This window comes from Acidobacteriota bacterium (assembly GCA_026393675.1).
Lineage (GTDB): Bacteria > Acidobacteriota > Vicinamibacteria > Vicinamibacterales > JAKQTR01 > JBAXOX01.
Genome location: JAPKZQ010000012.1, coordinates 1 through 57,671, shown reverse-complemented (window position 1 = coordinate 57,671; position 57,671 = coordinate 1). Strand labels below are relative to the sequence as shown.

Here is a 57,671-nt window from a genome sequence, read left to right as displayed (position 1 = left end):
GCCGAAATCCAGTACCTCCCGATCAGGCCTGAGCCTGATTACAAGGCCAAGATCATCCGCACGATCGTCAGGGTGAAGAACGTCTCGCCGACCGGCTCGATTGCCGGCCTCAAGGTCACCCAGTACTGGTATGACAAAGCCAACAGCCCCCAGCCAGTGGCGGCGCTGACGGGACGGGTCAAGAAGCCGCTGCTGCCTGGCGAAGAGACCACCATCACGCTGGAGGCGCCGCTCGATCCGAAGATGTTCAGGGACTACTACGAGTTCGAGCACGCCAACGGGAAGATCAAGCCCAAGCCGGTCAAGAGGTTCTAGCAGGCGCCCTCGGTCGCCACTCCCGGAGTATGTGTAGCCCCAGGCCTGAGAAGGCCTGAGGCTACGCACGGAAGGCGCCTCAGTACGTCACCCCGAAACGTCACGACCGGTGACCCGCCCCGACGCGCAGCAGGAACTCCCTGCTGCGGCCGACGCCAAGCTGGTAGAACAGCCGGCTGAGCGACGGATCGTGCTCGCGCGCTGCCTCCCATGTTTCGTGCAGCGGCAGATTGCCGCCGCGCATCAACTCGGTCGGCCGGCCGGCCTCGGCGATCACCACCTCAAAGCCAAGTCCTCGCAGCCAGCCTTCGAGGCCAAACGGCGGAAAGTGATGAAGATGCAGCGGGTGCTCCCAGAAGCGATCCTGTGGCGATCTCATGACCTGCTTCGAGAGCCAGTTCGCGTCGTTCGGGACGGCGATCGCCAGCAACCCGCCGGCGTGGAGACTGCGTGCGGCCTCGCGCAGTAGACGACCAGGATGCCGGACGTGCTCGAGCGCGTACCACAACCGGACGACCCCGTAACGCGTGGCATCGGTGCTCCATCTATCGACGTCGCACAGCTCGACCGGGTACCCGCGAGCACGCGCGAGGGCCACCATCGCCTCACTGCCCTCGAGTCCCCGCGCCGTCCACCCTTCCGCGTGTGCCAGGCCGACAAAGCCCCCGTCGCCCGCCCCCAAGTCCAGCACCGAGCGGACAGGGGGATCCGCGTTGGCGATGAGTGCCAGCCAGCGCCGCTCCCTGGCACCGAAGTTGTGAGCGTACCTCGCCTCAGATTCTTCGAGCCCAAGTTCCACGGGTGGCCGCCGCTGGGTCAGCGTTCGACACACCGAGCACTCCAGGTAGTCTTCGGTATCCAGCACGAGTGCGTCCGATCCGCACAACGGGCACCCCCCAACGACCTCTCCGCCCTGATCGCACACAATACGGTCCTCAGAGATTCCCACGCACCTGCGACGATAGGCCGCATTGAACGAAGCTGTTTCGCGGTGCTCTTCCTTGTGGCATCAGACTCCGCCGCCGTTCGCCTGATGCCGTCGCGTCCCGTTCCCGGTCGCCGCTGGTTCCGTCCTTCCTCGGTTGCTGCTACGGGATGATCCGGAACTGCACTTCGCGGGCGACGCTCAGGGGTTTGCCCAGGCTCGACCGCGCCTCCACCTTCAGCACGTACAGTCCAGGCGTCAGATCCGTCAACGGCACCCTCGACGTGTATCCGTAGCCGCCCCGCGCCCCGGCCAACTCTGAACTCTGACGCCGCTCGCTGTTGCTGAAGACGGTCTTTCCGTCGTCGGATCGCAGCGTGGTCGTGATCTCGACCGCATGCGATTGCGCGCCGAGATTGTCGTAGACTTCGGCCAGTACGGCGAGTTGATCGTTCGACGTGAACTCGCGCTCCGTCGTGGGCGGCGCCGGCAGCAGGTCGCGCAGATCCGACGCCCCGGCGGTTGGCACCAGCCCGGCGGTTGCCGACGTCACCGCGAGCCCGCTCATCGTCAACGGCTCCTTGAGGAAGTCAGGCACGACCAGATCCGTGAAGACCGATCCGACGCGCCCGCCGCTCTCGTGCACGGCCAGCCTCAGCGAATAGCGCCCGGGCGGCACGTCGATCTTGGCCTGCACCCGGAAGCCCAGCTGCATGACGCGCTTGTAGGTCTCAGGCTTCAGGGCCATGTTGATGGTGTCCTTGTTCCCGGTCACGACCTTTCCCTCCGGGTCGATCACGATGTAGGACATGTCGACGGCGTTGGTGAACTTGCCATCCTTCTCGGTGAAGGCGAGATCCTTGCCGCTGAACTGGGCGACAATCGCCAGCGTCGCCTTGGGTGCTGGTCCCTTGAACGGCGCGGCAAACATCGACAGGGTCAGTCCCGTCGTCTGCAGCGGGCTGTTCAGGGCGTCACGCACTGCAGGAGACGTCGTATTGGTGGCGTCGGCTTTCTTGGCCGCCGGCGCCTTCCCCGAGGAGGCGACATAGCCCTTGCGGGCATGCACGATCAGCCCCGGACGGGTGAGGCGAACGTCGATCTTCCTGTAGCGGCCGTCGCGCCGCTCGTTAGTCGGGTAGTAGCCGAGCACGTAATACGAGCTGTTGTCGTCGACAATCTTCTGCAGTTTGCTGGCCGTGTTGTTCGTGTTCGTGATGGCAAACCCGCCGGTCTCGTCGGCGAGCGTGTTGAGGCTATCCTGCGACAGCCTGATCTCGTCCCAGAGCGCCGTCATGCCGAGCGAATTCGCGTTGGGATCGTCGGGCGGCAGTCCAATCAGATTCATGGCATCGTCGCCCGAGTCGGTCAGACCGCGTGGATCGAGCGCGTAGATGTTGATGTTGGCCCGGGTCGCGGCGCCAATCGCGTCGGTCGTCTCCTGCCTGATGATGGACGCATCGGACATCTCCATCAGATTATTGATGTCGTAGTCGATGCCTTCGCTCAGCAACACGATCGCTTTGCGCCGGCCATGGATCGCGGACATATAGTCGGCCAGATTGGAAATCGTCGACAGGAGTGAGCGTGCATTGTAGGCGCGCTCCTGTTCCTCGGTGTCGACCGGCGGCTTGTCCCCCATCATCGGGTTATTCCGCTTCGCCAGCGCGTCGTCGATCTTGTTGAGCGTGGCGGAACGGAGCTTCCGCCCCGAGAAGTGGTCAATCGCCTGATCGAGCAGACGTTTGTTGTTCGTGAAGTCCTGGCTGACGTCGGCGCGCCCGCTGGCATGGACGACGGCTGCGAGGTCGTTGGCGCCGAGGAACTTGTCCACGAACTGCTTCGCCGCCCGCCTTACCTGTCCGGTACGCCGCAGGTCGGTGTGGATGTCATCGAGGACGAGGACGTACAGCCGGCCGTCGGGGGCTTTCGCATTCGAGCGGACGTCGGGTTCCACGGCGCGGCCGAGAAACGCCGGCTGCTCGGTGCGCTCCACCGGGATGTCCACCAGCGAGAACGCCGTCACCTTCTGGGGTTTACCGTCCTCGAAGACCTGGAAATCCCCCTGGTTGAGGTTCCGGACGAAGTTCCCCCGCGCATCGACGACGACGGTATCGACTTCGACGTAGTTGACCTCTGAGCGGAATGTGATCGGCGGAACCTGCTGATCTGGCCTGGCCTGCACCGCCGCCGGCGGCGGCTGCTGGCCGGCCAGGGTGGCGGAGACAAGACCAATCGTGAAGACAGTTGTCGCTGTTCTGAACACGGTCTCTCTTTTCGGCAGCCGTCGGGACGACAGGCATTGGTCGCCGCCGATGGCCGCAGGATGTCACATGAGCGGTTGGCTGAGTCCTTCGATTCACAAGCACGGCGACGAATGTGTTCACTCAGGACTCAGTGCTGAGCGAGCATTGGTCACCCGATCGCCTCGCAAGAACAGGCTACGGTCGTTGCGAGTCGAAGCACTGAGGGCAGGGCCCTCCCTGTAATTATAGACGTCTCCGGGCCGCCGATGGGTGCGACCGTCAAACTTCCCGGGTCGGACCAGCGTCAAAGTAAGAGAAGGTCGACGTATACTTTCTGGTGGCCCCCTCCGCTTCCAACGCTGTCGTTTGGCCAGAACAGGGGTCGGGCCGCCGGGACCAGATTGTTCTTGGAGGGTTGGTATGTCCAGTCGTAAGACCACGTTCTTCTACACCGTGCTCATTGCCGTCGCGTCGGTGGCGGTGGGAATGGTGATTGCCTCGCGTCTTGATTTGTCGCCCCGGTCTGATGCGCAGACGCTCGTCCCGCAGGTTGGCGCCAGCACGCCTGCGACCGGCCCGGTGGACGCCCAGACGTTCCGGACGATTGCCAAGGCCGTGACGCCGACGGTGGTCAATATCCGGACCACGTCCAAGCGGCAGGCCCAGGATCTGACCGACATGTTCGGCGGTAACGAAGATCAGCTCCGCCGCTTCTTCCCGCAGCCGCGCAACCGTCAGCCGCGTGAGGAAGTGACGCAGGCGGCCGGCACGGGCTTCATCATCAGCAAGGACGGGTACATCCTGACCAACAACCACGTGGTCGAGGGCGCGACCAAGATCGAGGTCGGCTTATACGGCGAGGAGGATCAGGTCTACCAGGCCAGGATCGTCGGGCGCGATCAGTTGACCGACTCGGCGCTCATCCAGTTGACCGACAAGGTGAGCCATCCGCTGCCTGAGGCCCGGCTCGGCGATTCCACGCAGATGCAGCCCGGCGACTGGGTGATGGCGATTGGCAATCCGTTCAACTTGAGCCACACGGTGAGCGTGGGCGTCATCAGCGCCCTCGGGCGGCCGATGCAGGTGGCTGACGGCCGTTTCGAGGACGTGCTGCAGACCGATGCCGCGATCAACCCGGGCAATTCGGGAGGGCCACTGCTCAACCTGCGTGGTGAAGTGATCGGCATCAACAGCGCGATCTATACCGACAGTGCGCGTGGCGCCAACATCGGGATCGGATTCGCGGTCCCGATCAACACCGTGAGGGACATCCTGCCGCAACTCGAGAAGGGCAAGGTCGTGCGGGGCCGGATTGGCGTCACCGTGGCGGACTTGCAGCATGACGCGCTGGCCGAGTTCGGCCTGAAGGAACGCAAGGGCGCGCTGGTCTCCGAGGTGCTGGCGAATGGCCCGGCAGTCAAGGCTGGAATCGAGCCCGGCGACCTGATTCTGGAATTCAACGGCAAACCCGTCTCAGGCCGTAACGCACTGGTCACGATCGTCATGAACACCAAGCCGGGCGCGTCCGTGCCGATCAAGGTGCTTCGTGACAAGGTTGAGAAGAGCCTGTCTGTCACGGTGGAGGAATTGAACCTCGACGCGGAAACCACTCGCAGCACGACCAGCGCCAGCGACGAGGAAGTCGGCAGCGGATTTGGCATGACGCTTGGCCCGCTCGGCGCAGATATGGCGCGCCGGCTCGAGGTGCCGTCGGGCACACGCGGCGTGCTGGTCACCGATCTCGATCCGAGCAGCACGGCGGCGCGCGCTGGTGTGCGTCCCGGAGACATCATCCTGCGCGTCAATCGGAGGCCGGTCGAAACCGTCTCCGACGCCACCAAGGCGCTGGCTGCGGTGAAGACGGGCGGCGCGGTCCAGATCCTGCTCTGGAGTCAGGGTCGGCAGCGGTTCGTCGTCATCACGAAGGAGTAGCCTCACCTGGACGACCACGCGATGGAATCCGACTGCCGCGCGCTCCTTGTTGATCGCATCCGGCAGTCGGGCCCGATCACGGTGGCCCAGTACATGGAGGTGGCGCTCTACGCGCCAGGCTCCGGTTATTACGCCCGCGCGGTCCAGCGATCAGGCCGCGCGGGCGATTTTGTCACCAGCGTGGATGTGAGCCCTCTCTTCGGCGAACTGCTGGCTGTCCAGATCGCCGAACTGTGGCATCAATTGCCGCCCGACGGCGGCGCCGGACCAGGACACCTCCACCTGGTCGAAGCCGGGGCCGGCAACGGACGCCTGTCGTGCGACATCCTTGACGCGCTCTCGCGACGGGATCCGTCGCTCTACGAAACGATCCGGCTCCACCTTGTTGAACGTAGTGCGGCGGCGCGTGCTGCGCAACCCGACACGCTTGGTCCCCACCGACGCACGCTGACCTCGTCATCGCCCGACCTGCCAGATACCGGTGCCGGCGTGCTGCTCGCCAACGAACTGCTCGACGCGTTTCCCGTGCATCTGGTGGTGATGACGCCCGCGGGCCTGGGCGAGATCTACATCGACGTGGATGGCGAGTCGCTGGTCGAACGCCTGGGGCCACCTTCGACCGAACGACTGGCCCACTACTTTGAGGATCTCGGCATCACGCTGCACCCGGGGGCCACCGTCGACGTCAATCTTGGCGCGGTCGACTGGATTCACGACGCGTCACGCCGTCTTGCACGCGGCTTCGTGATTCTCATCGACTACGGCTACGAGGCCCGGACGATGTACGCACAGCCGAACGCCGTGGCCACCCTGACGGCATTCTCGCGGCACATGGCCGATCCGCCCGGGCCGGGCAGCCGGGGCACGCCGTCGTGGCTCGTGGCGCCGGGCACTCGCGATCTGACGTCGCACGTCGATTTCACGACGCTCAGGCGCGAAGCGGGGCGCGCGGGGCTGTCGACGCTACTGGTCTCGAGCCAGTCGCGATTCCTGCTCGACCTGGTCGAGCGCAGCGGGCTCGTCGGCGATCTGGAGCGTCCGGATCGGCTGCGCGATCGCCTGGCGCTCAAGTCGCTGCTCGTCCCGGGGGGCTTCGGCAGCAGCCATACCGTGCTCGTGTTCGGCAAGAACGTCGAGAGGGCCGCCGTCCCGCCGGCGAGCGACGTTGTCACCGCGCCCTGAAAACGCGTACATTTGGCAGATATGCTCGAACGGGAAGTGAAGCTTCGATTCGACACCCCCGGTCAGGCCCGCGCGGCGGTCATCGCGGCCGGAGCCGCGCCGCTTCGCCCGCGGCGACTGCAGCAGGACAGCCTGTTCGACACCGACGATGAGTCGCTGCGGCGCAAGCGTTGCGTGCTGCGCATCCGGCAAGACGGGTCGACGGGCATCCTGACGTTCAAGGGACCGGTACAGCCGGGGCCGATGAAGCAGCGCGAGGAGCTCGAAACCGCCGCAGCCGACGGCGACATGCTTCGACAGATCTTTGACCGCCTCGACTTGCGCGCCTGGTTCCGGTACGAGAAGTACCGCGAGGAGTTCACGGCCGAGGGCGTCATCATCGCCGTGGACGAAACACCGGTGGGCACCTTCGTCGAAATCGAGGGCACCTCGGATGGCATCACCGAGATGGCCGCGGCGATGGGCAAGGGCGCGGGCGACTTCATTCTCGATTCGTACTACGGGCTCTTCATGAAGACGCGCGAAGCGCTCGGATTCAAGGGCCACGACATGGTCTTCGACGACCCGGGCCGCTCCCAATGACGGCGGCTGCCGACAGGCGATCCACGCACGATCCGGCGTGGCCGGCGATGGTGCTGACGGCCGGTCTCGGTACTCGCCTGCGCCCGCTGTCGCTGCTGTGCGCCAAGCCGGCCCTGCCCGTCGCGGGGGTGCCGCTTGTCGGGCGCATCCTCCGCTGGCTATCCGCGTCGGACGTCCGCTCGACGGTGCTCAATCTGCATCATCTGCCAGCGACCATCACGGCAGCGGTCGGCGACGGCACCGGGTTCGGCGTGCAGGTGCGCTACTCGTGGGAACGCACCATCCTCGGCAGTGCGGGCGGCCCGGCCCGTGCGCTGCCGCTCGTGGGCGCGGACCAGTTCTTCGTCGTCAACGGCGACACGTTGACAGACGTCAACCTCGCCGCGCTCGCAACTGACCACCAGCAGTCGGGCGCGCAGGTCACCCTGGCGCTCGTCCCCAATCCGGACCCGCTTCACTATGGCGGTGTGACGGTTGACGGGGATGGACGGGTCACCGGGTTCACGCCACCCGGACCCGCGAACATGGGCCTCCACTTCATCGGTGTGCAGGCCGTGGACGCAGACGTGTTCGCCCCGCTCGATCCGGACGTGCCGGCCGAGACCATCAATGGCATCTACCGCCGAATGATGGCGCGACGTCCGGGATGCGTACGCGCGTTTGTCAGCGGCGCGGCGTTTCGCGACATCGGCACCGCGGCAGACTACCTCGACACATGCCTCGACATCGCGCGGATCGAACACGTGGGCGAGTGCCTGCTGGGGCGCGGCGTGACCGTGGCCGACGGTGCGCGCGTCACGAACTGCGTCCTGTGGGATGATGTGCGGGTCGGACACGGCGTGACGCTCGATCGGTCGGTCGTTGCCGCTGGCGTCTCGATCCCGGACGGCGCGCGCCACGAGCGATCGATCATCCGGCCTCGCGATGGCCCGCCCGCCGAACCCGGGGAACACGTGGTCGGAGATCTGCTCGTGTCGTCGATTGACGCGCGGCGACCGGCCGCCTCAGAAGAAGGATAGATTCGCATGTCGACGCTCACTGCTGCCCCGGATGTCCCGCTGCCCGATCAGATCAACGCCTACCTCGATCGGGCGGGCCTGGCCGCGGCTGGCGCCCGTGTGCTGCCGTTGACCGGCGATGCGTCCGACAGGCAGTACTTCCGGGTGATTCCGCGGGACAGCGCGCCGTTTGTGCTGGCGTTGAACGCAGCGCCTTTCAGTTACGACGCCCTGCCCTTCGTGAACGTCGCATTGTTACTCGCCCAGGTCCCCGTCCCGATTCCAGCGATTCTCGGGCACGCCGAAGACCTCGGCATCCTCGTCCAGCAGGACCTGGGCGATGTCACGCTCCAGGCTCACGTGGGCGCGGCCGCCGAGGCGGCCCATGCGGCGCTCTACCGCCAGGCCATCCAGTTCATCGCGGACATCCAGCGGCGAGGCCAGGAACTGGCATCTGACCGCTACATTCCGTACTCGATCGCATTCGACGTCGAGAAGCTGACATGGGAGTTCGACTTCTTCGTCAAACATTTCGTCGGCGGATACCGGGGCGCCACCATCACGCCTGCCGCGCGCGAAGCCATCAGCCAGGAGTGCGGAGCCATTGTGGAGGAACTGGCCGGCGAGCCGCGCGTCCTCTGCCATCGCGACTATCACAGTCGCAATCTGATGCTTCGCGGCGACCAGCTCTTCATCATCGATTTTCAGGACGCACGGATGGGCCCGGATACCTATGACCTCGTCTCCCTCTTACGCGATTCGTACGTGGACATCGGCGAGGACGACGTCCAGCAGTTCATCGCCTACTTCCTCGCGCTCAAGGGATCCCCGACGTCGCAGACGGACCTTGCCGAATTCAGGCGACGATTCGACCTGATGGCGCTGCAGCGCAACCTGAAGGCCCTCGGCACCTTCGGCTACCAGACCGCCACCCGTCGGAACTCGGTCTACATTCAGTACATCCCGCGCACGCTTCGTCACGCCCGCACCAACCTCTCCAGGTACCCCCGATTCGCGCGGCTGCGCGACCTGCTGGCGGCCCACATCGAGGAGTTCCGGTAGCGAAGCGCCGCCTCACACAGCCGGGCGCTCTCGGGTGCGCGCGGCGCCGGAAGACGCACCACCCACGCGTCATTCCCAGGAGGGGGCCGGGTTAGTTTTCCACCTGGTGGCAGATCCCTCGTACACGGGACGACTAACCCGTCCCCGGTCTTCCCGTAATTGCCGGCCAGCCAGCGTTGAAGGCCGCGCTCAGGGCGTCCCGCCTTCAGCACGAGATCAACCAGACCCACCGCTCGAACCAAGCCCACAACTCGGACCGAAGCCAGGTCCGCCGCACCTGATTCGGGCTACAATCAGCGGCACAGGTCCTCGCAGTTGAGGAACGACCCATGGCTATGACGCCGCCGCCATCCCGCCCTCGCCGAGAAAGCCATGGCGGGACGGCGAATGCCGGTAAACAGGTCGCGGCGATAGCCACTCGGTTTGGTATCGACGTGCTGTACGCGTTCGGGAGTCGGGCGCGCGAGGCTCTTGCGCATCTGGTTGGCAGCGAGACGTTTGCCGCAGGCGGGACATCAGACCTGGACCTGGCCGCACTCCCCGAACCCGGGCGGATCTGGAGCGTTGACGAGCGGGTCTTGATGACTGCCGCATTTGAAGACGTGTTTGCCGCGCCGCGAGTCGACCTGATCGTGTTGTCCGAGGCGCCGCCGTTTCTGGCCCTTGCGGCGGTGTCGGGCGAACTCCTCTTCGCGCGCGATCGAGTGCGCGAAGCCAACTACCAGTTATATGTCTTGCGGCGCGCCGGTGATCTGGCGCATTTTGAGCGGGAGCGCCGGGCCCACCTGCTGGCGACCATGCCATGACCCCCTCCCGCATCAGTGCCAGCGTCGTCGCCGAGCGAATTGCCTGGATCGACGCCATGCTGGCCGACATCCGTCGGTTGCCCCTCGATTCGATCGAGGCCTTCGAGGCGGATCCGCGAACCCCGGCTGCTGCGGAATCATACTTGCGGCGCGCGTTGGAAGCCCTGCTCGATCTTGGACGCCACGTGCTGGCCAAGGCCTTCGGGCAGCCCGCAGCCGAGTACCGGGACATCCCGCGCTACCTCGCCGAGCACGGTGTGATAGACGAAGCTGGCGCAGTGCGCTGGCTCAAGATGGCCGGTTATCGTAACCGGATGGTTCATTTCTATGCCGAGATCTCGCGAGCCGAGCTCTTCGACATTTGCGCGACCAAACAGGCCGACATCGAGTCGGCCGTCGGGGCGATCCGTGCCTGGATGGCTGCGCATCCTGAACTGGTCGACACGTCACTGTAGCGCGATGATCGTGTCGGCCGACATCTTTCGTCTCGGCACCGGGGGCATCCGCGCCCTCGGCTGGTTCGGCAACGACTGGCGCCTTGAAACTGGCGACTTCGTTTGGGGCGCACCCCCAGCGGCCGGCCCCGGCAAGTAATGTGTCGACGCTCAGGGCGCAAGACCTTTCCAAAACCGACTTCGGACTGCGAGGTTCAACGACTTTCGACTTCGGACTGGAAGCCTCGCGCCGCTCACTTCGGCACGACGAACTTGCCTGATGTTTCGAACCGCTTGAAGTCGCCGTAAGTAGCGCGGCAGTTGACCTTCGTCATGTTGTCTTCGCCGGTAAAGGTCGACCGCATCGGCGCCTCGTAGGTTTCGAGCATCTCAGCGGGCACCAGTATTCCCAGCTTCGGCTCGAGGGTGTAGGTCACCGTGATGCTCGCGGTCGTATTCACCCTCAAAGGCGCGGTGGTTCCTCTTCCCCCCGTGCTCGCGTTGGACGCGATCCTCATCTCCGAGTCGATCTGCATGTGCGTCTTCAGCACCCGGCCGTCGACCGGATCGATCCACGCCTCGCCCTTGACTGGCATGTCCTTCCCGCTCGAGGTCCTGATGATGGTTGGTTTTCGCGCCTCCTCGTACTTCACCTTCCACACGCGCACGCCGCCGACCTGGTCGTCCTTGTCCTTCGTGAACCGGAACCGTCCCTGGTTGGCCGCTGACAGGAAGAAGAGCGCGACGGTTGGCACGTTGAAGTTCCGCTGCATGGCGCCCATGTTGTATCGCGCGCTCTCGGCCGCAATCTTCCTCCCTTGCTCGACGGCGCTGGCAGGTGCCTCGGTGAACAGCTTCGCCATGCGGTCCTTCGCGTCGGAGACGGGCTTGCCGTCAACCTCGTACACGTTGCGGAACCCATCCCAGTCGTTCCCGCTCCGAACGAGGGCGAATTCGGCAACGAGTTGTCTCGAAATCGCCCGAGGCCCGGCGTCTTCTCGCTGCAGCCATTGGCTGTAGTGTTCCACTCCGATCACGAGCGACATCTGCTCGGCGTAGCCCTGGATGTAGGTGGCGACGCGGGGCATCAGTTCGTCGACGTTGACGGCCGCCGTGGTGTGCTTGACGGGTTCCGGGGCCGCCGAAGGCGCCTGCTCGGCCGGCCTCGCGACTCCTGCGGCAGGCGGCTGAGCGGGCTGCGGCGGCGGCTGTTGCTGCTGTGCGATGACGGGAACCAGGGCAAGCACGCAGAGAGGAACAACAAGAGCGCGACGCATGGACGGTCCTCCGCGAACGCTGGGGCAGTGTGGTGGACAGGCAGGCAGATTGTAGCGGAATCGAGGGGGACCGGCGGGACAAAACCTAGGAGGACAGACTGGACAATCGGAGGCATTAGCGGCCTCCCAGGGGCCGCCTCCGAGGCCGTGAACATAACGTGCATTCTCAGACGGTGATTTCGGCCATCCAGCGGCCCGAAGGGGGACGCTGACACGGGACACAGCGTCTCGCGAATGTCTGTCTCCGGCACGACGTGTTGATCTGCTCGGACGAGATCCACTGCGATCTCGTCTATCCGGGAGCCGGGCATCTACCCATTGCCTCGCTCGGCCCCGAGGTGAGCCGCCGGACCGTGACGCTAATGGCGCCCAGCAAGACGTTCAACATCCCCGGGCTGCGTTGCTCGTTTGCGATCGTGCAGGACCCGGCGCTGCGGGCACGCGTGGCCGGAGATCACGGCGGCGACTTCGCCGAAGTGAACAGCCTCGGGCTCGTTGCGGCGACGGCGGCGTATCGCGACGGTCAACCATGGCTCGACGAAGTTCTGCAGTACCTCGAGTCCAATAGGACCATCGTGGTGGATTTTGTACGTCGTGAACTGTCGGGAGTCACGATGGTGGCGCCCCAGGGCCACGTACCTCGCGTGGCTCGACTTCCGGCAGAGCGGTATTGACAAGGACCCGTACCAGTTCTTCCTGCAGCGCGCTCGCGTGGCGTTATCGTCGGGGCCTTCATTTGGCACGGGTGGCGACGGATTCGCGCGATTGAACTTCGCCTGCCCGCGCGCCACTCTCACCGAAGCGCTGAATCGGATGAAGCAGGCGTTGTGCTAACTGCGCTGTGGCTCGCGGTAGACTCAGACTAGCAGTTGTTGATGCGCGGGGAATCGACGTCGAGTCACCATCATGAGGAGTGTGCCATGAGCGAGCCCGAAGAAGATTTCGCCTCGATGTTCGAGGCTTCGTTCCAAGCGACGCACTTCGACAAGGGACAGACCATCGAGGGCACGATCGTCGCCATCGGCCCCGAGGTAGCGTTCGTCAACGTCGGCGGCAAGGGCGAGGCCGTCATCGAGATCGACGAACTGAAGAACGCCGATGGCGCTCTCGAGGTCGCTGTCGGCGACCGCATCCAGGCCATGGTGGTGTCGACCGAGGGAGGGCTCACGCTCTCCCGGAAGCTGGCGCGCGGGACCGCGACCGATCGGCAGCTCGAAGACGCGTTCCACGCCGGGCTTCCGGTCGAAGGCAAGGTCGAACGGGCGGTGAAGGGCGGATACGAGGTGCGAATCGCCCGCCAGCGCGCCTTCTGCCCGATGTCTCAGATCGACACCATCCGGAATGCGGCTCCGACGGAGTACGAAGGGCACGTCTACACATTCCGGATCATCGAATACAAGAAGGGTGGCAGGAACCTCGTGGTTTCGCGGCGCGCGCTTCTCGAGGAGGAGCAACGGGTGAGCGCCGCAGAAATCCGGCGATCGATCGTCGTCGGCGCGGTGTTGACCGGGCGCGTCGCCTCCGTGCGCGAGTTCGGCGCGTTCGTGGATCTTGGGGCCGGCGTGCAGGGCCTGCTCCACGTCTCCGAGATGGGATGGTCCCGTGTGTCGGATACGTCGCAGGTCGTCAAGCCGGGCGAGGAGGTCACCGTCAAAGTTCTGCGCGTCAATGACGACGGGCAGAAGATTGCCCTTGGGCTGAAGCAACTCACCGCCGATCCGTGGTCGACGGTCCACGAAAGGTACGAGGTGGGCCAGGTGCGCACCGGCCGTGTCACGCGCCTCGCGGAGTTCGGGGCGTTCGTCGAGTTGGAGCCGGGGATCGAGGCTTTGGCGCACGCCTCGACGTTTGCGCCGTCGGGGCGTTCGGACGGGTGGTCTCGCCTGGTGGCCGTGGGGACCATGGGGGGATTCGAGATCCTGAGCATCGATCTCGAGAAGAAGCGGATTGGCATCTCGCTCGTTCAGGACTGGTCGGCTCCGGCCGGCGCCGACGTAGATGAGTTGCGCGAGTACTCTGAGCGCCAGGATGTTGCCCCGGCGGAGGCGTTCGGGTCGCTTGCCGAAAAGTTCCGCGGCGTACTCAAGTCGCGGGAGAAATAGCGCGTCAGAACCCGAGCAGGCGGGCCAGCCACCGCGTTGAGCGCGGGCATTGGCACCGCTCCGCCGCCGGCACAGCGCGGAGGAACACGGCGACCACGGCCCGGCAGAGGTCGTGGTCCCAGGCCAGCAGGTATCGGACGCGGTGCGGCAGGCTCAACACCCACTGCCGCACGGCCGACGGCGATGCCACGCCATGGAGACCGCATGCGGCGTACCACGCGTCGAGATTGGGAATTGTCGAACGATTCTAACGATCGGATCGGCGCGAATCGCCGATTCTGCGCCCATCGAGACGCGCGACGATGGCAGATTCTGCCAATGCCCGCGCACGCATCGCTGGATGGATGCTAATGGGCGAACGGAGGAAGATGGGGGGGCAGTGACAGTAGCGGGCGAACACGAGGCCGCAGCCAGTCTGGCAGCGAATAGTGACCCGACCCAACTTCGCGCATCGTACGGCCTCCCGTTCGAATCCGCTACAATAAGAGATTCAACATCGCGGGGAGTTCGTCATGAAGCACGAAGGCACCGTTGCGTACATCGAGGACATTGCCCGGTACGACGGGCAGCAGGTCGTCATCCGCGGCTGGCTGCACAACCGCCGATCGAGCGGCAAGATCCACTTCCTCACCATCCGCGACGGGAGCGGCTTCATCCAGGGTGTCATGTCGAAGGCGTCGGTAGACGAGGCGACATTCCTGGCCGCCGATCACCTGACCCAGGAGACCTCACTCATCGTCTCCGGCAAAGTCCGCGCCGACAAGCGGGCGCCGGGCGGCTATGAACTCGACCTGTCGACGCTGGAGATCATCGGCGCCTCGGCCGAGTATCCCATCACGCCGAAGGAGCATGGCGTCGACTTCCTGATGGACCGGCGCCATCTCTGGATCCGCGCCGAGCGGCAGCACGCCATTCTGCGTGTGCGCGCCGAAGTGATTGCGGCCGTGCGGAGCTTTTTCGACGACCGTGGCTTCATCCTGGCCGACACACCCATCTTTACGCCAGCGGCCTGCGAAGGGACAACGACGCTCTTTCCGGTCCAGTACTTTGACGACACCACCGCGTATCTGACGCAGAGCGGACAGCTCTACAACGAAGCCAATGTGATGGCGCTCGGCCGCGTCTACTGTTTCGGCCCGACGTTCCGCGCCGAGAAATCCAAGACCCGCCGGCACCTGACCGAGTTCTGGATGGTCGAGCCCGAAGTCGCGTTCGCCACACTCGACGACGTCATCGACCTGGCCGAAGACCTCGTAATCTCCGTGGTCGGCCGGGTGCTGGATCGCCGGCGGCTCGAGCTGACGAAGCTCGAACGCGACCTCTCGAAGCTGGAACTGGTTCGCAAACCGTTCCCGCGCATCAGCTATGACGACGCCGTCAAGATGCTGAACGAGACGGGACAGCCGTTCGAGTGGGGCGGCGATTTCGGAGCGCCTGACGAGACAATTCTGGCCAACAGTTTTGATCGGCCCGTCGCGGTGCATCGCTATCCGTCCCAGGTGAAGGCGTTTTACATGGAGCCCGATCCGCAACGGCCCGAGGTCGCCCTGTGCGTCGACGTGCTCGCGCCGGAAGGCTATGGCGAGATTATTGGCGGCAGCCAGCGTATCGCGGATTACGACCTGCTGCTCAAGCGCATCCACGACCACAAGCTGCCGCCCGAAGCGTTCCAGTGGTACCTCGACCTGCGCCGCTTCGGCACGGTGCCTCATGGTGGGTTCGGGATGGGCATCGAGCGGGTCGTCAGCTGGATCTGCGGGCTCGATCACCTGCGCGAAGCCATCCCGTATCCGCGCATGATCAATCGGCTATACCCCTGAGTCGGGAGTCGGGAGTCGGGATTCGGGGTTCGGGAGAGCCCGCAGGCGCTGGCGCTCGTGTCGGTGGGAGGGCGGCTTCCGAAGCGACCCCTCGAACCAAGCCGACAGCGAAGTCCTGAGCGAAGTCGAAGGGCGTCAGTCTGCAAAACGTGCCGTGAGGGCCAAGACAGGCGTGGGGATGGGGGGCCCCACGCAAGATCGGCGACCGAACCAGGCAAGGCATGTTTTGCCGGCTTGCGTGAGCGGGGACGCGGAGGAACCGTCGTCCCGCAGGCACGAGGCTGCGCGCAGGGAGCAAGAAGAGCGTCAGATGAAGATAGGTTTCGTGTCTCTCGGCTGCCCGAAGAATCTCGTCGACTCCGAGGTAATGATAGGCCTCGTCCAGCAGGCGGGCCATGAGGTCACGCCGGATGCCGAGACCGCCGACGTGCTGGTGGTCAACACCTGCGCGTTTATCGACTCGGCCAAGCAGGAATCGGTCGACGCGATTCTGGAGATGGCCGAACTGAAGCGGACGGGCCGCTGCCGGCGGCTCGTCGTCACCGGCTGCCTGGCGGAGCGCTACCGCGACGACCTGCAGGCGCAAATCGGTGAAATCGATGCCGTGCTCGGCACCGGAGAGGTACCGGATATCGTCCGGGCGATTGCATCCACGGCGCCAACCCGGCCGGGTGCGATGCCCGTCACGCTGTACCGAAGCACCTCGTTCGCCGGGTCTAACAGCCTCCGCCAAGGCTACGGCGGTCCGCCGAAGCGTGGCGCGAAGGCGGAAGACCCGGCCTCCATACGGACTGTCACGCCGTCAGGACCGAAGGCCGGGCTGGAGCCCGGCGATCCCAGGGGAGATCCCGAATCCCGAATCCCGAGTCCCGAATCCCGAATCCCGAGTCCCGAACCCCGCGTGCCACGCCGAAGCAGGCCGGCAGGCCGCGTGGCGAAGGCGGGAATCCCGAGTCCCGAACCCCGAATCCCGACGCCCAGCTATCTCTACGACGCCGACACACCCCGCACGCTGGTGACGCCGCCACACTACGCGTACGTGAAGGTGGCCGAGGGGTGCGACTACACCTGCTCGTTCTGCATCATCCCCACGCTGCGTGGCCATTATCGGAGCCGGACCGTCGAGTCGATCGTGACCGAGGCGCGCCGGCTCGCCGACCGCGGCGTGCGGGAACTCATCCTGATTTCGCAGGACACGACCTTTTACGGTGTCGACCGGGGTGAGCGCGGTGCGCTTGCCCGGCTATTGCGCGAGCTGAACCAGGTCGACGGCCTCGAGTGGATTCGCCTCCTGTACCTCTACCCCACGACCATCCACAACGATGTGCTCGACGCGATGGCCGACTGCGAGAAAGTCTGCCGGTACATCGACCTGCCGTTGCAGCATGCCGCTGCTGGCGTCCTCAAACGCATGAAACGGCCGGGAACCGGCTCGTCGTACCGGCGACTTCTTGACCGCATCCGCACCCGGATCCCCGACGTGGCGCTCCGGACCACGCTCATCGTCGGCTTCCCGGGCGAGACACCAGACGAGTTCGAGGAACTGAAGTCGTTTGTCGCCGACGTCCAGTTCGATCATCTCGGCGTCTTCACGTATTCCCATGAGGAAGGCACAACGGCCTTTGCGCTGAAGGACAACGTGCCCGCCCGCGTCAAGGCGGCGCGCAGAAACGCGCTGATGGCCCTCCAGAAGCGCCTGGTCCAGAAGGCGCAACGACGCCGTGTCGGCCAGCAGGTCAGGGTACTGGTGGATGGCCCGGCTCCCGATCACGATCTCGTCCTGCGCGGGCGGCTGGCCAGCCAGGCTCCCGACATCGATTCGTGTGTCTACCTCACGGATATCGACCCGAACGACTACCGTCCCGGGCAATTCGTCGACGGCATCGTGGTCGGGGCGCATCACTACGACCTGGTGGTCCGGCCCGCCTCGATGTGATCAAGTGCGCTCCTCGTACCGCGAGTGCTGGGCTTCGAGGTCACGGTAGCGCTTGGAGGCCTCGACCCAGCGCGCGCGATCGCGCGGCTCGAAGCGGCGCAGCGTGCGTGACCCGCCCAAGAGGCGCCGCCCTTCTTCGAGCGACGCCAGTTCACCGGTCGTGATGGCCTGCACGAGCACGTTTCCTGTCGCTGTGGCTTCGACCTGGCCTGCCAGCACGGGCCGCCCGCTGGCGTTTGCCGTGGCCTGGTTCAGGTAGTCATTCTGCGATCCACCGCCGACGACGTGCAGGCCTTTGATCGCTTGGCCGGTCAGTTGCTCGATTCGGTCGACGACAGACCCGTAGCGCAGCGCCAACGAATCCAGGACGAGTTTCGTGAGCAGAACAGGATCGTTGGTGTCGGCCTGTCCTGAATCGGTGAGTGCGACGCGCAGCGCACTCACCATGCTGCTCGGGGTGAAGAAGCGGCGGTCGTCGGGAAAGACCACACCCGCCGACTCCGGCACCCGAGCCACTGCCCTCAGCAGCGACGGCAGGTCCTGCCCCCGCCCTTCTGCCTCCCACTCGCGCCGGCACGACTCGAGCAGCCAGAGCCCCATCACGTTCGCCAGGAGATGCACACTGCCGAACACGCCTGACTCGTTCGTGAGGTTGGCGCGAGCGGCCGCCTCCGACAATAGCGGCTCGTTGCGCTCGACGCCAACGAGCGACCACGTTCCCGACGAGATGAACGCCCAGCCCGGGGCGAGTGGCGTGCCCGCAACGGCGCTGGCCGTGTCGTGCGTGCCTGGCGCGATGACCGACACGGGCGCCACGTCTCGTTCGCCGCCGAGCTCAGGCCGCAGCGTGCCGAGCGCGGTGCCGGCGGCGACAATGTCCGGCATCAGGTGGCGCGGCAGGTGTAAGCGGTCGAACAGTTGCTCGTCCCAGCGACCGGTCCTGGCGTCGAGCAACTGGGTCGTGGACGCATTGGTGCGTTCCGACACGAGCGAGCCGCACAGCAGGTGGTGGCAGAAATCGGGCATCAGCAGCAGATGCGTGGCACGGTCCGACAGGCCATCGCGCACGTGCGCCCACAGCTGGTACAAGGTGTTGAACTGCTGAAACTGGATCCCGGTGCGGGCGTAGATCTCCTCGCGCGGCAGCACCGCGAGCACCTCGTCGATCGCATCGGCAGTACGCTCGTCGCGGTAGCAGATCGGATCCTCAAGGAGATGGCCCTCGGCATCGAGGAGGGCGTAGTCGACGGCCCACGAGTCGACGCCGATCGACACGATCGGGGCGAGCAGGCTTTCAGCGGCGGCCCTCGCGCGTTGGAGGCCCGCCCGCACACCCTCTGTCAAGGCGCCGATATCCCAGCGAAGGTGCCCGTCGACCCGCCGGGGGGTGTAATGAAAGCGATGGACCTCGGTGAGCCGCAAACCGGTGGGACCCGCGCCGCCGACGAGGGCTCGCCCGCTGCCAGCCCCGAGATCGATCGCGACGTGGAGCGCATCGCTCTTCCGCCTCCGCTGCCCGTTCGTCAAGGTTCACCTCGATTGACAGCGCGAGCCCGAGGACCCAGGCCTGGGTCCTCTCCACCAGAACCACATCGTCGGGCGCCTCCACGACAGCCGGGATCTTGAGGCCGCGGCGAATTCGGTTACCGCAAGAACGCCTCGGGCAGCCCGCCGTCTACCGGGATGATATGGCCGGTTGTTCGTCCGCTCCGGTTGCTGACCAGCCAGAGAATGGCCTCGGCGCAGTCGTCTGGCCCGATCGGTTCCTTGAGCAACGTCCGGTTCGCGTAGAAGCGCGCGAGCGTCGTGCGCAACTGATCGGTGCTCTCCTCCTCGCTCCATCCGATCCCGTACTTCGTCAGCGACGACTGCACGCGGTCGCGCGAGAACATCGTCGAGCCGCTCACCACCGTGGCCGGAGCGATCCCGTTGACGCGCACGGTGGGCGCGAGGCGAATCGCCAGCTCCCGCACCAGGTGGCTGACGGCGCTCTTGCTGACATCGTAGGCTTCGCTGCCGCGTTTCGCCACGACGGCGTTGGCCGAACTCGTGAGCACGATGGCGGCCGGGATCTTCTGCGCGTCAAGCACCGTCGCCGCTTCGTCGGCCAGCAGGTAGTTGGCAGTGACATTCAGGGTCAGCGTCGACTGCCACTCTTCGTCCGTAATCCGGCCGGCCAGATCGGGAGACGGGAACACGGCCGCCGTGTTGATCACGATATCGAGGCCCCCGAAACGGCGAACCGTCTCCAGAATCGTGCGGCGGATGCTCTCGCGGCTGGTGATGTCGACGGCGCACGAGGCGACCGCGTCGGCGCCCGCCACGCGGCCCACCAGCTCGGCCGTCTCAGACGCCGCGGCGGCGTTGAGGTCGGCGACGACGAGGTGCGCGCCGAGCGCCGCGGCCTTCAACGCCACCGCCCGCCCGATGCCGCTGGCGCCGCCTATGACGAGGAATACACGTCGGCTGAACTCCTTTGGCGGCGGCATCCGCTGCAGCTTGGCCTCCTCGAGCGCCCAGTATTCGATGTTGAACGCCTCGCGGCCAGGGAGAGCCACGTAGTTGTTGACACTGGTGAAGCCGGCTGCACGGTCGGGGCTCTTGGGCTGCGAGAGCGGCCCTGGCGCGGTGCGCCCCCCGCCGAGCGCGGTCGCACCGGCCATCACGCGGATGGCATTGCGGTAGAACTCGGCCGTGAAACGCGCCTCGCGGCTGGTAGCGCCAAACGCGAACAGTCCGACGCCGGCGACGAGCACGACCGAGGGATTCGGGTCGCGCAGGCTGGGCGAGCCGGGAGTCGCAAACGACTGGTAGTAGGCCGTGTACTCCTGCCGGTATCGATCGGCGCCCCGGGTGATGGCCTCGCGCAGCATGTCGAGGGTTCCCGTCGCCGGATCCCATTCGACATGCAGCGGCTTGATCCGCGTCCGCACGAAGTGGTCGGGACAACTCGTGCCGACTTCCGCGAGCACCTCGGCGTCCTGGGCATTCACGAATCCGAGCGATTCGTCCGACTCGTCGAAGACGCCGATGGCTGGACGCAGTGTGGCCATGCGCCCGCGCAGGAACGGCAGGATCGCCATGGCCAGATCATGCCGATCGATCCGCGCCGCGTGCCGCGCGCCGCCGAACAGCGGGATCCGCTGCTGGTAATCGAGCACGAACGTGCCGAGGTCATCGATCACGGCCAGCGTGTTCAGGTAGCACGCGCGCGAGGTCGCTCCCCAGGTGAACAGCCCGTGGCTGGCCAGAATGATGCCTTCGCAGTCTGGCTGCTCCTCCACGGCACGCCGCAGCATCAAGGCCAGTTCGAAGCCGGGACGCTGCCACGGCACCCACACCAGTTTGCGGTTGAAGCGGCGATTGAACTCGTCCAGTCTTGCTTTCCCGTTGGCGCTGGCCGCCAGGGCGATGGCCCAGTCAGGGTGCAGGTGGTCGACGTGATCGAACGGCAGGAAGGCGTGGAGCGGCGTGTCGATCGAGGGCGCCACGCCGTGGTTGGCGACGCTGAAGCGCGGGTAGTGCGCCACCATCTCGTCCTCGTACGCCTCGCCACGGTAGATCGCGCGGAGTTGATGGAGCCGTGCGAGATCCAGCACGGCAAAGCCGCCGCTGCCGATCGTGCCGAGATCACCACCGCTGCCCTTGACCGCGAGGACACGAACAGGTCCGCTGGTGACGGGATCAGGCACGTCGAATTTCCCGCTGGTGTTGCCGCCGCCGTAGTTGGTGATGCGCTGGTCGGCGCCGAGGAGATTCGAGCGGTAGCGAAGATGTCCGAGTGCATCGGCCTCAGGCCCCGCGTCATGGTCGTTCCAGAGATCGTGGAGGTGCGTCATGATGACCTGTTCCAATGCGAGAAGATGAATGAGGATACGTCGTGTCGCACGGTACCGCGCCGCGCCGCGCCACGCCGGGGGGAGGATCCAGCAGACGCCGTCATGGGCGCTCGCTGCGCCCGTCCGAGGCCGGATGGTAACATCACGCTCCCGTCCATCGCAAGGCAAGAGGTCAAGCCGGGATCCACAGCCTTGACAACCCCTCCGCGACGTCGATAATCGGTGCCATGAGACTCCACAAGGTCATCCGCCTCGCCCCGCTTCCGTTCCTGTTGCTGGTGGTCGCGCACGGCCAGGCGCCAGCGCCCGGATCCTCCGAGGCCCCTGCCGTCGTTGCGGCAACACTCCGGGCGGACCGGCCCGGAGCGGTTGTCAATCGCAACATCTACGGCCACTTCGCCGAGCACCTCGGCCGAGGCATCTACGAGGGCATCTGGGTCGGGCCGGATTCGCCGATCCCGAATACCCGCGGCATCCGCAACGACGTCGTCGCCGCGCTGAAGGACCTCCGGATCCCGGTGCTGCGATGGCCGGGTGGCTGCTTCGCCGACGAGTATCACTGGAAAGACGGCATCGGTCCCCGCGACAAGCGCCCCTCCATGATCAACACGCACTGGGGCGGCGTCGTCGAAAACAACCACTTCGGCACGCACGAGTTCATGGATCTGGTCGAGATGCTCGGCACCGACGCCTACATCAGCGGAAACGTCGGCAGCGGCAGCGTCCAGGAAATGATGGAGTGGGTCGAGTACCTCACCTCCGGCGCGAGTTCGCCGATGGCCAATCTTCGCCGGCAGAACGGCCGCGACACGCCGTGGCGCGTGCCGTACTTCGCGGTCGGGAACGAGAACTGGGGCTGTGGCGGCACGATGCGCCCCGAGTATTACGCCGACCAGTTCCGGCGCTACAACACGTTCATCAAGAACTACGACCGGGCCAACCCCATCTACCGCGTGGCGTGCGGATCCAACGGCGGCGACCTCAACTGGACGGAAGTGTTGATGAACCAGGCCCGCCGCCAGATGAACGGCCTGTCGCTCCACTACTACACCCTGCCCACGGGGAACTGGGGCGCGAAGGGTTCGGCCACGGTTTTCGGCGAGGACCAATGGTTCTCGACGCTGAAGCGGACCTTGCAGATGGACGACTACATCACGAAGCATGCCGCCATCATGGACAAGACCGACGCGGACAGGCGCGTGGGCCTCGTGGTGGACGAGTGGGGCACGTGGTACGACGTCGAGCCCGGCACCGAGACCGGGTTTCTCTACCAGCAGAACACGCTGCGCGATGCTCTGGCTGCTGCGCTCAACTTCCACATCTTCCACCGCCACGCCGACCGCGTGGTGATGGCGAACATCGCCCAGACGGTCAATGTGCTGCAGGCGATGATTCTCACCGATAAGGAAAAGATGCTTCGCACGCCCACCTACTGGGTGTTCGAGATGTTCAAGGTTCACCAAGGCGGCACGTTCCTCCCCGTGGAATTGACGTCGCCGGACTACGCCTTCGGCGGGCAGACCATCCCGGCCGTCAGCGCCTCCGCCACGCGGGCGACCGATGGCAAGACCGTTCATCTCTCCCTCGTCAACGCCAATCCGCACCAGCCGGTCACACTCGCGGTGAGGTTGGCGGGCGGGTCTTTCACCGCGGCTTCGGGCCGGGTGCTCACGGCCACAGCCATGCAGGCGCACAACACATTTGTCGCGCCTGACGTTGTGAAGCCGGCCTCATTGACCGGAGTGACGCTTGCCGGCGGGACGCTGAGCGTGAGCCTGCCAGCCAAGTCGGTGGTGATCGTCGAACTGCGATAGCCATCAGGAGCGGCATCTAGCGCGCGTCGTCGAGGACGGGGTTCGGACCAGCACCATCCTGGTCGACCTCTGCGTCTCTCGGGCGTGGATGGCTCGAACACTCCAAGTGAAAGATCTCGCGGAGATCCCGCGACACCGGGCTGTCGTCCCCGTTGGTGGGCATCAAGTCGCGCATGTGCCGCCACCACCGCCGGCCCACGTCGGTCGCAGCGACCCGAGCCCACAGGTCGTCGCTCTCCACCTCGACATACCCGAACAGGTCGTGCGACTCGGGATCGAGGAAGATGGAATACGTGCCCACGCCATGATCGAGCAACGCCTCCTCCAGATCCTTCCAGATCGGATTGTGACGCCGCTCGTATTCCTTCGCAGCGCCAGCGTTCACGCTCATCCGAAACGCCTTGCGAATCATGTTGAACATCCTCCCCGCACAAGAGGCCTGACACCCTGCGTCACTCGCGACAGAAAGCCGCCAGTCAGAACGCCCTGCGCAGCCCTTCCCACCTGACCGTCCAGCGACCGTCCCTCGGAAACCCTGGCGCCGAACCTGGCGGCGCGCCGTCCCATCCGGCGGCCATCATCGCCACGGCGTAGAGCAACCCGCCGTTGCCCGGCAGGTAAATCGTCAGGCCCGGCCGCTGGTAATTGTGGCCATTTGCCAGGTACACGTTCTTCGGCGTGTCCATCAGCAGCGCGTCGACGGCCAGATTCGGCTGTCCAAGCCGCGCGGCCGTCATCGCCATCATCGGATAGTCCCAGCCCCACGTGGACGGCCAATCCCAGTGATCCCAAATCCACGCGAATGTGCGGCCCATCGTCGCCGGATCAATGTCCACCCCCGGCAGTACGCCGAACGAAGCAACCACGGACGGATGATCGGTCGCCATCCGGGGGTTCGAATAGGTGTCTGGCGCACTTTCGGCAAACAGGTACCTGCCGTCAGTGACAGCCGGCTTCGCGAGTGTCTTCAGCACGTGGTCCCACGTCGCCTCGCGGGTCATGCCCAGCCGTTCGCGCCAGCGCTGCGCGACCTGCAATCCCCACGCCCAGTAGCTCAGTTCATAGGTGCAGTTAAAGGTGCGGTCCTTGGGATAGGTTTCCTGCGCGCACTGCAGCGGCGGGCCGAGGACGAAGCGTCCGCCCTGTTCGTCCCAGGCGGGAAACGACGCCATGAACTGGGCGGTCTCGAACACCACCTGTCGGTATTGCTCGAGCGTCGCTCGACCAGGACGCGTGCGGTAGACCAGCTCCGCGTAGAAGATGGGATGCGGTTGCTGCCACACGAGGAACGGCCCGACGTTCGACGGTGATTCATCGCCTGTCGGGCTGGTCATTTTCGGCCAGCGTGCGCCCGTGTAACCCTGGCGCACCGCTGTCGCGCGGGCCTTCGGCAGAATGGCCTGGTAGTAGCCGAGACTTCTCTCCAAGAGGGGCAGGCGATCCCACAACGCAAACTGCGCGGCATGCCACCAGTGCATCTCGAGGTGGAACTTCCCTTCCCAGCTGTTGAATGTGAGTCCGGATTCCTGCGGCGGATACCGGCCGGCACACTGGATCGCCGTGAGGTACTGCGAGAGCACGATGCGGCGCTCGAGCTCTCGCCATCGGGGATCGGTGCTGCCGGAGAGATCGATGGCGCCGCCGGTCGACCAGAAGCGGTTCCAGTGCGTGCGTGTTGCGGCGGCGGTCTCGTCGTATGACGGCAGCGGCGCGGTCATCGGGGCTGGCGTGAACCCGACGACCAGGGCGAGCGTGCCGGAATCGGAACCGGCCGTCAGCAGGTAGGTGTGCGGCCCGGCGGTCGTCATCACGCCGGCTGGCCACCATCGCACCGCCGCGTAGTAGGTGTCCGCGTCGAGCGTGCGCACAAAACGGGCTTCGTTCGGCTGCGGCCGCGTGACCATTGTCTGGTGGGCATCCGGCCTGCTCCAGTCCGCCCCTGTTGCCTGGCCGGTTCCATAGGGAAACCGCACGTCGATCTTCACCCGACCGGTCTTCAACAACGCCGACACCACCCGGACGCCCACAGCATCCAGGCGTGGGTGACACAGGGTCACGACGTCTACCGCCTCGCCATCCAAGCGGAAGTGACTGACGATGGCGCCGTTCCAGAGGTCGAGCGTCTGACGGATGTCGGTGAGATCGACCGACGTGGCCGCTGAGCCGTCCGCACGCGTCAAGCGGAACCCAATTCGCCCAAGGTGCAGGCGGTGCGGATTGGCACGAAGCCAGTTGATCTCTGGCGTGCGTTCGCCGGGGATGTCGGCGTACCCGACCATCCGGCCGTGCGCCGCGAACGGCTTGAACCCGAAGCTCTCGATGGTCCACGCGTTCGGGTTCGGCCAGGTGTGCCAACCCCATTGCGACAAGGTGCCGAGAGGAATCGTCTGGTCGTACGCGTCAGCGAATGTCTGCAGCCCCGTCACATCAACGGTGAAGGCGAATTCACCGTTGCCGACCGATAGCGGCGATTCCGCGTCGAAGCGAGCCAGCACGGGGTGGTGCCGCGTGACGAGGGCGCGGCGATCGATGGCCGTCTGCACCGACGAATTGTCACCGGCCGGAAACGAGAGCACGGCGGCCACAAAGATCAGCGGAATCGCCGACATGGCGCTGAAACCAGTTTGTCGCATACGACGGTGACACCCTAACGCAAACCAGCCGGCCCGCAAAAGACGCGGAGACTTCTCCCACTGGGTTTTGCCATCCGGAACGCCAGGGGGGCCGGATCGGCCTCGTGGAGGCGGTCTCCCGTTCGCCACTCGTGTTCGCTGGAACCGAGGATTGCGGCGAATGCCGGCGAAGCCTCTGTCACAGAGTTTCCACATTGGTGAACGATGCGGTGCCCGCAGACCGACCGTTCGGCTGGACGTGGATCAATAGCCGGTGCCGGATCTACCGGTCCATCCAGAGTGGCGTGGCAGCGAACCACGCGATCGTGGCCACGAGCATCCACACCTTCGTTGCATCGAGACCCATGTGACCCGTGAAGAACAGCACGGGCGGCAGGATCGTTCCGGCCAGCGACAAGAGCGATATCAACCGTGCAGCGGTTTTCACAGCCGCACCTCCTTCCGCTGCAACAGGCGGCTCAAGACGATGTAGAGGGTGGCCGCGGCGAACCAGCCGGGGAGGCCCACGAAGTAGATCTGGATGCCGCCCATGTTGACCACGGCGAGACAACCGGCGAGCGTCAGCACCCATGCCAGGCCCGCCGCCCAATTGATATCCGTGCCGCTCACCTCCGCGTAGTTCGACTGGAAGGCAAACCGCTTCGCCAGCCAGAAGTCCACGAACACCACGGCGCCCATCGGCATCAGGATCAGCCCATAGAGCGCCACGAAATCGAGCAGCTTCATGGCAATCGCGGGGAACAAGCCGGCGATCGTGGCCAGCGCGCCCGTGAGAAGCGTCACGCGGTAACGCGAAGACGAGGGCGAGATGGCCTGGAAGGCGAGGCCCGCGCGGTAGATGGTGGGATTGGCCGTCGTCCAACCCGCCACAATCACGCAAATCACCCCGGCGATACCGGCCGCGTTGTAGGCCAGGGGCCCTGGCAGCACATCGGTGTTGCCGGGTGTGGCATGGAGCTGCTGCGCGTAGAGGATGGAGGCGGCGAGCCACGCGATGAAATGGCCGAGATACATGCCCGCCGCACTGCTCACCGCGTACCACGACTTGCGCGCGTAGCGGAACACGCTGAGGTCGGCCATGCCGATGTGCATCGCCATATTGCAGAACCAGGCGAAGAACATCACGTGCCAGAAGGTGAACTTCGCCCGTCCGGCGAGCGGCAGGCCCCCGGTCCAGATGAGTTCCTGAGCCTTCGGCCAGAATGTGCTCACCGAGTCGATGCCGAGTTGCCGCGCGCCAATGATGCCGTAGGCGATGAACACCAGCACCATCCAGGGCGCGGCGATGTTCGCGATGCGCGCCACCACTTTGTAGCCGTACGCCGCTACCACCGTCATGAGCAGGCCCATGACGAGCACGGTGGCCACCCATCCAGCGCTGTTCGGGTAAGTGTCGTTCAGGCCCGGCATCGCGATGTGCAGCCAGACACCGGCGGCCGTCGCGTTCACCGTGACCATCGCCCCAGCCAGGAAGCAGAACATCACGCCGTTGGCCAGGTTGTAGACGGTCACCAGCTTGCGGCCGCAGATCTTCTCGAGCTGGAAGTACAGCGTCAGGCGCGCGCGCACGGCGATGGGCGCCGTCAGGAACAGCCAACTCAGCACGGCGAGCAGATTGCCGACGAAGAGGCCGGCCACGACGTCGACCGCACTCACGCCAGATGCGATGAAGAGCGGGCCGATCATCAATTCCGTGCCGGCTGTGTGTTCACCGGCGTACTGACCGACGAAGCTCGAGAAGCCGAGCCAGGCGCGTTGCGGCACGGGTTCGCGTTCGTATTCGTCGACCGGTTCGGTCTGCTGGGCCCTGGTGTCGTCAGCCATGCGTCTTGTCCTCGCCCGACCCGGACGTGAACGCTGTCGCGATCGCGTCTGGTCGGGCCGGGATGAATGGTCCGGGCTATCGTGTCAGTGTCGCGGGGCGCGCCGCCTGCGTCACGACCAGGCGGATGGGGCCGAAGAGCCCCGCGGGGACCGGTTGCACCTTGTCCATGTCCTGCGGTTCGAATCGCGTGCCGTAGCGCAGGTTGAGCAGTCTATAGTCCGGCAGTGCACGGCTGGCCATGTCGTTGATCGCGAGATTGGCCACCTCGATCCGGATGACGTTGCTGCCGGGCCGCAGCAGCGGCGTCACGTCAAGGCTGTATGGCGGGCACCAGACGGATCCGGCACGCCGACCGTTGATGGTGACCACGGCAGCATCGCGCACCGGAGCGTCAACCCACGCCTGAACCCGCGCTCGTGGTCCACCCACCTCGATGGGTCGAGGCTCACCGAAATCCAGCACAACCGACTGGCCGTCACGAAGCATGGACGCAGGCAGGTCGACCTGCTTCTCATAGACGGCAACACCCGAGAAGTACCGCGTCGCCTCATCGTCGGTCCACGATCGCAGGGTGTCCCAGTCCACGACTGTCCCGGTTGGCCCAAACCTCACGCGCCATCCCGACGTGATGTCCATGGGCGGCGGAGTCGCAGCGACGCGAGGTCCCTCGACACTCTTCGGCGGCGGCCCGCCCGTCGCGAACACGACGACGGTCGATTCGTAGGGCGCGAGATCGAGGCGGACGGTGGCGCCTTCTCGCCCTGCCGGACGGCGCACCGCGATCGGCGTCACGTCCCCCGTCAGCGGGTTCCACAGTTGCGCCCTCGAGGCAGCGAGGCGGAAGGTCGCCTCGAACGACCGCCGCAGGTTCGAGGTGTTGGCGACGAAGTAGATATCGGCCGCGTCGAAACGCCGGTGGACGGCGCCGATGTCGGCGGCTCCCACAGACACGGCCATGTCTGGCGGCACGCGCGAGGTCAATGCCGCGGCCAGATCCGCCTCGCGCTCCACGAACACGCCCGTCGCCGACGGTCCGCGGAACAGGCGGCCGGCGGCCGCACCAACGGCGGCGTGGTCGGTCACCGTGGCCTGGTACCCCGGCGCCAACGCGGGAGTCCGGCGCGTGGCCATCACGATTACGCCTTGCTGCGCAAATGTTTCGAGCGCGCGGAGCGTCCCCATCGGGATGCGCTCGACGCCGGGAAGAATCACGGCGCGATAGCGGCTCTGACCAACGGCCAGTCTGCCCTGGTCGACCCGCGCCCGTTCCGCAAGCACACCGTCGTCGACGAAGTCGAGGTTGAATCCAGCGTCGAGGATGGTGGTGACGATATCGGGGCCGATGCGCTGGGCCAGCGCGTCGATCATGCTGCCGATCTTTCCAGGCACGACATGCGCCCAGGCATCGTCGTTCGGCAGGTAGACCGCCACGTCGTTCACGGGCTTTCCCTGGCGCAGCAGGAAGCTGAGACGCTGCAGATACCGGGCGAGGTCGGGCATCACGATCCACCACGGGTTCCTGTCGTTGAAGGCGCCTGCCGCGTAGAAACGCCAACCCGGAGATGCCACGCCGTCGGCGGTGTAGGGCCAGCCATGACCGATGAGCTGGTTGATGCCTTGAAGAAAGTGCAGGTCGGCTTCAGCTTTGAGATCAAGCGGGGTGGCTCGGAAAACAGGCGAATGCAGCCATGTCCACGTTTCCGACGAGATGACCGGCCGGTCGTAGAGATGGCCGATCGAGGCGGCCCATCTCGACGCTCGAAGCGTCTTCCACTGCGAGCCCTCGCCTTCAGGGAGGTCGATGCCGGCATTGCTCGAGATCGTCGCGGGTGGAACGCCGTATCCCTGGACACGGAATCGGGTGTTGTGCTGATGGGCCCACACCTGCATGGGAGCAAGGAAGCGCTCGTTCAGCAACTCGGTCAGCGTCTGGCCCCAGTCGTGACGAATGGCTGGCGTAGCGGGCCCGGAGTCGAGGAGCAATGCAGGCAACAGGGGGCGCAGGTCGTAGCCGCGACGGGCCTGAAACTCGGCGAGGAATCGATCGGTCCAGTCCGAGTCGTACACCTCGAGGCTATCGCAGAACACCGCGTAGGGCGGCGCCGCGTCAAAGGCCGACAGCAGACGGTCGCCGACAGATCTCAGGTAGTGATCGAGCGCCGCGCGGTCGTAGTGGTCGAGCACGAAGCCCTCGGCGCCAACCGCCGGACGCTTCACCAGCATGCCCGTGCGGCTGCTGACAAAGAACACGGCCTCCCGCGCGTGAGCAGCATGATTCGGGAGCCGCAGCACGCCGTCTGTGATCTCGCTGATCTCCTGAAACCCGTCCGCCGAGGCCGGTGCAGCCGACGGCGCGAGAAACGCGGCGAGCAAGCGTTCGCCCGAGCGAATATCGGGGACGGCAATTCGATCGGAACCGGCGGGAACCGGCACGTGCTCGATTCTCAGTTTGCCGGCGGCTTGCGTGATACCAATCTGCGGACCGCCGTAGGGCCAGCCGCTTCCAATCGTCAGATCCACTCGCAACCCGAGTTCCCGGGCGCGGCTTGCGGCGAACCGGAGGTCATCGATAAACGCGTCCGAGAGAAATGGGTGTGTGACAAGGCCGCTGGCCGGGTCATCCAGCACGACCGGGTACACGGGCTGGATCTCGAACCCGCCGATGCCGCCTTCCTTCATCAGGCGCATCTCGCGATCGAGTCTGTCCTTGGTGACGGTTGGGCCGAACCACCACCATCGCATCATGATCCGTGCATCGTCGGGAGGCGTGCGGAACGCGCGCTCGAGGTCTGCCAGCGACAACGTGCCAATCGGCACGGCGGGCTGCCGAGGCCTGGCCGCGCCCACGTTGGCCGTGCGGGTGGACGCCCCGACGACAGCCAACGCCGCAATCGTGACGAAGATTGCCGCGGTGCGACTGACGAAGCGCTGCGTGGTAACCACGGTTCCTCCGTTTCCCGCGACTCGGGGACAGTCTGCGGTGTGGAGCATGTGCATCTCGGGCCTTCGGGAGCAAGTGGTCTGGCGCGGCACGAACGTGTTTACGAGCGCAAAACCGGTGCGCTACCCTTCGACTCCGTTGAGTAGAGCATCACGTGGTCGACCTCAGCCCATCAAACATGCGACCCGATGTCGACTGAACAGCCCAACCGCAGTACGCTCAGGGCTTAGAAACCCGCAAACGTCCCGACGCCCAGTAACGCGTCGTTTGGATAGTAGTGATCGACGTTCTCCCTGGTGATCACGTGGTGGTGCACGAACACGGCGGGCGGGACAGGCTTGCGGGTCAGAATGTCGAGCGCAAGCTTGATGAGCCCATCGCCGTACTGCTCGGGGAAGTAGCCCACCGACGCGATCAGCGGTGTTCGGGGCTGGCGCAACTCCGCGCGGGCATCCGGCTCGGCGTTCTGGCCGACCACCGCGCACGTATCGGCACGGCCGGCTTCCTGGAAGGCACGCGCCGCGCCGAGCGCGCTCGGGTCATTGGCCGTGCCGACCAGAATGCGGCGCGCCCGGATCTGGCGCAGGTGACGGCGCACCCGGTCGAGCGACGTCTTGAACTGGCCGTCTCCGTCGATGGACACGACCGGGCAGTCCTTGGCCTCGCGCAACGTCTCGTGGATCCCCGCGACCACGCCTTTGATGCGGGCGTGGGGCAGCGAGCCAGCCCGGGCAATCTCCACCAGCAGAATCTCGTCGATTGCACCGTTCCAGTGCTGGCGGGCCCACCTCGCGAGCGTACGGCCGGCGAGCAGCCCGGCGACGTAGTTGTCGGCGCCGAAGTAGGTGGCTCCCGGATGAGGGATGTCGATGGCGATCATCGGAATGTTCGCGTCGAGGTAGGTCGACGCGATCGCCGGCGCGACGGCCTCATCGGTCTGGAACTCGATGACGAGGTTGACCCCCTCACGGACCAGGAGCTCGGCGTTGCGCAGCGCGATCTTCGGTTGGTAACGATTGTCGACGATGACCAGTTCCACGTGTTCGCGTTCGGCAGCTGCGACAAGGCCCGCCTGGACCTCGCGCGGAAACGACGCATCCTGCCCTTGCGCGGCGTAGCCAATCCGATAGCGGCGCCGACGCCGGACTTCCGACGTGAGGCGGTAGCGGTTGCCGTCGACGCGATCGAGGAAGCCGCAATGGTGGAGCGTGTACAGCAATCGAAAGCACATGCCCTTGCCGAATCCCGTGCGGTCCATCACGTCGCGCAGCCTGAGCGCCTCGCCCATGTGCCGGAACGTCTGGAGCACGTCGGAAGCATGCACGACCGACTTGATCAGGTAGACATCCCGCGCGGACGGCGCGCCTTTGGAGGAATCGTCGCCTGGCATCGGTGTTTTGTATAGCACAACTCGGGCGGACTGTCACTTGTACCGTCGATCAGGCGTCAGCGACGATTCACATGCGTCCCGGCACTCCAGTTAGGGGTTTTGGGGCGCCCGCGGCCGCGAGGCGGGTTACGGCATGTGAACCGCGCTCGCCGATCGCTGTTCGCCTTGCGCCTGTCTGGCTGATGGCCTCACAGTGCCGGTCGGGCTGCCGGGTGGTGGCCGACCGAAGACGAGGAGCGCACGATGGCGATCGAGTGGGAGGGTTTGCTTGAGGACGAGTGGCGCAGGTGCGGCGACGTCCTCGCCGAGGATGTCGAGCAGCTCGGGCGGCAACTCGGGCGCCGGGGCATCGACATCGCTGCGATCCAGGCCCGTGCGTCGAGTTTCCGTGTGGCCGTGCCGTCGTGGGGCGTCGCAACGGGCGGCACCCGCTTCGCACGTTTTCCCGGCCCGGGCGAACCCCGCACGGTTTTTGAGAAGGTCGAAGACTGTCACGTCATTCACCGTCTGGTTCGCATCACGCCGGACATCTCGCTGCACATCCCGTGGGACGAACCCGACGATCCCGCCGCGCTACGATCCTTCGCGGCCCAGCGCGGGCTGACCCTCGGCACGACGAACTCGAACACGTTCGAGGACCAGCCGGGCCAGGCGCACTCCTACAAGTTCGGCAGCCTGTCCCACACGGACCCGGCCGTGCGCGAGCAGGCGATCGCGCACAACCTGCACTGCATGGAACTGGGCGTGAAGCTCGGCGCCCGCGCGCACTCGATCTGGATCGGCGACGGCGGCAACTTCCCGGGTCAGCAGCACGTCCGCCGCACGCTCGATCGGTACCTGTCCAGCCTGCGATCCATCTATGCGGCCCTCCCGCCGGACTGGCGGCTGTTCATCGAACACAAGCTCTACGAACCGGCGTTCTACTCGACGGTGCTGAACGACTGGGGCGTCAGCTACTACTGCGCACGCGAGCTGGGCGATCGGGCGTTCTCGCTCGTGGATTTCGGCCATCATGCTCCGAATGTCAACGTCGAGATGATCGTCGCCCGCTTGATCCAGTTCGGCAAGCTGGGCGGTTTTCACTTTAACGACAGCCAGTACGGCGACGACGATCTCGATGCGGGCTCGATCAAGCCGTTCCAGTTGTTTCTTGTCTTCAATGAACTCGTGGATGCGGCGCTCGAGGGCGTGGCTGGTTTTGATCCCTGCTACATGCTGGACCAATCCCACAACGTCACCGATCCGATTGAGTCGCTGATGACCAGTGCGATGGAGGTGCAGCGGGCGTTCGTGCAGGCCTGCCTGGTGGATCGGACGGCCCTCCGTGAGTACCAGGAGCGCAATGACGCCCTGATGGCCCTCGCGACGCTCAAGCGGGCGTTCACCACCGACGTGACGCCCGTGCTGGCGATGGCGCGCAGGGCAAGCGGCGGTGCCATCGACCCCGTCGCCGTCTATCGTGTCAGCCAATACCGCCCGTGGAAAACACTGGAACGACCCGCGTCTGTCAGGCGCCAGGCGGGAATCGTGTGAGCAGCCGGCAGACCCAAGAGGTCAGACCAATGTTGTCTGGTTGGAGCGAGAACGTCCTTGTCAGGTCGTCGTGTAAGACGATCCAACATCTTGGATGTTACGGCTGTTTTTAGTGCTTGACAGCGCTTTAGTGTTTGCTAAACCATATCGCCGACTAGGGCAAGTGGTATTGCCACTGCAATGTGTAGCGACTAGTGCGGTAAGGACAATCACGGCTTCGTGCGCTGCGCGGGGCCGCCATCGAGGCATGGACGCAGTGCCGATTACCTGTAGTCGCCGCGACAAGCGCGGATCACACACGGACTCTTACTGTTTGAGGAAGGGGAGCAATGGAACGGAAACGTACGCCAGCCAGCTTCGTGCCCTGGGCGGTGGTCTTCTTGTTGATGGCCCTCGTCCTCCCGCCGTCCCTCTACGCTCAGGAAACACGTGGGAAAATATCCGGCCGAGTCACCGACACCTCCAAGGCGATCATCCCCGGGGCGTCGGTGACCGCCACCGACGTGACCAGAGGCTCGGTGGCCTCCACGACGACCAATGACCAGGGCCTGTTTCAGATCAACTACCTGCTCCCCGGCGCGTACAAGGTCGTGGTCGAACTGTCGGGTTTCAAAAAGTACGTCCAGGACAATGTCCCGGTCCAGGCCAACCAGACGCGCGACATCGGCGTCGTCCTCGAAGTCGGGGGTGTGGAGGAAACCGTCAGCGTCACCGCTGAGGCCCGCACGCTGAACACCACGGACGGAAGCCTGGGGCTGACCGTGGATCAGAAGCTGCTCGAGAGTCTCCCGCTCATACACGGCGATCCGTACAAGATCATGGGATTGGCGACCGGCCTGGCCCTCACCGGTGACCCGCGGCTGGACAGGCCGTTCGAGCCGACGCACATCATCGGTTATGCCTTCGACGGCACGCGCGGCAACCGCAGCGATCTGCTGATCGACGGCGCGCCGAGCACCGCCACGGCGAACAGCGGAGCGAATGCAAACAACGCCTTCACGGTCATCGCCACCTACGTCCCGCAATCCGACATGGTCCAGGAGTTCAGGGTCCAGACGGCGACCTTCGACTCCCAGTTTGGCAACACCGAGGGCGGCGTCACCAGCATGGTCATCAAGTCCGGGACGAACAGCTTCCACGGCACGGGCTACTACTTCGCGGAGCCGTCGAGCCTGGGGGCGAACGATGTCTTTGGAAATGCGCGAGGTCAGGCGAAGATCGAGAGCAATTCGAACCGACCCGGCTTCACCGTGGGCGGCCCGATCAGCATTCCGGGGCTTTACAGCGGGAAGGACAAGACCTTCTTCATGGTCGGCTATGAGCGAATCACGGACAAGCGGCCGCGTTTCGACATTGCGGGAACCTCATGGGTTCCGACCGCGGCGCTGCGCAACGGCGACTTCTCCGCGTACTCCTCATTCATCACAATCTACGATCCGCTGACCCGTGCCCCCACCGGCACGTCCGGGCAGTACGCCGGAACGGCGTTCTCCGGCAACATCATCCCGACGAACCGGCTCAACCCCATCGCGCAGGCGATCCTCAAGTATTACACCCTGCCCAAGAATGCCGGCACGAACCCTGCGACGGGTCCAGCCGGCAACGCCAGCGACGCAACCCTTGCGGAGGAGACGAAGCCCTACGACACCCTCACCGGCAAGATCGACCACAAGTTCTCCGCCAACAACAGGATGTTCGCGCGGTACAGCTGGTACGAGCGCAACAGCCACTACGATAACTACCTCTCGTCAGCGGCCTCTGGCACCTTGTTCCAGTTCATCTCGAAACAGGCCGTGATCGACGACGTGCACGTGTTCAACGCGACGACCGTCCTGAACGTCAGGTACGGCTACAACCGCTTCGACCGCAACTCGGACATGGAGCTGCCGGAAGCGATCGGCTTCGACCTCACGAAGATCGGCTTCCCCGCCCAATACAACACGATGGTTCCTGAAGTGATCAGGCGGTTCCCGCGCCTGGATTTCACCTCGGGCGACATGGTGTCGGTGGCCTACGGCAACGACTTCAGGCCGGTGACCTCGCACACCTTTGCCGCCACACTGAACAAGTCGATGGGCGCGCACGCGGTGAAGGGCGGCGCTGAGATCAGGCTGTACACCGAACGCAGTCTCCCCACCGGCAACGCCCAGAGCGGCCAGTACGCCTTCTCCAACACCTACACGAGACAGAACAGCGCGAGCGGCACCGACTATCAGGGCCTGCAGGCCTTCGCCACGTTCCTCCTTGGCATGCCCTCCACCACGTCAATCTCGGTACTCCCGAGTTTCTCCGAATACTCCATTACGTCGGGGTTCTTCGTGCAGGACGACTGGCGGGTCAACAACAAGCTGACCGTGAACCTCGGCCTGCGTTACGAGGTCGAATCGCCGATGGCCGAGCGCCAGAACGCGAGCGTCTCCAACTTCGATGCCAGCTACGTCCAGCCGCTCCAGGCGGCGGCCCAGGCGAACTACGCGGCGCTCAATGACGCCGCGTTGAAAGCGCTGGTTCCGCAGTTGAACGTGAAGGGCGGTCTGATGTTCGCGGGTGTCGACGGCGGGAGCGCGCTGTACACGACGCCGAAGAACACCTTCCTGCCGCGGTTCGGGTTGGCGTACCAGTTGGACGACAAGACGGTCATCCGCGCCGGTGTCGGGCTGTTCGCCGGCTTCCTCGGGCAGCGGCGCGGCGACATCATCAACTACGGCTATTCGCAGACGACCACCGTCGGCACCACGACCGACGCCTTCGGGGCGCCAATCCCGCAGTACTGGGACAACGCGTTCGTCACCACGCCGCCCATCACGCCGGTCGGCAACGCACTTGGCCGGCAGACCTTCCTCGGGAACGCGATTTCCTTCTTCAATCAGAATCCGAAAGTGTCCAAGCAACTCCGCGGGCAGATTGGCGTCCAGCGCGAGCTGCCGGGCGGCATGACCCTCGAGGCCGCGTTCGTCAGCAACTACGGTTACGACATCGAGATCACGCGCAATATCAACGCGCTGCCGACTCAGTATCTGAGCACGGACAACTCCCGCACCGCCGCGATGGTGGCCAACAACACCTTCCTGACAGCGGCAGTCACGAACCCGTTCGCGGGGTTGCTGCCGGGAACCAGTTTCAACAATGCGACCATCTCCCGCTCGCAGTTGTTGCTGCCGTACCCTGAATTCGGGGCCATCAACACGACGAACAACGACGGCAAGTCGTGGTACAACGCCGGCCAGTTCGGTTTGCAGAAGCGGTTTGCGGGAGGCTACTCGGTAGGGGTCTCCTACACCCGGTCGAAGTGGATGCAGGCGACCGAGTACTTGAACGCGGCCGACCCGCGGCCGACCAAGATGATCTCGGATCTGGACGTGACCAACAGGCTGACTGTCACCGGCATCTTTGCGTTCCCGTTCGGGAAGGGCCGACATTTCCTGTCCGGGGCGAACGGGATCCTCGAGGCGATCGTCGGAGGCTGGCAGGTTCAGGGCAACTACACGTTCCAGACCGGCTTCCCCATCTCGTTCTCGGACGCGTTCTACAACGGCACTGACCCCGTCAACGGTAGCGACATCAAGATCACCAACCAGACCACCAAGCAGTGGTTCAACACCGCCCCCTTCACGTCGATCCTGACCGACACGTCAACCAACGCGACGCCGGTCAACCACCTGCGAACGCTCCCGTTGAGGTTCACCAACGTGCGTTGCGACGCGATCAACAACCTCGATCTGTCGCTCATCAAAGACATCAGGCTCGGGGGAGACGTACGGCTTCAGTTGAGGGCCGAGTTCATCAACGCGCTGAATACCCCCTATCTCGCCGCGGCGGCCCGTTCAGCGCCAGTGACCAGCCCGACGAATGCCGCCTTCGGGCAGGTTACCAATTCGAACCAGGCAAACTACGCCCGGCGCGCCCAGGTCGGAGTGAAGATCCTGTTCTGACATCAATCGCCTCCTCGAGCAGCACGGCTGCTTGAGGATCTCTGGGGGGCGGCGAGTGTCAGCTCGTCGCCCCCTCGTCACATCTGGGGATCCGATGTTCCGACTTGCAAGCCAGCATCGAGATCGAGGAGGACGGCTGTGAGACACGGACAATGGCGATGGTGCGGCGTCGTGGCGGGAGCCGTGGTGGGAACTATGGTCCTCATGGTGGCGGCGAGCGAGATGGAACGAGACGGCGCAGCGTCACGCGCTTCCGGTACGCCGGGCGCGACGCTGGCACAGGCGTTTGCCAACTGGCCCGCTGGATTGTCGCCGGCGGAGGTCGGCACACGCGTCGCCGAGAACTTCGTGGTGAGGCCATTCCAGCGACCGACCGGCTTCGTCATCTATCCCGAAGTCTGCACGTGGTACGGGTCGTTGACGCTGGCACGTCTCACCACCAACAAGGACCTCCAGCAGCGGCTCGTGCGCAAGTTCGACCCCCTCTTCACGCCCGAGGGCTCGAAGAACATCTCGCCCGACGCGCATGTGGACTACCGGGTGTTCGGGACGGTGCCGCTCGAGATCTTCATCCAGACGAAGGACCCGCGGTTCCTGAAACTGGGCCGCAGCTTCGCCGACAAACAGTGGGAGACCACCACGGTCGACGGCATCACCACCGAAGCGCGCTATTGGATCGATGACATGTTCATGATCACCGCCGTGCAGGTGCAGGCGTACCGCGCGACGGGCAAGCAGGTCTACGTCGATCGCGCCGCCAGAACGATGGTGGCGTACCTCGACAAGCTGCAGCAGCCAAACGGGCTCTTCTTCCACGCGCCAGACTCCCCGTTCTACTGGAGCCGGGGCAACGGCTGGATGGCCGCCGGTTCTGCCGAATTACTCCGCTCCCTGCCCGCGAAACACCCGGCTCGGCCCAGAATTCTCGATGGATACCGCAAGATGATGGCGTCGCTGCTGACGATGCAGGGCGAGGATGGGCTGTGGCGTCAACTGCTCGACCACCCGGAGGCATGGCCTGAGACCTCCGGCACCGGCATGTTCGCGTTTGCGATGGTCACGGGTGTAAAGAACGGCTGGCTCGACGCCCCGACCTACGGGCCGGCAGCCCGGAAAGCCTGGCTCGGTCTTGTGAAGTACATAAACGCCGACGGCAACATCGGCAATGTCTGCGCGGGCACGAACAAGGGCACGACTGTCGAGTACTACCTCGATCGACCACGCAACGTCGGCGATCTGCACGGCCAGGCTCCGGTCTTGTGGACGGCGTCAGCGTTGCTGCGATAGTAGCCGCGCAGCCCTTTCCTGACGGGCCCGGAGCGCTCGGCGGCGCGGCGTGGAGGAGGGGCATGTCAGGGTTGAAATCGTTCACCGCGGCGGTCGTTTGCGTACTGGCCCTTGCAGGTCCAGCGGGCACTGCCAGGCAGTCTCTTCCTTCTCCTGGTTCAACGCCTCCATCGCAGTACGCCTTCGACTTCGGGCCTGGCGACGTGTCTGCCGGTTTTCAACAGGTGCTGGCGACGACCATCGCGCCGGGCGCGTTCAGTCTGCCGGTGAGCCTCAGTTCTGGGCCGGCTTCGGACGCCGGGCGCGTCTTTGCGCCAGAGCCGGCTCGGCCTTCGCTCTTCATCGTCGGCGACTCGACCGTCCAGAACACGACGGCGGGCCAGCTCGGCTGGGGAACGGCGATCGCGCATTACTTCGACGCCGCCAGAATCAGGGTCGTGAATCGCGCCCTTGGCGGCCGCAGCAGCCGCACGTTTCAGACCGAGGGGCACTGGGACCAGGTGTTGAAGGAGGTCAAGCGTGGCGACTACGTATTGATCCAGTTCGGCCACAACGACGTCGGGTCCCTGAATACCGGTCGGGCTCGCGGCACGCTTCCAGGCATTGGTGAAGACACGAAGGACGTCGTCATGGAGGCGACAGGCCGAGCCGAGGTCGTGCACAGCTTCGGATGGTACCTGCGAAAGTACGTGGCGGACGCCCGCTCGAACGGCGTGACCCCGATCCTCTGCTCCCTCGTGCCGAGAAACAACTGGAAGGACGACAAGGTGATCCGGGCGACTGACGACTATGTCGCGTGGACGCGGGCCATCGCCGAGTCAATTGGTGTGCCATGGCTGAATCTCAACGAGGAGGTGGCTCGTCACTACGACGCGATCGGGGCGGATCGGGTCGGCAAGGAGTTCTTCTTCGGGGACCGGACACACACGTCCCCGGCCGGTGCCCAGTTGACGGCGTTGACCGTGGTGGAGTTGCTGCGCGCGATGCCAGGACGCCCTTTCGCCGCGTTTTTCGCGACGACATTTTCCGGCGCCGAGTGGTCCACCGCGACGCGGGAGGAATGGGATGACCCCGCCGTGCTGCATCTCCATACGGAACCTCCGCACGCCTCGATGATGGTGTATCCCACGCCGGACCTCGCTCGCACGGGCCGTCGAGACGCGTCGCCGTGGTTCCACTCGCTGAACGGCGCGTGGAAGTTCCAGTACTCGGCCAGCCCGGCCGCCAGACCTGCGGGTTTTGAGCGGCCCGCCTTCGATGACACCGCGTGGTCTGACATCCGGGTGCCCGGGAACTGGGAACTCCAGGGATTCGGCATGCCGATCTACAGCAACTCCCGGTATCCGTTCGCGTACGACTCGAAGAACCCCAGGGCTCAGCGCAACGACAACCCGGTGGGATCGTACAGGACTGTCTTCGAGCTGCCAGAGGGGTGGACCGGCCGCCGCATCCTGCTGCACTTCGCCGGCGTCGATTCCGCGTTCTACGTGTGGCTGAACGGCCAACGCATCGGCTACAGCGAGGACAGCCGCACGCCGGCGGAGTTAGACGTGACGCCGCACGCCCACGCCGGCTCGAACCTGCTCGCGGTGGAGGTGTACCGCTGGAGCGATGGCTCGTATCTCGAAGATCAGGACATGTTCCGGCTGAGCGGTATTTTCCGGGACGTCTACCTCTGGAGCACCCCAACGCAGCACATCCGTGATTTCGAATTCCGCACGGACTTCGACCAGGCGCGACGCGACGCCACCTGCCGGGCGACAATCATGGTCCTCAATAGCGGGGGGTCCCCGGGCGCGGCCTCCGCGTCGATGCAGTTGCTCGACGCGGACGGCCGCCAGGTTGGGCAGATGGTCTCCCAGGCCATCCGCGTGGCTGCGCGCGCCGAACAGCGGGTATCGCTGGCGCTGCCGGTTCGCGGGCCGCGCAGGTGGAGCTCGGAGACGCCGTATCTCTACACGGCGCTCCTGACACTCCACGACGCTGCGGGACGCGTGCTCGAGGTTATCCCCTCGCGCGTCGGGTTCCGGACAGTCGAAATTCGCGACGGGCGCCTGCTCGTCAACGGGCAGGCCATTCTCGTGAAGGGCGTGAACCGCCACGAGCACAGCCCGGACACGGGCCACGCCGTCGAGCGGGCGTGGATGGTGCGCGACATCGAGATGATGAAGCAGCACAACATCAACGCCGTGCGCACCTCGCACTATCCAAACGATCCGGAATGGTACGCGCTGTGCGACGAGTACGGCCTGTACGTGATGGACGAGGCGAACATCGAGAGCCACGCGTACGGCCTCGGCCCGGACAATCGCCTGGCGAACGATCTGGCGTGGCAACCGGCCCATCTCGATCGCATCCGCCGCATGGTCGAACGCGACAAGAACCACCCATCCGTCATCTGGTGGTCGCTCGGCAACGAGGCCGGAGACGGCCCCAATCTCGCGGCCGGGTATCAGTTTGTAAAGCAGCGCGATCCGTCACGCCCGGTCCACTACCAGGGCAGCACACGGCACGGCGGGTCGAACTCCGACATTAACTCGTTCTTTTACGTGACGCCGGCAGACGTCGTCGAGCGGGCCCGGCAACGGCCCACCATGCCCCTCATCATCAGCGAGTACTCGCACGCGATGGGCAACAGCAGCGGTGGGCTGAAGGAATACTGGGACGTCTTCTACTCGGGCACCAACGCGCAAGGGGCGTTCGTGTGGGACTGGGTCGACCAGGGCATCCGCCTGCCGATCCCGTCGACGAGACGGACCGATGGCGACGCCCGGTCGTCGTTCTTCGCCTATGGCGGGTACTGGGAGGATCGCGCCGGCATCCACAACGACAACAACTTCTGCCAGAACGGCCTGGTGGCGGCCGACCGCCAGCCGCATCCCGGGCTGCGCGCGATCAAGTATGTCTACCGGTACCTCCACGCCGCGCCCGTAGACCTCGCCACCGGAACGATATCCATCAAGAGCTGGTATGACGAGATCAACCCGAAGGATCTCGTCGAGGGCCGGTGGGACGTGCTCGCCAACGGGCACGTCGTGGCGTCGGGTCCGATGCCCACACTGGATCTGGCGCCGCGCCAGCAGAAGACGGTCACGTTGGGGCTTCCGGTGCTTCGGGCCGAACCCGGGGTGGAGTACTTCCTCAACGTGAGCTTCACGTTGAAACGCGAGACGCGGTGGGCACAACGGGGTTACGAGATCGCCTGGGAACAGTGGCCGCTGCCATTACCCGCGGCTCCGCCCCGCCCGCCGTCGACGTCGGATGTGCCGGCGCCATCCACTCCTCTCTGGATGGTCGACAGCGCGCCATTTGTCCGAATCAGCGGCCGGGACTTCGCGCTCGTGTTCGATCGATTGAACGGCGTCATGACCTCCTATGCCTATCGGGGCGTGAAGCTGCTCGAGCGGGGTCCGCTCCCCGACTTCTGGCGCGCGCCGACCGACAACGACAACGGTGCCTGGAAGGCTCAGGGAATCGCCGCCCGCACTGATCCGTCGCTCGACATCCTGGCGTGGAGGTCGGCCGGCAGCGGCTGGAAAGTGGCCGACGTGCAGGTGAAGCGCGTCGATGACACTGCGGCGACCATCGTCGTGCAAGGGACCCTGCCTCGCGTGGGAGCCAGCTACACCATGACCTACGACATCCGGGGAACGGGCGAGATGATCGTCGACGCCGACTACCGCCCGGGTCCTGGGCCTGTGGCCATGATGCCGCGCTTCGGCATGGAACTGGTCGCGAGCCCGGGACTCGAAAACCTGACCTGGTACGGCCGCGGGCCGGGCGAGACGTATAGCGACCGGGCGTTTGAGCGTGTGGGCGTGTACTCCTCGACCGTCAGCCGAGAGTGGGTGGAGTACGCCCGTCCGCAGGAGAACGGCAACAAGGTCGATGTGTGCTGGGTGGAGTTGACCAACCGGCAGGGCTTCGGACTCAGGGCGGAAGGGCTCCCACTGCTGAGCGTGGGCGCCCGCCACGTGAAGACCAGCGACATTGAACAGGCGGCCTATTCGATCGACCTGCCGAGACGCTCTGAGACTTACCTGAACCTCGACATGGCGCAGATGGGTGTGGGGGGCATCGACAGCTGGACGAAGCTGGCGAATCCCATGGAGGCGTACCGCATCCCGGGTGATCAGCCTCACGCGTATCGGGTCCGCCTCCTGCCTGTCGCTCGAGGCGCCGCCACGCCGGCGGCTCCTCCTCGGGAGTGGGTCGATCCGGCCACTGGCCATCGCATCGTGCGACTCTCGGAGGAGGCAGGAAGCGCGTCGCTCTACTTTCACCAGAATGCCTACACCGCCACGGGAGACAAACTGCTGATCACGGTGCCGGACGGCCTCGCCACGGTGGAGATGAAGACGCGGGCCATCGAACGTGTCGTCTCGGGACGGGTCAGCCACGTGGTGGTCGGCCCGAAAACCCGCCAGGTCTTCTATCTGAAGGACGATGCCGTCTACGTGACGCACCTCGACACGAAGGATACGCGCCTCGTGGTGCGCAATCCCCTGCTGCGAACCGGATCGGGCCTCACGCTCAATGCGACTGAATCGTTGCTGGCAGGGAGCCTCGTCGAGGAAGGCGCGCCGCCCGCGCCGAGCGGAGGCGGCCTCGAAGCCCGGTGGGCAGCGCGGCTGCCGATGGCGCTCTATACGATTGACGTCGCGTCAGGCGCCGTCAAGACGGTGCATCGAAGCACCGATTGGCTGAATCACGTCCAGTTCTCACCGACTGACCCCACGCTGCTGATGTTCTGTCACGAGGGACCGTGGCACAAGCTGGATCGTATCTGGACCATACGCACCGACGGCACGGGCCTGACAAAGCGGCACACGCGGCAGATGGACATGGAGATTGCCGGGCACGAGTTCTTCAGCGCCGACGGCCGCATGATCTGGTACGACCTGCAGACGCCAAAGAGCGAGGTGTTCTGGCTGGCCGGCGTCGACGTGGCGACCGGCCAACCAGTGCGCTATGCCGTAGCCCGCGCAGATTGGTCGGTTCACTTCAACGTGTCGCCCGACGGAACGCTGTTTGCCGGTGACGGCGGCGGCCCGGCAAGCGTGGCGGCACCCGGCAATGGCCAGTGGATCTACCTCTTCACGCCAGGGCCCGCCGGACTGGTGGCCACGCCGCTGGTCGATCTGTCGGGGCACAACTACAGCCTGGAACCCAACGTGACCTTCACACCCGATGGCCGGTGGCTCGTGTTCCGGTCGAACATGCATGGCGCGTCACACGTGTACGCCGTCGAACTGGAGAAGCGACCCGCACAGTAGCGGTCGCGAGTGCGTGCAACTGTCCGACTACGTCCCACTCGTAGGTCTCGCTCTGGTCATGGGCCTTACTCTGGCCCTTCCCTTCTCCGTGAAGCGCGTGGAAGAGGAGCTGGAGGCTTTCCTTCTTGTGATGGGGCTGACGGCTGTCAGCATTTCTCACGTGTGGAGCGTGCACCTCGTTCAGGAGGCCCTTGTCGCGCCGCTGGCCATCACCGCCGCAGTGGTTGGCGTCGGCTGGCTCTTTCGTTCCGTCCGCTCGTATCTGAGAGGCTGGCTGTCTTTCCTGACGGCCAAGCTCGGCCTGAGCGGGGCCGTTTTCACCATGGTCGTCGTCCTCGGCCTCGGTTCCGGCGTTCTGACGGCTATCGTGGCCGCAATCATGCTGGCGGAACTGGTCACTCTTCTGAAACTGGACAGGAAGTACGAAATACAACTCACGGTGTATGCCTGCTACGCCATTGGCCTTGGCGCCGCGCTCACGCCGCTGGGCGAACCGCTTTCCACTATCGTCGTTGCCAAACTCAAAGGCCCTCCCCATTATGCGGAGTTCTCGTACCTGATGCGGCACTTGGGCGTGTGGGTCGTGCCCGGTGTGCTGGCGGCAGCGGCCTTGGCCGCGCGAGGAGCCGAACTTGCTGTCGCGGGAAAGCGAGGACTCAGAGCAAGCGCCCATGATACGGGCAGAGACATCATGCTGCGCGGGCTTCGGGTTTATGTCTTCGTCATGGCCCTCATCTTATTGGGCGCTGGCCTGAGACCGTTGGCTGAGCGCTTCGTGGCCAAGATGCCTGCCTGGGCACTCTACTGGGTCAATTCGATCTCCGCCATTCTCGACAACGCCACGCTGGTGGCTGCCGAAGTCACACCCGCCATGACAGACCAGCAGATCACGTTTGTCCTCATGGGCCTGCTTATTTCGGGCGGGATGCTCATACCTGGCAACATCCCGAACATCGTCAGTTCCGCCACACTGGGCATCAAGTCACGGGAATGGGCCATGGCGGCCCTGCCTTTCGGCGCAGCGCTCATGCTCGTGTATTTCGTGCTGATGTCACTGCTGGTGAAATGAACGTCATACCCACGCCCCTCCTCCTCCTGCGCATCGAGCCTCCGAACGCCAGGGCCCGGTGGTCCGGCCGTTGCCGGGCCCGGGCGGCGAGTGATATACTTAGTTGCTTTGGAAGTCCCGTCTGAGACTGCTGGAGTGGGTTCAGTGCCCACTTTTTGTGTTTCAGGGGCCAGGGATCAGGTGGACACCGCAGCCGAGCCCAGTCGCCTCGAGAAGATCCGCGCCATCGCCGAGCGTGTCGCACGGTCGCGCGGGCTGGAGGTCTTTGACATCCAGTTCAGGCGCGAGGTGCAGGGCTGGGTGCTGCGAATCTACCTCGACAAGCCGGGCGCGACGGTGGTCGCGGGCCGGGCGGGATCGGCGATCGTCGAGGGCGTGACCATCGATGACTGCCGGGAAGTAAGCCACGAGGTCGGCACGCTGCTCGACGTCGAGGACACCATCGGGCACCGGTTCACGCTCGAGGTTTCGTCCCCCGGGTTGGATCGGCCGCTGCGAGGCGCGGATGACTACCGGCGTTTCGCGGGATGCCTGGCGAAGATAGTGCTCCTCGAAGCGGTGAATGGCCAGAAGCACCTCACGGGTCGGCTCCAGGGTCTGGAGGGCGACGAAGTGCTGGTGGCAGATGTCAAAGGCCGGGTCCAGCGTATCCCGCTGGGACTCATTGCGCGCGCGCGGTTGGAAGTGGAGTTCTGAGCATGGCAGGCACGAATAACCCCGTCCAGCAGACCATCGAGGCCCTCGCCAAGGAGCGGGGCATCGAGCCCGATGTCGTGATCGCCGCCATCGAGGATGCGGTGTTGACCGCATCGCGGAAAGTGTTCAGGGGCGGTGAAAACCTCAAGGCCCGATTCAATGCCGAGATAGGCCAGGTGGAACTGGTCGCCGTCAGGACAGTCGTGGAGCAGGTCGAGACGCCGGCCACCGAGATCTCCATCGCGGAAGCCCGCGAACTGTATCTCGAGGCGTACGGCGAAGAAGTGGCCGCCAGCGTGGAACTGGGCGACGAGATGGAGTTCCCGAAGCCGACCGATCAGTTCGGACGCATCGCGGCCCAGACGGCCAAGCAGGTCATCTTCCAGAAGGTGCGCGAAGCTGAGCGCGAGAACATCTTCGCGGAATACAACGATCGGGTTGGCGAAGTCATCACCGGCATGGTGAAGCGCTTCGAAAACGGCGACATCATCATGGAGATCGGCCGGATCGAGACCATCCTGCCCCGCAAGGAGCAGTCGAGGGCCGAGAGCTACGCGCCGGGCGATCGGGTACGCGCCGTGATCAAGGCCGCGACGCGCAGCACGAAAGGGCCGCAGATCGTGCTGTCGCGCACCGACCCCGCCCTGCTCTGCAAGCTGTTCGAGCAGGAGGTCCCCGAGATCTACGACGGCACCGTGCTCATCAAGGGCGCCGTGCGCGAAGCGGGCGACCGGGCGAAGGTGGCCGTCTACTCGCGCGAGCGCGACGTCGATCCGGTCGGCGCGTGCGTCGGCATGAAGGGCACGCGCGTCCAGGCAATCATTCGCGAACTGCGCGGCGAGAAGATCGACATCGTCGAATGGTCCGATGACCCGGTCTACTTCGTCACCAACGCGCTCAGCCCCGCCAAGGTCCAGCGCGTCACCATCGTGGACGATGAAGAAAAGGTGATGGAAGTCGTCGTCGAAGACAGGCAGTTGTCGCTCGCGATCGGCAAGAAGGGCCAGAACGTCCGGCTGGCCGCGAAGCTGACCGGCTGGCGCATCGACATCAAGAGCGACGAGGAGAAGCGCAAGGAGGTTGAGGCCCAGTTGGAGGGCTTCGAGACCGTGCAGGGTGAGGGTGAGGGCGCGGCCGAGGCCGATGTCGCGGATGCGAGCGTCCTGGTCCTGCCCGAAATTCATGACGAGGTGGTCGCGGCACTTCAGCAGGGCGGCTACCGATCGGCAGCGGCTGTGGTCGAGGCGGATCGGGCGGCTCTGACAGCGCTCGGTCTTGACGACGAGACGATCGATGCGGTCGTCGCCGCGGCTCGAGCCGAGATTGAGCGTGCCGCGACGGAGATGCCGGCGGAAGGTGGCGAGTCCGGTACGGAATCCTGAGCCCTTCGAGTCATAAGTTCGGCGATGAACTTATTCCCTCAGGACTCAGTGCTGAGCGAGCGTTTTGAGCGGATAGTCGAGCGAGAATAGGTCTTCGTATTTGCGAGTCGAAGCACTGAGGCGCGGGGTCGCACCTCCTGCCGTGTGGGCTAACAGACTAGGTCGAGGTCAGCGTTGTCAACTGTTCGGATCTACAAGATCGCGGAGTTGCTCGGCACCACGAGCCAGGAAATCGTCGCGCTGTTCAAGCGCGATCACGGCATCGAGGTCAAGAGCGCGTCGAGCACGGTCGAGGAGATCGTCGCCCACCAGTTCGTGGCGCGCCTGGCACGCACGCGGGGGGTCACGCTGCCAAAGGGCGACATCTTCGCCGAGGGCGCCGCTGCCAAGGTGAAGAAGGGCGGCACGGCCAGGAAGGTCGAGCCACCGCCGCCACCGCCGAAGCCGTCGATGCCGCCGCCCCGCCTGGTGAAGACCGTCAAGGTCCCGCACCCGGTCGAGGCGCCAGTCGAGCCGGAACTAGAGGCCATCGTCGAGCACGAGCCTATTGCGGCACTTGAGGTCGAGCCCGAGCCGATTGTCACTGAGCCGGCGGCAGCCCATGAGCCAGCTCCGGTCCACGCGAAACCGGCGCCCGAACCAGCGGAGGCCGTCGAACCGGAAGCCCAGGCTGTCGAAACGGCGCCAGTCGAGGAGGCCGCGTCTGTCGTCGAAGCGCCCGAGGCGCCGACTGCTCCATCCGCCCTTCCGCGTCCGGCGGCAGGCCGCTTTGTGCCATCCACGCTGCGACTGAGGGTCGAGGAACCTCGAAAACACGTTCCGCTCGAGCCCCTCGCTCGCGCGCTTCCGCCGCGGCCGCCGGTACGTCCGGCCGCGACAGGCACCGCGGCAACGCCAGCGGCCAAGTCGCCGACGGCCCCGGCCGCGGCGAGGCCTCCGATGGCGGCGCGTCCAGGCACGGCGACGCCGGGTCGGCCAGCCCTCAGACCACCGTACAGCCCGCGACTGCCCGTCACCGGAGGCCCACGGCCCCTGCCGTCGCAGCCGATGCGTCCGCTGCAGCCAGGCATGCCTGGCGCACGGCCGGGCGCGCCGACAGCTCCGCCCAGGCCCGCCGTTGGCCGGCCCGCTCCGCCACATCGACCGATGGGCCGCCCAGGGGGACGACCGAGCCGACGTGGGCCCGGCAGGGACAACTCGTTGCCGACCGCCGCGATCGAATCGACGCCGCCACCGGTCACTCGCACGATCACGCTGGCCGAGGGGATGACGGTCAAGGACCTCAGCGACAAGCTTGATATCCGCGCCAAGGAGATCCTGAAGAAACTCCTCGACCGGCGCATCATGATGACCATCAACACGACGCTCGACACCGAGACGGCGACGTGGCTGGCGCGCGAATTCGGCGCCGATGTCAAGATGCGCACCTTCGAGGAAGACGTCCTCGAGGTCGGAATCGAAGACAGCCATCCCGAAGATCAGGTGACGCGGGCCCCGGTGGTGACCGTCATGGGTCACGTCGACCACGGCAAGACGACGCTGCTCGACGCGATTCGCGAAACCAAGGTCGCGGAACACGAAGCCGGCGGCATCACCCAGCACATCGGCGCGTACCAGGTCGTGGTGAACAAGCGGCCGGTGGTGTTCCTCGACACGCCCGGTCACGAGGCGTTTACGTTGATGCGAGCCCGGGGCGCCCGCGTCACCGACATCGTCATCCTCGTCGTGGCCGCCGACGACGGCGTGATGCCGCAGACGCGCGAGGCGATCGACCACGCACGCGCGGCCGGCGTGCCGATCATTGTGGCCATCAACAAGATCGACAAGCCCGAAGCCAACCAGGATCGGGTGATGAAGGACCTGGCCGACCTGGGCCTCATGCCCGAACAGTGGGGCGGGCAAACGGTCACCGTGCCGGTCTCAGCCAAGAAGCGCCAGAACATCGAACTGCTGCTCGAGATGATCCTGCTCGTCACCGACATCGGCGACTTGAAGGCTAACCCCAAGGCCCCGGGCCAGGGGGCCGTGCTCGAAGCCAAGCTGGACAGAGGTCGCGGCCCTGTTGCTACGGTGCTGGTCCAGAACGGCACGCTGCGGGTGGGTGACACGGTGATTGCCGGATCGGTCATCGGCAAGGTTCGCGCGTTGTTCGACGACCGCGGCCAGCCGGTCAAGCTGGTCGGTCCGTCCTCGCCGGTTGAAGTGCTGGGTCTGACCGCGTTGCCACAGCCAGGCGACACGTTCCAGGTCATCGCGGATCAGGCCAAGGCGCGCCAGGTGGCAAGCTTCAGGCAGACGCAGGCCAAGGAACGCGCGCTTGGCGCCAAGTCGTCGCGCCTGACGCTCGAATCGCTCAAGCAGCAGATCGCCGAGGGCGGGATCAAGGAACTCCCCATCGTCGTCAAGGCCGACGTGCAGGGCTCAGCCGAAGTGCTGGCCGATACGCTCGGCAAGATGTCCGACGAGAAGGTGAAGGTCCGCATCATCCACTCGGGTGCCGGCGCGATCAACGAATCGGACGTGCTGCTGGCGTCGGCATCAAACGCCGTCATCATCGGCTTCAACGTGAGGCCGGACCGCAACGCGGCCGACCTGGCCGAGCGCGAATCCGTCGAGATCCGGCAGCACTCGGTCATCTACCACGTGACCGACGAGATCAAGAAGGCCATGTTGGGTCTGCTCGAGCCGACCTTCCGCGAGGTGCGCGTCGGATCAGCCGAAGTGCGCGAGACGTTCAAGGTGCCCAAGTTCGGCACCATCGCCGGATGCATGGTCGTCGAGGGTCGCGTGGCGCGCGCCGGGGATCTGCAGGCGCGGCTCCTGCGCGATCATGTCGTCGTCCATGAAGGCAAGATCGGGTCGCTGCGCCGGTTCAAGGACGATGTCAGCGAGGTGAAATCAGGAGTCGAATGCGGGATCGGCTTCGAGCGCTTCAACGACATCAAGCTCGGTGACGTGATCGAAGTCTACATGATCGAGAAGCTGGCGCCGGTCGCGACCGTGTAGGTCGCGCTGGCGCGAGCCATCGCCCGCACGCCAGCCCCGAGACATCCGCCATGGTTGTCGCGCTCTTGTCTGTCGAACTCTTCCTGCCCGGTTCCAGGTCGCTCAAGGACAAACGCATGGTGCTGAGACGACTCAAGGACCGGCTGACAAAGTTCAATGTAGCCGTGGCCGAGGTCGAGCACCAGGATCTGTGGCAACGCGCCGGCCTCGGCATCGTGACCGTGTCCACGTCGGAGAACCAGGCCGACCGCGAACTCGCGGCGGTCGCCAGCGAAATCGAGCGCCTCGAACCCGGCCTGATTACCCGCACCGACGTTCAGTTTCTCAGGTAGCACCGTATGGCACAGGGATTTCGACCAGATCGACTCGGCGACCAGATCCGCGCGGAGCTCAGCGAGATCGTCGCCCGCGAGGTGCATGATCCCGGGATCGGCTTCATTACGATCACCAGAGTTCAGGTGACCTCTGACCTGCAGATTGCCCGCGTGTACTACACGACCATGACCAATGAGGCCGCGCGCAAGGAAACGGCCAAGGCGCTCCGGCGGGCCACGCCGTTTCTCAGGCATCAGTTGGCAGGCCGGTTGACGCTTCGTCGCATGCCGGAGATCGAGTTCCGGTTCGATCAGTCGATCGAGCAGCACGACCGGATCGAAAAACTGCTCCACCAGATCCACGAGGAAGATGCCAGCCGCCCGCGCGACGCCCAGGAGGAAGAGCCCCCGCATGAGCAGTAGTGCCACCCCCTGTCGCGACGTCTGCGACCAGTTGCGCCGCCATCAGCGGATCGTGGTCACGTCGCATGTCCGGCCCGATGGCGATGCCATCGGATCGGCACTCGCGCTGGCCGGCGCCCTGAAGGCCATCGGCAAGGACGCCTGCGTCATCAACCGCGATCCGGTGCCGGTGCCGCTCACCGAATTCCCCGGGGTGTCCGACATCGTGGTGGCCGAGACGGTGCCGGCAGACACCGAGGCGCTCGTCGTGCTCGAATGCGGCGACCTCGAACGCACGGGGCTCGGCGGTCTTGATCACTGCGTCGTCATCAACGTCGACCATCACCAGGGCAACACGGGCTACGGAAATATCCGCTGGTTCGATGCAACCTACGCAGCCGTCGGCGAGATGGTGTTCGAGATGATCGACGAACTGGGCGCCCCGGTGACGCCCGAGATGGCCACGCAGCTGTTTGTCGCGATCGTCACCGACACAGGGTCCTTCCGCTATCCCGGCGTTTCGCCGCGGACCTTCGCCATGTCCGGACGGCTTGTTGCGGCTGGCGCCGACCCGGTCCTGACTGCCCGGCGGCTCTACGACAGCAATACGCTCGGCCGCTTGCGCCTGCAGGCCGCGGTGCTGCAGTCACTCGACATCCAGGCATCCGGACGCCTCGCACTGCTCCACCTCGACGATGCCATGCTGGCGGCGGCTGGGGCGGCATCAGAGGACACCGACGGGCTGATCAACCTTCCGCTGAGCGTGAAAGCCATCCAAGCGGTGGTGTTCTTCAAGCACGCGGGAGACGGCACGTACCGCGTCAGCTTCCGCTCAAAGGGCCACATCGACGTCGGGGCCATTGCACGCAGTTTCGCCGGTGGCGGCCACAAGAATGCGTCGGGCTGCACCATTGCCGGCGATCTGCCCCACGTCCGCGAGACCGTGTTGGCACGCGTCGTTCCCGAGCTGATCGCACACCCGGCGGCCGGACGCACCAGTGACTGAGCGCTTCGACTCGCAAGTTGGGTTGCGCGTTCCTGCGAGGCGATCCGGTGAAAGTGCTCGCTCAGCACTCAGTCCTGAGTGGTGAATAGACTCATCGACGGCTTCATGAATCAATCGACTGAGCAACCGCCGGACGCTCGAACGGTTACGGGGCACGCCACCAACCGCGGCGGCATCCTGGTTCTCGACAAACCTGCCGGCATGTCCTCTCACGACGTGGTCGCGGTCGTGCGCCGGGCCTTGCGAAACATGAAGATCGGCCATACCGGGACGCTGGACCCGTTTGCGACCGGCGTGCTTCCGCTCGTGGTCGGGCAGGCCACACGCCTCGCTCAATTCTTCTCGGGCGCCGAGAAGGCGTACGACGCCCGAATCCGGTTGGGGCGCGCCACTGATTCCTACGACCTGACCGGATCGGTCACCTTCGAGGCTCCGCCTGGGAGCATCTGGCCTTCTGAACAGACTGTCCGCGACGCCCTCGGGAACTTTGTCGGCCCGCTGATGCAGGTTCCGCCCGCCTATTCGGCCAAGATGACGGCAGGGGTGCGTGCCTACGAACGGGCCCGGCGTGGCATCGCCGTCGAGCTCCCGGCGTCGGCCGTCACCCTGCATCGCGCGGAGGTCGTGGGGATGGAGGGCGAGCTGGTCGATATCCGTCTCACCTGTTCGGCGGGCTTCTACGTCCGGTCGCTCGCGCACGACCTCGGAGTCACGCTCGGAACCGGTGCACATCTGGAGAGCCTTCGCCGAACGCGAAGCGGCGCATACGGCCTGGATTCCGCGGTGACGCTCGACGCCGTGCCGGACCAGGGGGCGGCGCTGCTGGCGCGGATGATCCCTCTCGACAACCTGTTGACCGGGTTCCCGGCCGTGGTCGTCACGCAAATCGGGGTGCAGTATGTCAGGCATGGGCGGAACATCGGAGCGGCCGAGCTTCGCGAGCCCCCGGGCGGGCAGGAATGGCCGGATCGCGTCCGATTGGTCGGACCAGACGGCGCTCTGCTGGCCATCGCCGACAGGGTGCCGGGGCCGGTTTTGCATCCGGCCGTCGTGCTGGTGTAACATGTTCATTTTGCAGGCGTAAGAAATTTCGTGACGGCGGGACTGGGCCGCGTCAAGAGACGAGGATCTAGACCGTTCGTGGAGGCGAGACTGACGTGGCACTGACGAAAGAACGAAAGACCGATCTGATCAAGTCGTTTGAGACACACGACGGCGACACCGGATCCCCCGAAGTCCAGATTGCGATCCTGAGCGAGCGCATCAACTACCTGACCGATCACTTCAAGGTCCACGCCAAGGACCATCATTCGCGCCGCGGCTTGCTGATGTTGGTCGGCCAGCGCAGGCGCCTGTTGGACTACGTCAAGCGTAAGGACTCCGCGCGGTACGTCACGCTGATCCAGCGCCTCGGCATCCGCAAGTAGGTGGCACGCCGGCAGGCGGTTGCTTCCCGTCGGCCGCCGTCTCGTGCCCGGAATCCGCACCCCACGACAGCAGGTCTGGGACCTCCGGTTCCCTGGCAGAAAGACAGACATCATGTATAAGAAAGAACTCACGCTCGGTGGCCAGACGCTGTCGATCGAGACGGGCAAGCTCGCCAAGCAGGCGAATGGCTCGGTTATCGTCCGCTACGGCGATACGGTCGTGCTGGTCACCGCGTGCGCGGCGGCCAACGAACGCGTCGGCATCGACTTCCTGCCGCTCACGGTCGATTACAAAGAGTGCACGTATGCGTCGGGCCGGATTCCTGGCGGCTTCTTCAAGCGCGAGGGCAAGCCCGCCGAGAAGGAAGTGCTGACCAGCCGCGTGATTGACCGTCCGCTGCGGCCGCTGTTCCCGTCCGGCTGGCGCCGCGAGACGCAGATCATCGCGTTGGTGCTTTCGGCCGACAAGAACTACGACCCGGACGTGCTCGCCCTGACGGGTGCGTCGGCGGCCCTGGCGATCTCGGACATTCCGTTTCAGAAGACCCTGGCCGGCGTCCGGGTGGGCCTGGTCGATGACGCGTTGGTCATCAACCCGACCTACGAACAGCGCAAGCGCAGCCTGCTCGACATCGTGGTCGCCGGCACGCGCGACAGCATCGTGATGGTCGAGGCTGGCGCGAAGGAAATCAGCGAGGAGCACATCGTCAAGGCGCTCGAACTGGCGCACGCGGCCATCAAGGAAACAGTGGACGCCATCGACGAGCTGGCGAAGACGTGCGGCAAGCCCAAGACGACCGTCGAGGCCAAGGCCATCGACGCTGACTTCTACCGTGAGGTCGAAGCGCGCACTCTTATTCCGCTCGCGGAGGCCATGCGCACCCGGGGCAAAGCCGACTACCTCGGACACGTCGACCAGGTGCTCGCGGACCTCATGGCGTCGATTCCGGAACTGGAAGTCGAGCGGAAGACCGAGGCCAAGGCCATCTTCAAGAAACTCAAGGAGAAGGTCCTGCGCGACGAGATTCTGGAGCGCGGACTGCGGCTCGACGGCCGCGCGTTCGACGAGGTCCGCCCGATCTGGTCCGAAGTCGGTCTACTGCCCCGGACACACGGATCGGCCGTGTTTACGCGCGGCGAGACTCAGGCGCTCGTCACGACGACGCTCGGCACGTCGGACGACCAGCAGAAGATCGAGATGGTCGACGGCGAGATCTACAAACGCTTCATGCTGCATTACAACTTCCCGCCCTTCTCGGTCGGCGAAGTGGCGTTTATGCGTGGCCCCGGCCGTCGCGAAGTCGGGCACGGAGCGCTGGCCGAGCGGGCGCTGCTGCCGATGATTCCGGCGGAGGACAAGTTCCCGTACACGATTCGCGTGGTGTCCGACATCCTCGAATCGAACGGGTCGTCGTCGATGGCCAGTGTCTGCGGCGGATCGCTGTCGATGATGGACGCAGGTGTGCCGCTCAAGGCGGCGGTCGCGGGTATCGCGATGGGCCTCGTCATGAACGAGACGACCGGCAAGTACGCTGTGCTGACCGATATCGCGGGAGCCGAGGATCATTACGGCGACATGGACTTCAAGGTCGCCGGCACGGCTGACGGCGTCACGGCCTTGCAGATGGACATCAAAGTGACCGGCGTCACCACCGAGGTGATGACCAGGGCGCTGGCGCAAGCTCGCAAGGGCCGTCTCGAGATCCTCGACAAGATGAAGCAGACGCTGGCAGCGTCACGCGCGGATGTCTCCGCTTGCGCACCGCGCATCGTCACCATCAAGATTCCGGTCGACAAGATTCGCGACGTCATCGGGCCGGGCGGCAAGATGATCCGGAGCATCATCGAACGGACCGGCGTGAAGATTGACGTCGAAGACGACGGCAGCGTGAACGTCGCGTCGGCCGACGACGCGTCGGCCCGCAAGGCGATTGCGATCATTCAGGAGCTGACGGCAACGGCCGAGCTCAACAAGACGTACATGGGCAAGGTGCAGCGCATCACGGATTTCGGCGCCTTCGTCGAGATCATGGCTGGCACGGACGGTCTGCTCCACGTCTCGGAGATCGCGCGTCACCGCGTCCAGAACGTCCGCGACGAGCTCGAGGAAGGCCAGCAACTGCTCGTCAAGGTGATCAGCATCGACCCGTCCGGCAAGATCCGCTTGAGCCGTAAGGCCTTGCTCGAGGAAGAGGGCGGGCCCGAGGGCGGCGGTGAACAGGGCGAGGCCGGGTCGTCTGACGCCGGCGCGCCCGCGCACAAGGACCACGACCCCGCGGGGCAACACGATCGCGGTGGCCGGCCTGGCGGGCCTCCACGCGGCGGTCGGGATCGCCGACGGTAAAACCCTGAGCCAGCTTGGGTTGTGGCTGCCAGAAGACAGTGCGGTGCGCAACCCAACTCGGGTCGAAGAGTACAACCGGTTTCATAACCCGTTCTTGCGGCCGAATCAGACCGCCGTACGCAGGTTATGAAACCGTCTCGAGTAATGGTTTGTGACGGCAGGGCCAGAACCGGTAAGATTCGTACTCGAAACTGTTTGGGTGCGCCATACGTCTCAATCACAGGAGGCTGCGGATGTCACCACAGGTTCTGGCTCGCCGGCTGTTCTTTCTGATCCTTCCATTGGTCCTGGCAGGGGCCGTGGCCGTCAGCGGCACGCGCCCGGCCGACGCCCAGGAACCCACTCGCCACGAACTGCTCATCAAGGTCAAGAAGTACCAGTTCTCCCAGACCCGAATCGAGGTCGCCCAGGGCGACGTCGTCAAAATCACGCTGGTCGCCGAAGACGTTCCACACAGTTTCACGGTGGACGAGTACCGGATCGCGAAACGCGCGTCGCCGGGTAAACCCGTCACGTTCGAGTTCCGGGCGGACCGGGCAGGCACGTTCCGGTTCTACTGCAACCTGACAAGCGATGACGCCGGCTGCAAGGATACGCACGGCGAACTGATTGTGTCCGCCCGCCGGCCGTAGGGTCAGGGAGTGGCGCCTGGCACCGAGGTGCTGGTTTCCACCCCCTGGCACATCAAACCGTACGTGAGGTTTTCCCTCATACGGCTTTCCGACAACCTTCATCCTACGCCGGAGGGTTCTTCGAGGCTGCGCGTCCAGAATCTTCGCCTCTTCCGTGGCCTTCGCGAGCGTTGAAACGCTCGGCACCCTCTTGGTCCCCTTGCGGGGCCTAACATGTCGGCGCTGCAGGATTCCCTTCATGGTACGGACTACGGGGTTGCGCTCCCTTCGCAGGAGGATACTGCGCTTCACCACACCCGGTCGCCCAGGTGCAGCGGCAGCCTGCTACGTGGCTCTCTGGCGATTACCACGGCCGGACTTCCACCGGTTAGTCATCAGAACCTTTCAAGGCACACCATTCGCCTTGTTAGTGGCGTCGACCTATGTGTCACCTCTCTAAGTTCTTCACGATCTCGCGGTAACGGGCCGTCGCCAAATCGGACGGGCGCCCCGCCGCGCAGAACGATAGCTCGGCGAGCCTGCGGTTCGGGCGCTCGACTACTACTCGGCCGCGCGCATCGAGCTTGGACTCGAGAAGGCGAAGCGCCTCGAGGTAGCGCTGGTCGTTTCTAGCCCGGTCATAGAAGGACAGTACGTAGACGTAGTAGAAGAGGTTGTATTGCAGGAACGGAAACTCCACCTGCATGAAGAGAGTGCCGATTCCGAAGTGACAGGGCCCCATCGGGCGTCTGACCACCCAATGGTCCAGGAGTGAGTCCACGGCCCTGTCGAGAGCTGGGTTCTTGTTCACGTGGTCCGTAAAGCGGAAGACATCCAACACCCAGAGCGTGACACCGGGATTGGAGGATTCAGTCTCTGGTCCTCGACCGTACGAGAACTTATTGCAGCGCCAGCCGCCGTCATCGTGCTGCGTCTCAAGGAGGTGAACGAGCGTCTGCTGCAGTCTCTGATCTCTCGCGTGGCCGAATCGACACAGTACTCTAGCCGCCGCAGCTGTGGAGCATGGGTAGAGCGTTCCGCTTGGCGCTAGACGATACCGGCCGTCCTCCCGCTGCGCTCCACGGATGAGCTCAAGGGCTCCGCGGACCGCCTCGTGAGTACGCGCCACCTTCAGTTCGTGGAGAACGAGGAGGGACGTGAGGGTGCTGAATGGTTCGCCGACGCTTAGCAGCCCGTGGTGAAAGTCGATCGATAGGCATTGGATAAGTTCTGGGGGGATCGACACGATCGATCGCCTGTACTACACTGTCGCATATGGCGATGGGCACCCGCGAAGCTGAGCAACCGCCCCTGTGGATCGCGACGT

Annotated in this window: 39 protein-coding genes and 2 pseudogenes (1 of these 41 running past the window's edge); 28 read left to right on the top strand and 13 right to left on the bottom strand. The window is 65.1% G+C overall.

Annotation, left to right across the window (positions count from 1 at the left end):
* A protein-coding gene (locus NT151_04200) for a hypothetical protein (protein ID MCX6538123.1) crosses the window boundary here: on the top strand, positions 1-315 show its 3' portion. The gene continues 108 nt to the left of window position 1, outside the view; only the last 315 of its 423 coding nucleotides appear in the window; its start codon lies beyond the left edge, outside the window; the stop codon is at positions 313-315.
* Positions 316-415: 100 nt separating this feature from the next.
* Here NT151_04200 and NT151_04195 read toward each other — a convergent pair whose 3' ends face one another.
* Positions 416-1,180 carry a class I SAM-dependent methyltransferase gene (locus NT151_04195; protein MCX6538122.1) on the bottom strand — a complete coding sequence of 255 codons (765 nt, stop codon included), beginning with the start codon at positions 1,178-1,180 and terminating at the stop codon, positions 416-418.
* A 223-nt stretch (positions 1,181-1,403) separates the two neighbouring features.
* The gene (locus NT151_04190) at positions 1,404-3,506 is read right to left on the bottom strand and encodes a VWA domain-containing protein (GenBank protein ID MCX6538121.1); all 2,103 of its coding nucleotides are present in this window, start codon (positions 3,504-3,506) and stop codon (positions 1,404-1,406) included.
* A 400-nt stretch (positions 3,507-3,906) separates the two neighbouring features.
* On the opposite strand from NT151_04190, the gene NT151_04185 reads away from it, so the two are divergent.
* The 7 genes from NT151_04185 to NT151_04155 all read left to right on the top strand — a co-directional run bounded on the left by NT151_04185 (position 3,907) and on the right by NT151_04155 (position 10,503).
* Positions 3,907-5,418, top strand: a complete 1,512-nt coding sequence (locus NT151_04185; protein MCX6538120.1) for a Do family serine endopeptidase — start codon at positions 3,907-3,909, stop codon at positions 5,416-5,418.
* A 21-nt stretch (positions 5,419-5,439) separates the two neighbouring features.
* Positions 5,440-6,600, top strand: a complete 1,161-nt coding sequence (locus NT151_04180; GenBank protein MCX6538119.1) for an SAM-dependent methyltransferase — start codon at positions 5,440-5,442, stop codon at positions 6,598-6,600.
* A 21-nt stretch (positions 6,601-6,621) separates the two neighbouring features.
* Positions 6,622-7,182: a class IV adenylate cyclase gene (locus NT151_04175; GenBank protein MCX6538118.1), complete on the top strand. Its 561-nt coding sequence runs from the start codon at positions 6,622-6,624 to the stop codon at positions 7,180-7,182.
* Positions 7,179-8,201: an NDP-sugar synthase gene (locus tag NT151_04170; GenBank protein MCX6538117.1), complete on the top strand. Its 1,023-nt coding sequence runs from the start codon at positions 7,179-7,181 to the stop codon at positions 8,199-8,201. The genes NT151_04175 and NT151_04170 overlap by 4 nt, the downstream gene beginning before the upstream one ends.
* 6 nt (positions 8,202-8,207) lie before the next feature.
* Positions 8,208-9,242: a phosphotransferase gene (locus tag NT151_04165; GenBank protein MCX6538116.1), complete on the top strand. Its 1,035-nt coding sequence runs from the start codon at positions 8,208-8,210 to the stop codon at positions 9,240-9,242.
* 329 nt (positions 9,243-9,571) lie between these two features.
* Positions 9,572-10,048, top strand: a complete 477-nt coding sequence (locus tag NT151_04160) for a nucleotidyltransferase domain-containing protein (GenBank protein ID MCX6538115.1) — start codon at positions 9,572-9,574, stop codon at positions 10,046-10,048.
* Positions 10,045-10,503 carry a DUF86 domain-containing protein gene (locus NT151_04155; GenBank protein MCX6538114.1) on the top strand — a complete coding sequence of 153 codons (459 nt, stop codon included), beginning with the start codon at positions 10,045-10,047 and terminating at the stop codon, positions 10,501-10,503. The genes NT151_04160 and NT151_04155 overlap by 4 nt, the downstream gene beginning before the upstream one ends.
* 233 nt (positions 10,504-10,736) lie before the next feature.
* Here NT151_04155 and NT151_04150 read toward each other — a convergent pair whose 3' ends face one another.
* Positions 10,737-11,759, bottom strand: coding sequence for a hypothetical protein (locus NT151_04150; GenBank protein ID MCX6538113.1), 1,023 nt, complete (start codon positions 11,757-11,759; stop codon positions 10,737-10,739).
* Between the two features lie 236 nt (positions 11,760-11,995).
* On the opposite strand from NT151_04150, the pseudogene NT151_04145 reads away from it, so the two are divergent.
* A pseudogene (locus NT151_04145) lies at positions 11,996-12,433 on the top strand (aminotransferase class I/II-fold pyridoxal phosphate-dependent enzyme).
* A gap of 246 nt (positions 12,434-12,679) precedes the next feature.
* Positions 12,680-13,861: a S1 RNA-binding domain-containing protein gene (locus NT151_04140; GenBank protein ID MCX6538112.1), complete on the top strand. Its 1,182-nt coding sequence runs from the start codon at positions 12,680-12,682 to the stop codon at positions 13,859-13,861.
* Between the two features lie 4 nt (positions 13,862-13,865).
* Here NT151_04140 and NT151_04135 read toward each other — a convergent pair whose 3' ends face one another.
* Positions 13,866-14,051, bottom strand: coding sequence for a hypothetical protein (locus NT151_04135; GenBank protein MCX6538111.1), 186 nt, complete (start codon positions 14,049-14,051; stop codon positions 13,866-13,868).
* 322 nt (positions 14,052-14,373) lie between these two features.
* On the opposite strand from NT151_04135, the gene asnS reads away from it, so the two are divergent.
* Both asnS and rimO read left to right on the top strand, forming a co-directional pair.
* The gene (gene asnS / locus NT151_04130) at positions 14,374-15,681 is read left to right on the top strand and encodes an asparagine--tRNA ligase (GenBank protein ID MCX6538110.1); all 1,308 of its coding nucleotides are present in this window, start codon (positions 14,374-14,376) and stop codon (positions 15,679-15,681) included.
* A gap of 310 nt (positions 15,682-15,991) precedes the next feature.
* Complete coding sequence (gene rimO / locus NT151_04125; protein MCX6538109.1) at positions 15,992-17,617, top strand: 30S ribosomal protein S12 methylthiotransferase RimO; 1,626 nt, start codon at positions 15,992-15,994, stop codon at positions 17,615-17,617.
* Here the strand turns inward: rimO and NT151_04120 are convergent, their stop codons facing one another.
* Positions 17,618-19,144 (bottom strand): rhamnulokinase, encoded by a 1,527-nt coding sequence (locus NT151_04120; GenBank protein MCX6538108.1) that lies wholly within the window; start codon positions 19,142-19,144, stop codon positions 17,618-17,620. It abuts the gene before it with no gap.
* 116 nt (positions 19,145-19,260) lie between these two features.
* A complete protein-coding gene (locus tag NT151_04115; protein ID MCX6538107.1) occupies positions 19,261-21,456 on the bottom strand; it encodes a bifunctional rhamnulose-1-phosphate aldolase/short-chain dehydrogenase in 2,196 nt (731 codons plus the stop codon).
* Positions 21,457-21,683: 227 nt separating this feature from the next.
* Between NT151_04115 and NT151_04110 the strand changes: the two genes are divergently transcribed.
* Complete coding sequence (locus NT151_04110; protein ID MCX6538106.1) at positions 21,684-23,270, top strand: alpha-N-arabinofuranosidase; 1,587 nt, start codon at positions 21,684-21,686, stop codon at positions 23,268-23,270.
* Positions 23,271-23,370: 100 nt separating this feature from the next.
* Here NT151_04110 and rhaM read toward each other — a convergent pair.
* The 6 genes and pseudogenes from rhaM to NT151_04080 form a co-directional block, all read right to left on the bottom strand.
* Positions 23,371-23,682, bottom strand: a pseudogene (gene rhaM / locus NT151_04105) (L-rhamnose mutarotase).
* A 64-nt stretch (positions 23,683-23,746) separates the two neighbouring features.
* Positions 23,747-25,903 carry a glycoside hydrolase family 65 gene (locus tag NT151_04100; protein ID MCX6538105.1) on the bottom strand — a complete coding sequence of 719 codons (2,157 nt, stop codon included), beginning with the start codon at positions 25,901-25,903 and terminating at the stop codon, positions 23,747-23,749.
* Positions 25,904-26,165: 262 nt separating this feature from the next.
* Positions 26,166-26,330, bottom strand: coding sequence for a hypothetical protein (locus NT151_04095; GenBank protein MCX6538104.1), 165 nt, complete (start codon positions 26,328-26,330; stop codon positions 26,166-26,168).
* A complete protein-coding gene (locus NT151_04090; protein MCX6538103.1) occupies positions 26,327-27,727 on the bottom strand; it encodes a hypothetical protein in 1,401 nt (466 codons plus the stop codon). The genes NT151_04095 and NT151_04090 overlap by 4 nt, the downstream gene beginning before the upstream one ends.
* Positions 27,728-27,803: 76 nt before the next feature.
* On the bottom strand, positions 27,804-30,671 hold the full coding sequence (locus NT151_04085; GenBank protein MCX6538102.1) for a glycosyl hydrolase: 2,868 nt from the start codon (positions 30,669-30,671) through the stop codon (positions 27,804-27,806).
* 224 nt (positions 30,672-30,895) lie between these two features.
* Complete coding sequence (locus NT151_04080; protein ID MCX6538101.1) at positions 30,896-32,059, bottom strand: substrate-binding domain-containing protein; 1,164 nt, start codon at positions 32,057-32,059, stop codon at positions 30,896-30,898.
* A 243-nt stretch (positions 32,060-32,302) separates the two neighbouring features.
* On the opposite strand from NT151_04080, the gene rhaI reads away from it, so the two are divergent.
* From rhaI to NT151_04005, 15 genes are all read left to right on the top strand, one after another.
* The gene (rhaI, locus tag NT151_04075) at positions 32,303-33,592 is read left to right on the top strand and encodes an L-rhamnose catabolism isomerase (protein MCX6538100.1); all 1,290 of its coding nucleotides are present in this window, start codon (positions 32,303-32,305) and stop codon (positions 33,590-33,592) included.
* 329 nt (positions 33,593-33,921) lie between these two features.
* Positions 33,922-37,524 carry a carboxypeptidase-like regulatory domain-containing protein gene (locus NT151_04070; protein ID MCX6538099.1) on the top strand — a complete coding sequence of 1,201 codons (3,603 nt, stop codon included), beginning with the start codon at positions 33,922-33,924 and terminating at the stop codon, positions 37,522-37,524.
* A 138-nt stretch (positions 37,525-37,662) separates the two neighbouring features.
* A complete protein-coding gene (locus NT151_04065) occupies positions 37,663-38,811 on the top strand; it encodes a glycoside hydrolase family 88 protein (GenBank protein ID MCX6538098.1) in 1,149 nt (382 codons plus the stop codon).
* 62 nt (positions 38,812-38,873) lie between these two features.
* The gene (locus NT151_04060; protein MCX6538097.1) at positions 38,874-44,087 is read left to right on the top strand and encodes an oligogalacturonate lyase family protein; all 5,214 of its coding nucleotides are present in this window, start codon (positions 38,874-38,876) and stop codon (positions 44,085-44,087) included.
* A gap of 58 nt (positions 44,088-44,145) precedes the next feature.
* Positions 44,146-45,156 (top strand): DUF1646 family protein, encoded by a 1,011-nt coding sequence (locus NT151_04055; GenBank protein ID MCX6538096.1) that lies wholly within the window; start codon positions 44,146-44,148, stop codon positions 45,154-45,156.
* Between the two features lie 180 nt (positions 45,157-45,336).
* The gene (locus NT151_04050) at positions 45,337-45,852 is read left to right on the top strand and encodes a ribosome maturation factor RimP (GenBank protein MCX6538095.1); all 516 of its coding nucleotides are present in this window, start codon (positions 45,337-45,339) and stop codon (positions 45,850-45,852) included.
* A gap of 2 nt (positions 45,853-45,854) precedes the next feature.
* Positions 45,855-47,234 carry a transcription termination factor NusA gene (gene nusA / locus NT151_04045; protein MCX6538094.1) on the top strand — a complete coding sequence of 460 codons (1,380 nt, stop codon included), beginning with the start codon at positions 45,855-45,857 and terminating at the stop codon, positions 47,232-47,234.
* Positions 47,235-47,408: 174 nt separating this feature from the next.
* Positions 47,409-50,240, top strand: coding sequence for a translation initiation factor IF-2 (gene infB / locus NT151_04040; protein MCX6538093.1), 2,832 nt, complete (start codon positions 47,409-47,411; stop codon positions 50,238-50,240).
* 50 nt (positions 50,241-50,290) lie between these two features.
* Positions 50,291-50,572, top strand: a complete 282-nt coding sequence (locus NT151_04035) for a DUF503 domain-containing protein (protein ID MCX6538092.1) — start codon at positions 50,291-50,293, stop codon at positions 50,570-50,572.
* Between the two features lie 6 nt (positions 50,573-50,578).
* On the top strand, positions 50,579-50,977 hold the full coding sequence (gene rbfA / locus NT151_04030; protein MCX6538091.1) for a 30S ribosome-binding factor RbfA: 399 nt from the start codon (positions 50,579-50,581) through the stop codon (positions 50,975-50,977).
* The gene (locus NT151_04025) at positions 50,967-51,962 is read left to right on the top strand and encodes a bifunctional oligoribonuclease/PAP phosphatase NrnA (GenBank protein MCX6538090.1); all 996 of its coding nucleotides are present in this window, start codon (positions 50,967-50,969) and stop codon (positions 51,960-51,962) included. The genes rbfA and NT151_04025 overlap by 11 nt, the downstream gene beginning before the upstream one ends.
* A 105-nt stretch (positions 51,963-52,067) precedes the next feature.
* Entirely contained in the window at positions 52,068-53,024 is a 957-nt protein-coding gene (truB, locus tag NT151_04020; GenBank protein MCX6538089.1) for a tRNA pseudouridine(55) synthase TruB, read from the top strand.
* Positions 53,025-53,119: 95 nt separating this feature from the next.
* Positions 53,120-53,389 carry a 30S ribosomal protein S15 gene (rpsO, locus tag NT151_04015; GenBank protein MCX6538088.1) on the top strand — a complete coding sequence of 90 codons (270 nt, stop codon included), beginning with the start codon at positions 53,120-53,122 and terminating at the stop codon, positions 53,387-53,389.
* 112 nt (positions 53,390-53,501) lie between these two features.
* Complete coding sequence (gene pnp / locus NT151_04010) at positions 53,502-55,733, top strand: polyribonucleotide nucleotidyltransferase (GenBank protein ID MCX6538087.1); 2,232 nt, start codon at positions 53,502-53,504, stop codon at positions 55,731-55,733.
* Positions 55,734-55,966: 233 nt separating this feature from the next.
* On the top strand, positions 55,967-56,365 hold the full coding sequence (locus NT151_04005) for a cupredoxin domain-containing protein (protein ID MCX6538086.1): 399 nt from the start codon (positions 55,967-55,969) through the stop codon (positions 56,363-56,365).
* A gap of 427 nt (positions 56,366-56,792) precedes the next feature.
* Here the strand turns inward: NT151_04005 and NT151_04000 are convergent, their stop codons facing one another.
* A complete protein-coding gene (locus NT151_04000) occupies positions 56,793-57,125 on the bottom strand; it encodes a hypothetical protein (GenBank protein ID MCX6538085.1) in 333 nt (110 codons plus the stop codon).
* Positions 57,126-57,671 lie beyond the last annotated feature (546 nt).

What these genes read in the sequence shown, in the direction of transcription:
- NT151_04185 (MCX6538120.1), top strand. Translation starts at nt 3,907, where the DNA reads ATGTCCAGTCGTAAGACCACGTTCTTCTACACCGTGCTCATTGCCGTC.
- NT151_04180 (MCX6538119.1), top strand. Translation starts at nt 5,440, where the DNA reads ATGGAATCCGACTGCCGCGCGCTCCTTGTTGATCGCATCCGGCAGTCG.
- NT151_04175 (MCX6538118.1), top strand. Translation starts at nt 6,622, where the DNA reads ATGCTCGAACGGGAAGTGAAGCTTCGATTCGACACCCCCGGTCAGGCC.
- NT151_04170 (MCX6538117.1), top strand. Translation starts at nt 7,179, where the DNA reads ATGACGGCGGCTGCCGACAGGCGATCCACGCACGATCCGGCGTGGCCG.
- NT151_04165 (MCX6538116.1), top strand. Translation starts at nt 8,208, where the DNA reads ATGTCGACGCTCACTGCTGCCCCGGATGTCCCGCTGCCCGATCAGATC.
- NT151_04160 (MCX6538115.1), top strand. Translation starts at nt 9,572, where the DNA reads ATGGCTATGACGCCGCCGCCATCCCGCCCTCGCCGAGAAAGCCATGGC.
- NT151_04155 (MCX6538114.1), top strand. Translation starts at nt 10,045, where the DNA reads ATGACCCCCTCCCGCATCAGTGCCAGCGTCGTCGCCGAGCGAATTGCC.
- NT151_04150 (MCX6538113.1), bottom strand. Translation starts at nt 11,759, where the DNA reads ATGCGTCGCGCTCTTGTTGTTCCTCTCTGCGTGCTTGCCCTGGTTCCC.
- NT151_04140 (MCX6538112.1), top strand. Translation starts at nt 12,680, where the DNA reads ATGAGCGAGCCCGAAGAAGATTTCGCCTCGATGTTCGAGGCTTCGTTC.
- asnS (MCX6538110.1), top strand. Translation starts at nt 14,374, where the DNA reads ATGAAGCACGAAGGCACCGTTGCGTACATCGAGGACATTGCCCGGTAC.
- rimO (MCX6538109.1), top strand. Translation starts at nt 15,992, where the DNA reads ATGAAGATAGGTTTCGTGTCTCTCGGCTGCCCGAAGAATCTCGTCGAC.
- NT151_04115 (MCX6538107.1), bottom strand. Translation starts at nt 21,456, where the DNA reads ATGACGCACCTCCACGATCTCTGGAACGACCATGACGCGGGGCCTGAG.
- NT151_04110 (MCX6538106.1), top strand. Translation starts at nt 21,684, where the DNA reads ATGAGACTCCACAAGGTCATCCGCCTCGCCCCGCTTCCGTTCCTGTTG.
- NT151_04100 (MCX6538105.1), bottom strand. Translation starts at nt 25,903, where the DNA reads ATGCGACAAACTGGTTTCAGCGCCATGTCGGCGATTCCGCTGATCTTT.
- NT151_04090 (MCX6538103.1), bottom strand. Translation starts at nt 27,727, where the DNA reads ATGGCTGACGACACCAGGGCCCAGCAGACCGAACCGGTCGACGAATAC.
- NT151_04080 (MCX6538101.1), bottom strand. Translation starts at nt 32,059, where the DNA reads ATGCCAGGCGACGATTCCTCCAAAGGCGCGCCGTCCGCGCGGGATGTC.
- rhaI (MCX6538100.1), top strand. Translation starts at nt 32,303, where the DNA reads ATGGCGATCGAGTGGGAGGGTTTGCTTGAGGACGAGTGGCGCAGGTGC.
- NT151_04070 (MCX6538099.1), top strand. Translation starts at nt 33,922, where the DNA reads ATGGAACGGAAACGTACGCCAGCCAGCTTCGTGCCCTGGGCGGTGGTC.
- NT151_04060 (MCX6538097.1), top strand. Translation starts at nt 38,874, where the DNA reads ATGTCAGGGTTGAAATCGTTCACCGCGGCGGTCGTTTGCGTACTGGCC.
- NT151_04055 (MCX6538096.1), top strand. Translation starts at nt 44,146, where the DNA reads ATGGGCCTTACTCTGGCCCTTCCCTTCTCCGTGAAGCGCGTGGAAGAG.
- nusA (MCX6538094.1), top strand. Translation starts at nt 45,855, where the DNA reads ATGGCAGGCACGAATAACCCCGTCCAGCAGACCATCGAGGCCCTCGCC.
- NT151_04035 (MCX6538092.1), top strand. Translation starts at nt 50,291, where the DNA reads ATGGTTGTCGCGCTCTTGTCTGTCGAACTCTTCCTGCCCGGTTCCAGG.
- rbfA (MCX6538091.1), top strand. Translation starts at nt 50,579, where the DNA reads ATGGCACAGGGATTTCGACCAGATCGACTCGGCGACCAGATCCGCGCG.
- NT151_04025 (MCX6538090.1), top strand. Translation starts at nt 50,967, where the DNA reads ATGAGCAGTAGTGCCACCCCCTGTCGCGACGTCTGCGACCAGTTGCGC.
- truB (MCX6538089.1), top strand. Translation starts at nt 52,068, where the DNA reads ATGAATCAATCGACTGAGCAACCGCCGGACGCTCGAACGGTTACGGGG.
- pnp (MCX6538087.1), top strand. Translation starts at nt 53,502, where the DNA reads ATGTATAAGAAAGAACTCACGCTCGGTGGCCAGACGCTGTCGATCGAG.
- NT151_04005 (MCX6538086.1), top strand. Translation starts at nt 55,967, where the DNA reads ATGTCACCACAGGTTCTGGCTCGCCGGCTGTTCTTTCTGATCCTTCCA.